Raw genomic sequence first — 55,010 nt, 5'->3', positions numbered from 1 at the left:
TCGGGGGACGGTGGCCGGCGCCGCCCTTGCCGTTGCCCTGCCCCTTGCCCTTCCCGCTGCCGGGGTCGGCGAGCGCGCCCTGCGTACCGGCCAGGCCGATCGCGAGCGCCGCGGTGGAGCCGCCGATCACCGCACGACGGGACAGCGCGCCGGAGGCGATGTCGCGGAAGGTCGGGTTGTCCGAGTGGTTGCACTGGCCGAAGGCGCACTGGCTGGCGCACTTGAGCTGGCAGGTCACCGCGGACCGCTTGCCGCGCACCGCGTCCTTCATGAGCAGGGGCAGGTCGATCAGGGCCATGGATGACGTCCTTCGCTGGTGTGCTCGTCTCCCGCGATTCAGCTGCACGGGACCAGATGACGGTGCGTCACGAAAGTAAGACGCGCCCGGCACGCGGGAGACGCCCAGGTGAACACCGGGCGAAGGAACGCCTCCGAGCCGGGAGGAATCGGACGGACACGGCGCCGCCGCCCCGGACGCCGGACGGCGGCGGTGCCGCACAGGGCACCGCCGCCGTCTCCCGGGCGAGGAGCAGGGCCGACGGGCCCCGCTCAGGGTCTCCTCAGAGCCTCGCCGGCGCGACGAAGCCCTCGGGCTTGACCATCACCACCGGCACGGGCGACTCGATCGCGACCCGCTGCGAGGTCGAGCCCAGCAGGATCTTCCCGATCGGGGTGCGCTTGCGGATGCCGAGGATCACGAGATCGACATCGTCGTGCTCGACGGCGTCGAGGATGTCGTCGGCCGGATCATCGCGCTTGGGGACCGTGCGCAGCTCGAAGGCGAGGCCGGTCTCCTCCAGACGCTCCTGGAGGGGGCGATGGTCCGTGACGCCGCGCGCCTTGCGCGGGTCGGGGGCGCGCTCGGAGGCGAGCACGAGCAGCGAGGCGTCGCGGCGCTCGGCCTCCTCGACCGCGAAGTCGAACGCGGCCTCGCTGGTGGCGCTGGGGACGTAGGCCAGCAGGATCTTCGACATGGGTTCTCCCTCGGGGTGCGGGTCTCAGGGAACGGGGCGGGACGGCAGGCCGACGGCGGAGTCAGTCCTTGCCGAGGTCGTCGGGGTGGCGGAATCGGGTGCGGCGTGCCCGCACGGCGCTGTTGTAGAACCAGGTGATCACGTACAGCAAGAGCCCGACCACGAGCAGGCCGCCGCCGATCACGTAGTTCTCCCGCGGCTGCGCGATCGGCGAGACCAGCGCGAAGGACGTGATCGCACCGATGATCGGCAGCACCGTCGGGGTGCGGAAGTGGCGCACGTCCACCTTGTCCTTGCGCAGCACCAGCACCGAGATGTTCACCAGGCCGAAGACCGTCAGCAGCAGCAGGGCGGTGGTACCGCCGAGCGCCGAGATGGTCTCCTCGGCGAGCACGTAGCGCACCGAGAGCACCAGCGCGAAGGCCAGCACGGTGGAGAAGACGATGCCGGCCCACGGGGTGCGCTGCTTCTGCAGCACGCCGCGCAGGAAGCCCGGCAGCACGCCCTGCTTCGCCATGCCGTAGAGCAGGCGGGAGGCCATCATCATGTTGATCAGCACCGTGTTCGCGACCGCGAAGATCGAGATGAACGCGAAGATCGTGTCGATCGGGATCGCCGGGGCGCCCTCCTTGACCACCTCGAGCAGCGGGGTGGTCGACTCGGTGAGCTGACCGATCGGGACCACCGCGACGGCGAGGATCGAGATCAGCACGTAGATCACGCCCGTGACCGACAGGCCCGCGATGAGGGCACGGGGGAAGTTCTTGACCGGGTCGACGGTCTCCTCGGCCATGTTCACCGAGTCCTCGAAGCCGACCATCGAGAAGAACGCGAGCGCGGTCGCGCCGATCACGGCCATGAAGATGCTCTTGTCGTCCTGGGTCTCGAAGAGGACCACGCGCGAGAGGTCCGCCTTGCCCTGGCCGACGGCGAAGAAGCCGACGACGATCACGAGCGCCAGACCGGTCAGCTCGATGCAGGTCAGGACCACGTTCGCCTTGACCGACTCGGAGACTCCGCGCAGGTTGATCAGGGCCACCAGGGCCAGGAACACCAGCGCGATGGTGGTGGCGACGGCTCCGGCGGAATCGCCCAGCGGCTCCTCGAGCGCGAAGGCCTTCAGCACGTTCTCCGAGAGGAAGATCGCGCTGGTGGAGGCCGAGGTGATGCCGGAGGAGAGCACCGCGAAGGTGACCATGAAGGTCAGGAAGTGGATGCCGAAGGCCTTGTGAACGTAGAGGGCGGCACCCGCGGCCTGCGGGTACTTCGTGACCATCTCGACGTAGGACAGGGCCGAGACCATCGCGACGGCGAAGGCGATGAGGATCGGCAGCCAACCGGCGCCGCCGACCTCGCCGGCGACCTTGCCGGTCAGCGAGTAGACGCCGGTCCCGAGGATGTCGCCGACGATGAACAGCAGCAGGAGCTTGGGCGTGATCGCCTTCTTGAGCTCGGGCTGGTCGGAGCCGTGTTCGGGGCCGACGGCGCCGGGGTCGCCGGCGTTCGCCGGGGCGGTCTCGTGGGACTCGCTCATGGGGATTCCTCCCGGGGAAGACAGGGACAGGGACCGCCGACGACAGCAGGGCGAGCACGAGGTCGGTGCACGCCAGTGCGGGGATCACCGGACGGCGGTGCACGCACTCTACTCTCCGGTGACCGCCCTCACAGCGCGGGCGCCGCCTCGCGCTCCTCCTCCGGGTCCTCGTCGGCCCGGCGCTCGCGGGGGTCCAGGCGCAGGGTCTGGACCCACTGGCGGGAGGCGTCGGAGCTGATCGCCATCACGCCCAGCGCGGAGGCTCCGGCGCCCACCAGCAGCGAATGGGCGACGTCCCCGGTCATCGAGGTCGCCACGGCCAGGCGGGCGAAGGCGTCGGCCGTGAACAGCGCCATCAGCGCGATGCGCGCCCAGCGGCTGCGGCGCAGCACCCCGATCTGGAGCAGCAGCAGCGCGACGGCAAACGCGGTGGCGCCCCAGATCGTGCCCTGCTCGGGCAGGATCAGCGACGCGTCGGGGAAGCGCTCGGTGAGGTCGACACCGGAGCCGAGCGTGAACCACTGGATCGCCACGATCGCCGACTGCAGCAGCGCGAGGAAGCCGGTGAAGATGACCGAGGGCGGCGGGAGGTGGTGGTCCGCGGCGCGGGCGAGCACCTCGTGGAAGTCCCCGACCGTGCCGTGCCACTGCGCGGTCAGCTCGTCGGCCACCTCGGTGCGGCGTCCGCCGAAGCGGGTCGCGCTCAGCGCCGTCTGCGTCGCCGCGCGGGCGCGGGACTTCATCACCGAGCTGCCGGTGGGGCGGTGTCGCGGCAGCATGATCGCGCTCGCCCCGTCGGAGCGGGAGGCCGCGCCGGTCACGTCGATCACCGGCAGGTCGCCGTCGGTGCGGAACCGGTCGCCCTGCCCGTTGCGGTCGTGGTACGAGGTGGAGAACTCCTCGATGACCTCGACCTCCACCTCCGGATCCGCGAAGCGGACCGTGTCCACGAGGTAGTCCCGCTCCACGTCGATGTTCTCGTCGATGCGATGGGTGATCTGCAGGGTGAAGAAGGAGAAGCCGACGGCGCGGTCGTAGGTGCCCGCCGCGAGCCAGTCCGAGCGGTACCCGCCCGGCAGAACGAAGTCGGGCGGCATCCGCCAGAAGCGCACGTGATGGCGCTTGGTCGTGGTGCCGCCGACCTCCTGCTGATAGGTGAAGTCGTGGCGGCGCCCCATCAGGTACAGGTCCGAGACGGGGGCCGACGGGTAGGAGCGTCGCAGCAGCGTCGAGCGCACCATCGACCAGGCCGAGGAGAGCGTCCGCTCCTCCGCGAGCACCCAGCCGGCCCGCCGCAGCGCCACGTGGAGGTCCCGCTCGGGGCCGTCCAGGGCGATGTTGATCGGGTCCGAGAGCACGCCCTCGGTGGTGCGGGTGCGGCCGAAGAAGTAGTCCGGCAGGTAGATCCAGGTCATCAGCTGGTGCAGTCGCGGCAGCGTGATGTAGGTGAGCAGGATCCAGAAGCCCAGCAGGTACAGCAGCCGCACCGGCGTCAGCGAGAAGCCCTCGACCAGGTACAGCAGCGCGAGCCAGATCGCGACGACCACGCCCGCGGCGATGAAGAGGTTGTCCAGCAGCGCGTAGAGCTCGAACCGTCGGCCGCGCGGGGTGTGCCCGCGGGAGTGGTCGTAGCCCGGCGGCTCCGCGGGCACCGGACGGTCCAGCGGCACCAGTCGGGCGGACCGCGCCGGGGTCACCTCCGGCGTCCCGTGCTCGGCGACGTCATGCCCCCAATCGTAGAGGGGCGGGCTGGGAGGGCCGAGGGCCGGTTCGTCGTCTCCGGGCGTGGGCGGGTCTGGCGGGCCCGGTGATTCCAGGGCAGGCGGCCTGGCGGAGCCGGTGGGCCCTCCCCGTCAGGCCGGCCCTGCCCGGCATGCCGCCCCCTCCCGGCAGGCCGGCCCCTTCCCGTCGGCCGTAGGCTGGAGCGAGTCCGCCCCGAGGAGAGGAACTCCATGACCGTATCCCAGAACGCAGAGCACCCCGCCGTCCCGGCGCTCGAGATCCGCGGCGCCGCCCCGATCCCCCAGCTCGGCTACGGCGTGTTCAAGGTCGACCCGGACATCGCGGCCGACGTGACCGCCCAGGCCCTCGCCGCCGGCTACCGCCACATCGACACCGCGAAGATCTACGGCAACGAGGAGGGCGTCGGCCGGGCGATCGCCGAGTCCGGGATCCCGCGCGAGGAGCTGTTCGTGACCACGAAGCTGTGGGACGACGCCCACGCCTTCGACGACGCGATCGCCGCCTGCGAGGCCTCCCTCGAGCGGCTCGGCCTGGACTACGTGGATCTCTACCTCATCCACTGGGCGGTGCCCTCGCAGGGCCAGCACGTCGAGGCGTGGAAGGCCCTGGTCGCCCTGCAGGAGCGCGGCCTGGTCCGCGCCATCGGCGTCTCCAACTTCCCGAAGGAGCAGCTGGCCGAGGTCATCGAGGCCACCGGCGTGGTCCCCGCGATCCACCAGATCGAGCTGCACCCCTACTTCCAGCAGCGGGAGCTGCGCGCGATCCACGCCGAGCACGACATCCTCACCGAGGCGTGGGGGCCGCTGGGCCAGGGCAAGTCCGACCTGCTGGAGAACCCGGCCGTCACTGCGATCGCCGAGACCCACGGCGCCTCCCCCGCCCAGGTGGTCCTCGCCTGGCATCTCGCGCACGGCATCGTGACGATCCCGAAGTCCGTCACGCCCTCGCGGATCGTCGAGAACCTCGCCGCCGTCGAGCTCTCCCTCACGGCCGAGGAGGTCGCCGCGATCGACGCCCTGGACCGCGAGGACGGCCGTGGCGGGACGGACCCCGCCACCAAGTGACCCGCTGAGGGCAGGCGACCCGCCGCCCGGTGCCCAGCTGCCCGCGCTGCCTGCTGCCTGGGTGACCGCCGCCCAGGCGCCCCACCGCCGGCCGAGTGCTGCATCTGGACCGCCGCTGCGCCCCGGTGACGGCACACATGCAGTTCTCGGCGCCGGGTCCCGCGCACAGACGGTGCGGCCCCTCCCCGCACAGATCGAGTGGCGGATTTCGACCGCTATGGACGTGCCATACCGGTCGAGATCCGCCACTCGATGTCGTCGAGGCCGGGGTCGGGGCCGAGAGGACGGCCGGGCCGGGCGGTCGGGCCGGGCGGCCGACGGGGCCGCTCAGTAGTAGACCGCGAGCGGGCCCGTCGGCCCGTCGACCACCTGCACCGGGGTGTCGAAGACGCGGGTGAGCACCTCGCCGTCCATGATCCGCGCGACGGGCCCGGCCTCGACGACCTCGCCCTCCTTCATCGCGATGATGTGGTCGGCGTAGTGGGCGGCGAAGTTGATGTCGTGCAGCACCACCACGACCGTGCGACCCAGCTCGCGGGCCGCATCGCGCAGGCGCCCCATCATCTGGACGCTGTGGCGCATGTCGAGGTTGTTCAGCGGCTCGTCCAGCAGCACGTACTCGGTGTCCTGGGCCAGGACCATCGCCACGTACGCGCGCTGGCGCTGCCCGCCGGAGAGCTGGTCGAGATAGCGGTCCTCGAGGTCGTCGAGGTTCAGGAAGTCGATCGCCTCGGAGATCTTCTGCTCGTCGAGCCGGGTCAGGCGCCCCTTCGAGTAGGGGAAGCGGCCGAAGCCGACCAGCTGGCGCACCGTGAGCCGGGTGATGAAGTGGTTCTCCTGGCGCAGCACCGAGAGGATCTTGGCGAGATCCTTCGAGGCGGTGGAGGCGATGTCGTAGCCCGCCACCTCGATCGCGCCCTCGTCGATGCCCAGCAGGCGCCCCACCATGGTCAGCAGCGTCGACTTGCCGGCGCCGTTCGGGCCCACCAGCGCCGTCACCCCGCCGGAGGGGATGTCGGTGGTGACCGGCCCGATCCGCACCGTCCCGGTCGCGGACCGGTACTCCTTCCGCACCTTGTCGATGGTGATCACAGGCGCCCCTTCCGCATGATGACGACGAGGAACACGGTCCCGCCGACGAGCTCGATGATGATGGAGACGACGCCCTGCGCGTAGAACACGTGGTTCATGACGAAGTAGGCGCCGGCGAGGACCACGAAGCCGGTGAGCGCCCCGAGGGGCAGCAGGCGGCGGTGGTCGTGGGTCCCGGCGAGCTGGTAGGTCAGCGTCGCGACGAGGAAGCCGAAGAAGGTCATGGGGCCGACGAGCGCGGTGGAGACCGCCATCAGCACCGAGACCAGGACGAGGGAGTAGATGGTCTGGCGGCCGTGGTCCACGCCCACGTTGATGCACACGTCCCGGCCCATCGCGATGACGTTCAGCGTGCGGGCGTTGAGCCAGATCAGCGTCGTCGCCACGATCACCAGCGGGATCGCGAAGGGCAGGTACTCGGCGCTCGCATTGGTCACCGAGCCGAACAGTCGGGCGCTGAGCACGTCGAACTCGCTGGGCGAGAGGAGGCGCTGCATGAAGGTCGAGACCGCGCCGAGCCCGCCGCCCATGATGATGCCCACCAGGAGCATGACCTGGATGTTCGCGTAGCGGCCGCGCAGCAGCCAGCCGTACAGCAGCACCGAGAGCCCCACCATCGCCGCGACCTGCGCGAGGAACTGGCCGGGACCCTGCAGGGCGACGACCCCGGCCACGCCGAGGGTGTACACCGCGGCCGTCTGGATGACGGTGTACAGCGACTCGAAGCCCATGATCGAGGGGGTGATGATGCGGTTGTTGGTGACGGTCTGGAAGGTGATCGTGGCGACCGCCTGGCAGATCGCCACGACCGCCATCACCACCAGGGAGGTCACGCGCATCTCGGCGATCAGCCAGAAGCCGCGCGAGCCCACCGGCATGGGGTTCCCGATCGCGAGCAGCCCGAGCGCCGCGCCCGCGGCGAGGACCACGAGGACGGCCAGCACGATCCAGTAGCGGCGCTGGGAGGCGGCGTCGGGGAAGGCGCCGGAGCGGGCGCGCACGCGCCGCGGGGCGGAGAGGACGCCGAGCTCGCCTGCGGCGTCGGCCGGGGCGGTGGAGAGCTCGACCGGGGCGGCCTCGTCGGCGACCGCCTCGAGGCGGCGCCTGTCGTGGGTCGTCGTGCGCTCAGCCATGTCGGCGCTGCCTCAGCAGGAGCGCGATGAACACGGCCGCGCCCACGATCCCCAGGATCAGGGAGACCGGCACCTCGAAGGGCATGATGATCGTGCGGCCGATCAGGTCGCAGATCGTGACGATCGCGATGCCGAGCAGGCACACCCAGGGCAGGTTCGAGCGCAGGTCGTCGCCCCGGATCATCGAGACGACGTTCGGGACGATCAGGCCCAGGAAGGGCAGGTTCCCGACCACGACGGTGACCACGCCGGTCGCGATCGCGACCAGGCCCGTGCCCAGCAGCACCACGCGGCGGTAGTTCACGCCGACGTTGGTGGCGATGTCCTCGCCGAGGCCCGCGACGGTGAGGCGGTCGGCGACGACGAACACGGCCACGCCCACGGCGAGCACGATCCACAGCACCTCGTAGCTTCCGCGCAGCACGGAGGTGAAGGAGCCGGCGAACCAGACCCCGAGGTTCTGCAGCGCGTCGAACTGGAGGGCGACGAAGGTGGAGACGGAGCCGACGACGGCCCCGAGCATGATCCCGATGATCGGCACGATCAGGGAGCTGCGCAGCGTGACCCGGCGCAGGAACAGGAAGAACACCATCGTGCCGACGAAGGAGAAGACGATCGCCACGCCCATCTTCGTCAGCAGCCCCGCCGACGGGAGCAGCACCATCACCAGGATCAGGCCGAGCCCCGCCCACTCGGTGGTGCCGGTGGTGGACGGCTCGACGAAGCGGTTCTGCGTCATCAGCTGCATGATCAGGCCCGACATCGACATCGCGGCGCCGGCGAGGACCAGCGCGATGGTGCGGGGGATGCGGGTGATGGCGAACATCTCGCCACCGCCCTCGGCGCCGAGCACGTCGTAGACGCCGGTGAACAGGGAGACGACCAGCAGCAGCGCGACCGCGCCGATGCCGATCAGGAGCTTGCCGTCGACGAGGCGCTCGCGCCCGCGGGTGCGGGGCGGGGGCGCCTCGGAGGTGAGCTGGGGGGCGGTCATTCAGGACTCCTGGAAGGGGCGGTGGTCGCGTCGGCGCACGGCCGCCGGAGCCGGTGCGACGCACGGGGCCGACGGATGCTCCGACGACACGACGCACGGCGGGCGGGGCGCGCAGGCCCTGCCCGCCGTGCGGCGGTCAGCGATGACGGACGTGGCTCAGGCCTTGCCCTCGAGCGCATCGGCGAAGGTGTTGAAGAACTCCGTGTAGGTCTGGATGCCCTCGTTGGTGTAGGTGTCCGCGGGCATGTAGACGATGTTGCCCTCGGCCACGGCGGTCACGCCGGCGAGCGCCTCGGAGGAGTCCAGCAGCTCGTTGGCGGGCGTGTACTCGGGGTCGTCGGCGGAGACGGCCGCGTCGCGGTCCATCACCAGGATCCAGGCGGGGTTCGAGTCGGCGATCGCCTCGACGGAGATGTCGTCGCCCTCGTGGTCGTCGCTGGCGCCCTCGACCTCGAGCGCGGGCACCAGGCCGAGCGCCTCGAAGGTCCAGCCCAGGGCGCGCCCCTGACCGGGGGCGATGTAGCCGATCTCGCCGCCGGAGGTGTTCACGGCCATGACGGTGGAGGAGCCGTCGTAGGCGGCCTTGACGCGCTCCATCGCGGCGTCGAGGTCGGCGCCGAGGGTCTCGGCCTCGGTCTGCTTGCCGAAGATCTCGCCGAGCACGGAGACCTGGCGCTTGAGCTCGTCGGCGAAGGGCTGGTCCTCGCGCGGGTCGAGCTCGAGGATGGTGGCCTCGGGCGCGTACTTCACGAAGTCGTCGTGGTACTGGGCGAAGCGCTGGCCGTTGATGATCAGGGTCGGCTCGGCGGCGACGACGGCCTCGAGGTCGGGCTCGCGGTGGTTGCCGAGGTCGATGATCGACTCGTCCTCCTTGAGCGGGTTCGTCGAGGGCATCAGGGTGCGCGCCGCGGCGGTGAGGGTGACGCCCCAGTCGGCGAGGGTCTCGAAGGTGCGGTTGTCGGTCGCGACCACGGAGACCGGCGGGGTCTGCACGGTCTGCGGGCCGTTGTTGTCCTCGACCTCGACGGTGCCCGCCTCGGCGCCGCCCGCGTCGGAGGCGCCGGCGCCCGTCGCGGCGTCCTCGCCGGAGCCGCCGCAGGCGGTGAGGGCCAGGCCGAGGACACCGGCGGCGGAGAGGGCGCCGAAGCTGCGGCGGGTGAAGGAGGTCATGGGAAGTCTTTCTCTCGACGGGGTCCAGGGGTGCGCGGCGATGTTCCGACCTGCGACAGAACTGAGGCTAGCCTCACCTGCCCGGTTAATGCCACTCGTCGCTTGCTTTATTCACCTTGTGGACGTGTGATCGCGGCTACATTCGCTGACCTGCGGGGACCTTCGGCCCGGCGACAGGCGGAGGTCGGCGCCGGTGGGCGGGCGGACGGACGGAAGGGAAGGGCCGTCGGCGACGGGCCGGCAGAGCGCACGGGGCCCACCACAGAGCACAGCGCCCGGCAGGGAGCGCGGGGACTGAGCAGCGGCCCGCTAGGGTGGCCCCGGTCGCCGGGGGGCGGCGGCCGGGGACGAGGGGACGAGCGATGAACGACCACAGGGGCGGTCCGGGGCCGCAGCTGCCGGACTTCTCCGCGCCCGGCGGCGAGCAGAGCGGTGCCGGCGGACACGGGCTCGGAGCGCAGGGCACAGACGGGTACGGCGCCGGCGCACAGCGCCCCGACGGGCAGAGCTCCGGCGGGCAGAGCATCGGCGGGTACGGCGCGACCGGCGGCGCCGGGGGCGCCTCCCTCCCGGACTTCTCCGGCGGCCCCTCGGACAGCCCCGCCGAGCCGGGCGGGTCCGGTGCCGTCGGCCCGGGCGTTCCCGTCGGCCCCGGGTCGCCCGGCGGATCGGGTGGCGGCCGCGGCCCGATGCTCGCGCTGCTGGGCGGGGGCGGGTGCCTGGTCGTGATCCTCGCCGTGATCGCGCTGGTGCTCTCGCAGACCGTGCTGAGCGGCGGCGGGGAGGAGCCCGCCGACGATCCGACCCCGAGCGCGTCGGGCCCCACGGACGGGACGGGCCCGTCCGACGACGGGGGCGCGTCGGACGGCGGCTCGGGCGGCGCGCCGACGCCAACGGACCAGGAGCCCGCGACCGAGGCCGCGGCCTCGGGCACCGCCTGCACCATGCACGGGGACGGGGCCGTGACCGAGCAGGTCGAGGGCGAGGTGCGCGGCGGCGGCCTCGCGTTCTCTCAGCCCGAGGGCTGGGAGGTGGGCACCGGCTGGGGCTCGCAGAGCGCCTACGTCACCGACCAGCATCACGCCGACCAGCCCGTGGAGGCGGGCTGGTACACGCTCGCGGGCGTCGGGAAGGTCGAGTTCCCCGAGGAGGAAGGCGGCTATCCCGGCGCCGAGGAGGCCGCGCGCGCGATCTTCCTGTGCGCGCTCGAGCCCGAGCAGGGCGAGGAGCTCTACGGCGATCCGGCCATGCTGCGCGACTTCCGCTCCGAGGCCACCACGGTCGACGGGCACGACGCCTGGATCGTCTCCGCCGACGTGGCGATCTCCGATCTGGCACTGCTCCACTCGACCGATGCCTGGCGTCGCGTGGTGATCGTGGTGGACACCCCGGACGGCCCGGCGGTCTTCGACGGCGGTGCGGCGCTCGGCCACGACCAGCAGGTCGCGGACCTCGAGGCGATGGTCGAGGGGCTCACGGTCCTCTGAGCGGGTCCGCCCCGGGGCTTCTCGGCCGGCCAGGTCGGTGCCGGGGGCGAGGGGGGACTCGCGCTGCTCGAGTTCGGTGGCGACGAGGGCGAGCGGTGCGGTCTTGAGCGCCGGCCCGAGAACGCCCGCGCCTGGTGGGGCGCGGGCGCCGGCGGGCGGGGTCGGCGCGTCGGCCAGGCCGAGGAGCGGCCGGCCGGGCCGGCTGACCGGCGCGGCCGGGGCTCAGGCCCTGTCGGCCTTGGGCTTCTTCACGGACTCGCCGCCGGCGACGATCAGCGCCGCGGCGATCGCGAGCAGCCAGGTGTCCTTCGCGACGGCGGTGCCCTCCTGGGTGGGGCGCACGCCGTCCTCCTCGGTCATGCCGGGGGTGCGCAGGTACATCGAGACCAGCGAGCCGGAGAAGCCGGCGAGCGCGAGGCCCGCGACCTTCGAGGGGACGAAGGGCAGAAGCAGTGAGGTGCCCACGGCGATCTCGCCGTAGCTGAGGAACTTCGCGAACTGCTCGGGGGTGAGCTTGCCGAGCACCGGCACGCCCTGGGCGGCCATGCCGCGCAGGTGCTCCGCGGTGCCGGCGTCCATGCCGAGCTTGCCGATGCCGGAGTTGAGGATGAACGCGCCGGGGACGGCGCGGAGGATGGCGGTGCTGAGGCTCATGGGGACTCCCGGTTCAGATCGTTGCGCTTTCAATCAAAACTGTACGCGCCCGGAGGGGTGCCTGTCGAGAGGGTACGGCGAGGACGCGTCCCACGCGATGGCCCGAGGGGCCCGCGCGGATTCGGACAGCCGAGATGCGTCCACCGCTCGGCGTGCCGCGGCCGACCGACCGACAGACCGTTCTCAGACCCGGGCGAGGATCTCGCCGTGCAGCAGGCTGAACCAGCCGTCGGGATCCTCCGACCAGGCGCGGAAGGCCGCGGCGATCTCCTCCCGCTCGGCGGCGTCGGCCCAGCCCCCGCGCTCGAGCTGGTCGGCGAAGGGTGCGGAGGTGATCCGGCCCGACCAGGTGTGCGCCCAGGCCGCGCGGCTCTCGGGCGTGGCGTGCAGCCAGGTGGAGCTGCCGGGGACGACGTCCTCCAGCCCCGCCTCGTGCGCCCAGGCGAGCAGGCGTCGGCCCGCGTCGGGGGTGCCGCCGTTGGCGCGTGCGGCGCGGAGATAGAGCTCGAGCCAGCGGTCGAAGGCGGGCGTCTCCGGCCACCAGCGGAAGCCCTCGTAGTCGCTGTCCCGCACCGCGACCAGCCCGCCGGGGCTCGCGATGCGCCGCATCTCGGCGAGGACCTGCACCGGCGCGTGGACGTGCTGGAGCACCTGATGGGCGTGGACCACATCGAAGGCGTCGGCCTCGAACGGCGTCGCGTGCGCATCGCCGACCAGCACTCGCACCCCCTCGAGCCCCTGGCGGGCGAGCTCGGCGCGGGTGAGGTCCGCGGACTCCTCGGCCACCTCGAGCGCCGTGACGTTCTCGGGGCCGACGATCCTCGCGAGGTCCGCGGTGATCGTGCCGGCGCCGCTGCCCACGTCCAGCAGGCGCTGCCCGGGGCGAAGGTGCGGCAGGAGATGCGCGGCGGAGTTCGCGGCGGTGCGGGCGCGGTGGCTGCCGAGCACCGCGTCGCCGTAGCCGTGGGTGTACGGGTTCCGATCGCTCATGGGCCGACGGTACGTCCGGCGGCACGGGGAGGCCCTGCCGGGTCACGGTGCAGGACGGGGTCGTCCTGGACGGGCGCCCTGGACGGCCTGCCCGGCAGGCGGGGCCCTCAGCGGGGCGGGCCCGCTCAGAGGGGCGGAGCTCCCCCGTCGGCGAGGTGCTGAAGCAGGGCCGCGACCGCCGCGGAGCGCGTCCGCTCGTTCACCCGGAAGGAGATGTCCTTCCCCTGATGGAGTCGTACCCGGATCCGTCCCGACAGCAGCCTGGCCTCGAGCTCGGCGCCGGCGATCTGGGCGGCGGGCACCTCTCGCTGGATCTTCCAGCGCTTCCAGGGAAGATCCTTCGTCACGAGCACCCGACGGTCGGTGACGATCAGCAGCGGGAAGGTGTCATCGCTCTGGCCGCCCACCGCGACGTCGTAGACGGTCTCGTCGGCGGTGAGGATCCGCTCGGGAAGGTCGATGTCGTGCAGGCCGCCGCCGATCCCGGCGTTGCGCGCCATCGCTGCGCGATAGGTCTGCGCGCTGCGCGTCGACCCGGACTGAGCCCACTGCTGCGCCATCACCGCGTCGTAGTCGTCGCCGTGCTCGTCCTTCAGCTGTCGCTGCAGCTCGGCGGCCTGCTTCAGGGTCTCGCGTCGTCCTCGCGCCATGGCGCCCACCCTAGCGGCGTCGTCCGTGCACAGCGCTCACCTCGTCGTGGCCGGTCCGCGGCGCCGCATGGGGAGTCCTCCCCATCGCCTTCTCCGTCGGCCGCCTCTAGGGTGACGGTGGTCGCGCGCCCGAGGGGCGTCCGCGGCCTGCTGTCGGGGTGCAGGAGCGATGAGGGGACGATCATGACGGGATTCCAGGGGGCGGACACCGACCAGCTGCGCGACCACGGACGGCTCCTGCGCGACCGTGCGCAGACGCTGACCGAGCTCCGCGAGCGGCTCGAGCCCCTCGTGCTCGACGAGAGCGCCTGGCGCGGCCCCGACGCCGACGCGTTCCGCGCGAGCTGGTCCTCCCGCACCGCTCCCCTGTTCTCCTCGGTCGACGAGGACGCACGACGCCGTTCGGACGAGCTCGAGCAGCACGCCGACGAGCAGGACCAGGCCTCCGGCGAGGACGGCGGATCGTCAGGATCCGGCTCCGGCGGTGAGGAGTCCCCTTCGCTGTGGGATCGGATCCTGGGCGGCCTCGACGTCTACAACACGCTCCAGAACGCCTTCGCCAAGGCCAAGAAGATCTGGGACACGGTGACGGATGTCCGCACGATGACCCGCTTCCTCAACGGTGCCGACAACATCGTCGAGCTCCTCGGCGGCACATGGATGTACGGCAAGAAGATGACCGAGGCTGCCTTCGCCACCTCGAAGGAGTACAGCGGCCTCGCCGCCAAGCTGCTGGGCAAGCTCGGTGTGCCCACCGGCTTCGGGACCAAGAAGTTCTTCGGCTGGGTCGACGACCTCGCCGGATGGGCCGGCGAGACGATGCCCTTCCTCTCCAAGGCCGCCCCCTGGGTCGGCAAGGCCCTGCCCGCCCTCGACGTCGGCTTCGGACTGAAGCAGATGGTCGACGGGATCAACAGCGGCGACACCTACTCGGCCATCACCGGCGGAGCGAACGCCCTGGGCGGCGGGCTCATGCTCGCCGGGGGCGCGCTGTCGACCACCGGCGTCGGCGCGGTCGTCGGCGGGCCGATGGTCGCCGCCGGCGCGGTCATCTCCGGCGGGGCCGCGCTGGCCGACGTCGGCAAGATGGTCTACGACAACTGGCCCGCCATCACCGAGACCGCATCGAACGCCTGGGACTCGGTGAGCTCCGGCTGGGACGGCCTGACCGGCGCTCTCGGCTTCTGAGAACCTGGCCCCGATCCCGTCTCCGACCGAGACCCGACCCAGCCCCCGAGGGAGCCCGCCCATGAGCGAGACCGCACCGCCCACCACCGAGCCCACCCTCACCGAGCGGGACATGCTCGGCGCGATGGAGGTGCTCTCGACCACCTCTGACCAGGCGGCAGTGCTCGTCGTCCTCACGGACGAGGAGATCATGGCGCTGGACGGGGCCTCGTCGCTCGAACTGCTGGGCAGCCCGTACCTCTCGCAGGAGGCCATCGAGACGGAGAGCGCCGCCGCCTCCGCGCTGCGCTCGCTGGTCGCGCGGGACCTCGTGCGCCCCGGTAGCGAAGGGCGCGAGGAAGAGGGCGAGGTGGTCACCGGCTCCGGCGATCCCGCCCGGCGGCCCGTCCAGCTCGATCGCCGCCTCGCCGGCGTGATCGCGCTGCGCAGGATCCCCGAGGCGATGGTGACCGCCCAGCGGACCCTCGCCGGAGGCACCACGACCCTCGCCCACTACTTCTTCCCCCGCGAGGGAGTGCTCGAGGAGTACGTGACGATCGACGGCTTCCACCACTTCGCCGTGCCCGCCCTGCCCTCGGTCGCCGAGCGGCTCCGTGCCTTCGTCGACCCCTTCGAGGCCGCAGGCGAGGACGGCGAGCCGGTCGCCATGTCGCTGCAGGACGCGGTCGCCTCCCTCGAGGGCGAGGACACCCGGTCGCTCTCCGTGGTCACCACCATCGCCGAAGGGCAGGGGCGCCGCGCGACGGTCTCCGCCGACTCGGGTTCGGTGCGGGTCCTGGACAACGGCCCGCTCGAGCAGGAGGCCGAGCGGACCGACGAGGTCCATGTCTCCACCGTCTCTTCGGAGCGGCTGCGGGAGGTGCTGGACCTGATGCTGCCCCGCGAGGTCGAGGACCCGTCGGCCGCAGACGGCGAGGGCTGACCGAGGAGCAGCCCGACCGGAATGCCGCCCGGGAGGCATCGCCGTCTCGAGCACGCGGGCCTCGAGCATCGGGCCGGCGGGCTGGGGATGGCCCAGCTGCACCATCAGCAGCGCGAGCGGCGTGATGAACAGCAGCGCGATCGAGTAGTTGCGCAGGATGAACATCTCGGCGAGGAACTGCAGCAGCACCACCCAGACCACCAGCTGCCAGGGCTCGACCGGGAAGGACAGCAGGAACGCGGTCACGCCCACGCCGAGGATAGTACCGACGAGGCGGTGGACGCCCTTCTCGATCCGTGCCCCGTGGCCCGGCGAGGCCAGCGGCGCGACGGCCGCGACCTGGGCCCAGTACGGGAAGGGCAGCCCGGAGGCGAGGCCGATCGCGCCCGCGACCAGCGCGGCGACGAAGTAGCGGGTGAACTCGGCGCCGAGCTCGGCGCGGGTGACGTCCTCGTGGTCACGGCCGAGCACCACGTCCGGATGCCGCTCCCCCGCCCAGTGCCCCAGCAGTCCCAGCAGCACGCACAGGACGACCACGGAGGCCGCGATCAGCCCCGCCGTCCAGAACGGGGCGACCGACGGTGCGGAGGCGACCGCCGCGGTCGCGAAGAGAGGGAAGATTGCCCCGCCCGGCTTCAGCCCGTGCGAGGTGACGTAGGTCGCCGACCCGCCCGCGACCAGCGCGCCGACGATGATCACGACCCAGGAGGAGAGCGCCTCGGGCATCCTCGGCGCGAGCTGCGCGACGGCCGCGCCGATCGTCACGCAGACGGTGAGCATGGCGCCGGCCAGCAGCTGGCGGCGGAAGCGCGCCCGGGTCGGCTCGTAGCGGGAGTAGATGCCGGTGAACGCCCCGAAGCCGACGTACATCGCGAACTCGATGCGGTCGGTGAGCAGCAGCACCGCCATCGGGATCGCGAGGCCCACCGCGATGCGGAAGGCGGGGATGTGGTCGACGCGGGCGGGGGCGATCGTGAGCAGTCCGCGCACTCGCGCGAGGGGGGACGCGGTCCGGGGCACGCGACTCCTTCCAGGAGAGGGGCGCGACCGCGGTCTGGGCGCACGAGGAGGAGGCACGACCGGGGTCGTCGTCGAACGGGGACCCGGCCGGGGCGGGCGGCGACGGAGCGCGCGGGCCGGGGCAGGGGAGGTCGGGGTCAGGGTATCGCCGCCCGGCATCGGCCGCCACGAGGTGGGGACCACCCCCGCGGAGCTGTGACGTGCGAGACTCTGCCCATGTCCACCTCCCCCGCCGCGCCCGAGGGCGCCCGCACCGCGCCGCTCGTCGAGACGACGGGCATCGAGATCATCGCCGAGTCGGAGCGCACCGCACGGCCGCGCGACCTGTTCTGGCCCTGGTTCGCCGCGAACGTGTCCGTGTTCGGGATGAGCTACGGCTCCTACCTGCTCGGCTTCGGGATCAGCTTCTGGCAGGCGACCGTCGTCGCCGTCGTCGGCATCATCATCAGCTTCGCGCTGTGCGGGCTGGTCGCGATCGCCGGCAAGCGCGGCTCCGCGCCGACGATGGTGCTCTCGCGCGCCGCCTTCGGCGTGCACGGCCAGAAGGTGCCGGGCATCATCTCGTGGCTGACCTCGATCGGCTGGGAGACCTCGCTGGCGATCTCCGCGGTGCTCGCCACCGCCACGGTCTTCGAGATCCTCGGGATCGGGGCGGGCAGCGCAGTCACCGTCATCGCGGCGCTCGCGATCGCGGCCCTGATCGTCGGCGCCTCCGTGCTCGGCTATCACACGATCATGAAGCTGCAGTCGATCCTGACCTGGGCGACCGGCGCGATGACGATCGTCTTCATGATCCTCACGATCCCCCACATCGACCTCGCCGCGGTGATGTCGGCCCCGTCGGGCCCGCCGCAGGCGATGATCGGGGCGCTGGTGATGGTGATGACCGGCTTCGGCCTGGGCTGGATCAACATCTCCGCGGACTGGTCGCGCTACCAGAAGCGCTCGGCGTCCGACGGGTCCATCATCCTGTGGAACACGATCGGCGGCGCGGCCGCCCCGGTGGTGCTGGTGATCTTCGGGCTGCTGCTGGCCGGCTCCGACCCCGCGCTGAACACGGCGATCGAGTCCGACCCGATCGGCGCGCTGATCACGATCCTGCCGCTGTGGGCGCTGGTGCCCTTCTGGATCGTGGCGGTGCTGACCCTGGTCTCCGGCGCGGTGCTCGGCATCTACTCCTCGGGCCTGACCCTGATCAGCCTCGGCATCAGGATCCCCCGCCCGGCCGCCGCCGCGGTCGACGGCGTGATCCTCACGGCCGGCACGATCTGGGTGGCGTTCTTCGCGCAGAACTTCATCGGCCCCTTCCAGAGCTTCCTGATCACCCTCGGCGTCCCGATCGCCGCCTGGGCCGGGATCCTCATCGCCGACGTGCTCTCCCGCCGCGCCGACTACGACGAGCAGGCGCTGTTCGATCCGAAGGGTCGCTACGGCTCGATCGACTGCATCTCGGTGGGCACCATGGTCGTCGCCTCCGTGATCGGCTGGGGCCTGGTGGTGAACTCCTTCGCGGAGGACGCCCCGTGGAACAACTGGCAGGGCTACCTGCTCGAGCCGCTGGGCCTGGGCACCTTCGTGGAGGACCCCGCCGGGGCGTACTGGGACGGGAACTGGGCGTACGCGAACGTCGGCGTGCTCTTCGCCCTGGTGTTCGGCTTCGCCGTCACCTGGTTCGCGCGCCGCGGCCGGATCCGCGCGCAGGAGCGGTCGGCATGAGCGCGCCCCGCCTGCTGATCGTCGACCCGCAGCGGATCTTCGCCGATCCCGGCTCGGACTGGGCCTCCCCGTCCTGGGACGAGGCCTGGGAGCGGATCCGTGCGCTCGCCGCGCACGTCGGCCCCGAGCGCACGCTGGTCAGCCGCTGGCTGCCGACGGCGGACCGCGAGACCTCCTGGGGCGAGTACTTCCGGACCTGGCCGTTCGCCGATGTGCCTGCCTCCGATCCGCTCTACGACCTGGTCGACGGCGCGGCGGAGCTCACCGCCCACCCCACGATCGACGAGCCGACCTTCGGCAAGTGGGGGCCGCAGCTGCGTGCGAGCCTCGGCGAGGCGGCGACGGGTGCGCCGCTGCTGATCGCCGGGGTCTCGACCGACTGCTGCGTGATCGCGACCGTGCTCGCCGCCGCCGACGCGGGCGCGCACCTGACGGTGGTGACCGACGCCTGCGCCGCCTCGGACGAGGCGAACGGGGCGGCGGCCCTGCACACGATGAGCCTGTTCGGACCGCAGGTCACGCTCGCCGGCACCGCCGAGGTCCTCGCGGGCGCCGAAGAGCCGCGCTGATCGACGGCCCCGCGACCGAGTCTCCACGCAGCGGCACCGCCCTCACGCCGTGACCCGCCCGGCGGCGTGGCACCCGAGGCGCACGCGCCGAGACCGGGACAGGGAAACCGCTGGCCATGGCGAGGCCCGCCTCCGTAGTCTGCGCTCATGCACCGCCGCACCCCTGCCCTTCCCCGCACCGCCCTGCTCACCGGCGTCGGCCGACGTCGCGGGATCGGCGCCGCGATCGCGCGCGGCCTCGCCGAGGACGGTTACGACCTCGCGCTCTCCTTCCACGGCGAGTACGACCGGCGCGTGCTCGGCGAGGACGCCGACGTCGAGCTGCTGGCCGAGGAGCTGCGCGGCCTGGGCCGACGCGTCGTGCTGCTGCCCGGCGATCTCGCCGATCCCGCCGTCCCCGCCCGGCTGGTCGATGCCGCCCGTGAGGCGCTCGGCCCTCTCGGCGCACTGGTGATGAGCCACTGCGAGTCGGTGGACTCCTCGATCCTGGACACCACGGTGGAGAGCTTCGACCGCCACTACGCGGTCAACGTGCGGGCGAGCTGGCTGCTGCTCCGCGTCTTCGCCGAGCAGGTCCCCGTCGGCCCCGACTCCCCCGGCGGCGCGGTGATCGCGCTGACCAGCGACCACACCGCCCACAACCTGCCCTACGGGGCGACGAAGGGGGCGCTGGACCGCCTGGTGCTGGCCGGCACCCACGAGCTCGCCGACCGCGGGATCCGCACCAACGTGATCAACCCCGGCCCGATCGACACCGGATGGATGGACGACGAGATCCGCGCCGCCGGCGCGGCGCAGACGCCCGGCGGGGAGCTCGGCACCCCGGGCACCGTCGCGGACCTGGTGCACTTCCTGCTCTCGCCGCAGGGCGGGTGGATCCGCGGTCAGCTGCTGCTGTCCAACGGGGGCTTCGCGACGCCCGCGGTCTGACCGCCGCCGGCGCCGCCCCCGCCCTGCTCCCGCACGGCCCCGCAGCGCCAGCAGGGCACCGTCGCGTCCTGCGCCCCCGCCCCCTCCGGCACGGCTCCGCACTCCGGGCACAGCTGCCCGAGCCAGCAGGCGTCGTCCCCCGCCGGCTCCTCGGTCACCGGCACGATCCGGTCCGCGGCGCGATCCTCGTCCCTCATCCCTCCCCCTCGAGCACGCCGACCGTGCGCCACGCCTCCGCGACGGCCGCACGCTCGGCCGAGTCCGCGCCGTGGCGGGCCTCGGCGGCGGCGAGAGTCGCGGCGGCGAAGGTCGCGAAGTCCGCGTCCCGGGGCAGGCCGCTGGTGAGCGCGTCGTACCAGAGCAGCCCCGCCCCCTCCTCCGTGCGCCCGCCGATCCCGGTCGCGGCCAGGTAGAACGCCCGGTTGGGATTGCCGGAGTTGATGTGCACCCCGCCGTTGTCGTTCTCGGCGTCGTGCGGGAGGTCGGCGTAGTGCGCCATCGAGTTCGGCTGCGGGTCCTTCCCCAGCACCGGGTCGTCGTAGGCGGTGCCGGGCGCCTTCATCGAGCGCAGCGCCACCCCCTGCACGGCGTCGGTGAACAGGCCTGCGCCGATCAGCCAGTCCGCCTCCTCTGCTCTCTGGCCCCGCAGGTGCTGCGCGGTCATCGCGCCGAAGCAGTCCGCGATGGACTCGTGCAGGGCCCCGGGCTGGGCGAGGTAGATCAGGCCCGCCGTGTGCTGGACGACGCCGTGGGTGAGCTCGTGGCCGATCACGTCCACCGCGCCGGTGAACGAGGTGAAGTAGACCCCGTCGCCGTCGCCGAAGACCATCTGCTCGCCGTTCCAGTAGGCGTTGGCGAAGTCCTGGCCGTAGTGGACGCTCGCCACGAGCTCCATCCCCGCGCCGTCGAGCGAGTCGCGGCCGAACGCCCGCGCGTACAGCTCCCAGGTCGCGCCGAGCCCGTCGTAGGCCTCGTCGGCCGACGGATCACCGGTCGGGTCCGCGCCCTCGGCGCGCACGAGCCGGCCGGGCAGAGCGGTGCCGCCCGCGGCGTCGTGGATGCTGCGGCGCGGACTCGGCTCCGCCTCCGGCACGGCCGACGTCGCCGCCCCCGGAGCGATCGACGGCGTCGACCCCGCCCCGCTCGCGCGTCCGTCCGACGGTGCCGCCGGACGCGCGGCGGAGTCCGGGCGAGGGAGCCGCTGCGCGATATGCGGCGGCAGCAGGCCCGCCGGGGCGCTCGACGCGTCCGGCGAGGACTGCGGCCGGGGGCCCGTCGGGGCGTCCGTCCGTCCGGTCCGAGCGGCCCGCACCTCCCTGGTCGAGGTCGTGCGGGCGCCGAGGGTGAGGGAACGTCGCGCCGCGTCCGCGCTCGGCCCCGTCGGCCCGTCGGCGATCCTGCGCAGCAGGTGCGGGGGCACGATCCCGTGCACGGGTCCCGGGACGGGGACGCGTGCCGCCGACCGCGGCAGGTGGCGCCCCGCCCCCTGCCGAGGCGGGGGCGGGAGAGGATCCTGCGGGGCCGGGCTCATGCCCCCATCCTCGCCCCGCACCCCGACGAAGGGAAGCGCCCCCGAGGCCCGGCGTGGGACCTCGGGGGCGCAGTGCGGGAGCGGTGCCCGGGCAGTGCCCGTCGGGCGGCGCAGGGCGGGAGCCGCCCCGGCGGGATCACTTGGAGGTGATCTCCTCGCCCTCCTTCTTCCGGGCGGCCACGAGCGAGGCGATGATCGCCACGCCCATCGCGACCACGATGAAGCTCAGCGAGAGCCAGATCGGCACCTCGGGGATCTTCGCGAGGGTGTCGAAGCCGGGGATGAAGCCCAGCGGCGCCTCGTGGATCGCGTGGATCAGCAGCTTCACGCCGATGAAGCCGAGGATCGCGGCGATGCCGTAGTGCAGGTAGGCCAGGCGGTCCAGCATGCCGCCGAGCAGGAAGTACAGCTGGCGCAGGCCCATCAGCGCGAAGATGTTCGCGGTGAACACCAGGAACGGGTTGCGGGTCACGCCGAAGATCGCGGGGATCGAGTCCAGCGCGAACATGACGTCGGTGATGCCGAGCGTGATGAACACCAGCAGCATCGGGGTGAACACCTTCTTGCCGTCCACGACCGTGCGGATCTTGTTGCCGTCGTACTCCTCGGAGACCGGGATGACCCGGCGCACCAGGCGCATGATCGGCGACTCCGCGTCGTCGTCCTCGTCGCCGAAGGCCTGCTTCCAGGCCGTGTACAGCAGGAACAGGCCGAAGAGGTAGAAGACGCCGACGAAGTGCTCGATGATCACGGAGCCCGCAAGGATGAACAGGCCGCGCGCGATGAGCGCGATGATGATGCCCACCATCAGCGCTTCCTGCTGATACTTCCGCGGCACCCCGAACTTCGCCATGATCAGGATGAAGACGAAGAGGTTGTCGATGCTCAGCGAGTACTCGAGCAGCCAGCCGGTGAGGAACTCCGAGGACGGCTTCGAGCCGCCCACGAAGAAGAGCACCACCGCGAAGACGAGCGCGAGGCCGACGTAGAAGCCGATCCAGCCTGCGCACTCCTTCATCGAGGGCAGGTGGGGCCGCTTGATCACGAGCAGGAGGTCGGCGAGCAGGATCGCGCAGAGCACGACCAGCGCGACGATCTCGAAGCCGAGGTGCAGTTCTCCCATGGGACTTCTTTCAGGGGGCGCCGGAGGCAGGGATCCGGGCGGTGGACGGGGAAAGGGCGACCGTCCCCGGCTCCCATGGGGGCCGGACGGCGTGCCTCAGGCTACCGCTCCCCCGCCTGCTGCGACCGCTCCGGCCGGGGTGAAGATCGTCATCGCAGGTCGCCGACGACGCCCTCCACCGCGGCGAGCAGCGTCCCGTCGGCCAGGCGCGCCTCCGCCTCGGCGATGTCGGGGGCGAGGAAGCGGTCCGGGCCGGGCCCCTCGACGCTCTCCCGCAGCACGGCGATCGCGGCGGCGCTGCCGGCCGACGGGGTCAGCGGCGCCCGCAGGTCGATCGCGCGGGCGGCGGTGAGCAGCTCGATCGCGAGGACCCTGCGGAGGTTCTCTACGGAGGTGCGGAGCTTGCGGGCGGCGTGCCAGCCCATCGAGACGTGGTCCTCCTGCATGGCGGAGGAGGGGATCGAGTCCACGCTCGCCGGCACCGCGAGGCGCTTCATCTCGGAGACGAGGCCGGCCTGGGTGTACTGGGCGATCATGAACCCGGAGTCCACGCCGGGGTCGTCGGCGAGGAAGGGCGGCAAGCCGTGGGAGCGGGACTTGTCGAGCATCCGGTCGGTGCGGCGCTCCGCGATCGAGGCGAGGTCCGCGGAGACGACGGCGAGGAAGTCCAGCACGTACGCGACCGGGGCGCCGTGGAAGTTGCCGTTGGAGGTGACGGTGCCGTCCTCGAGCACGACGGGGTTGTCGATCGCGGCGGCGAGCTCGCGCTCGGCGACGGTGCGGGCGTGCGCGATCGTGTCCCGCACGCCGCCCGCGACCTGCGGAGCGCAGCGCAGCGAATAGGCGTCCTGCACACGGGATCCCTCGGCGGCGACGTCGGCGATGATCCCGGAGCCCTCGAGCAGGGCGAGGATGTTCGCGGCCGACGCCTCCTGGCCGGGATGGGGGCGCAGCGGGGCGTGCAGCTCGGGGCGGAAGACGGTGTCACGGCCGCGCAGGGCCTGCACGGACAGGGCCGTGGTGACGTCGGCGGTGCGCACCAGCTCGTCGAGGTCGCCGAGCGCCATCAGCAGCATCCCGAGCATGCCGTCGGTGCCGTTGATGAGGGCCAGGCCCTCCTTCTCCTCGAGCAGCACGGGCTCGATCCCCGCCCCGGCGAGCAGCTCGGGCACGGGACGCTCCACGCCATCGCGGTCGCGGGCGCGCCCCTCCCCCATCAGCACGATCGCGCAGTGGGAGAGCGGGGCGAGGTCGCCGGAGCAGCCGAGGGAGCCGTACTCGTGGACGATCGGGGTGATGTGGGCGTTCAGCAGCGCGAGCATCGTGTCGACGACGACGGGGCGCACGCCGGTGCGGCCGGAGGCGAGGGTGCGGGCGCGCAGCAGCATCAGGGCGCGCACCACCTCGGTCTCGACCTCCGGGCCCGCGCCCGCGGCGTGGGAGCGGATCAGGGAGCGCTGCAGGGCGTGGCGCATCGAGGGCGGGATGGAGGTGTCGGCCAGCGCCCCGAAGCCGGTGGAGACGCCGTAGACGGGGGTCTCGCCGGCGGCGAGGGCGTCGATGTGGGCGCGGACGGAGGCGACCTGCTCGCGGGCGGCGGGGTCGAGCTCGACGCGGGCCCCGCGGCGGGCGACGGCGAGCACGTCGGCGGCGGTGATGCCGGCGGTGGAGAGGGTGACGGTGTCGGTCATGGGGTCCTTTCGGAGACGGAACGTGGAGGCGGCCCCGGGTCAGAGCAGCATGTGCGCGAGCGGGGCGGTGATCAGGATCGTCAGCACCACCCGCACGAACCACAGCACCACCAGCTGGCCCACGTTCACGGGGATGCGGGTGGCCAGGACCGAAGGGACCAGCGCCGAGAAGAACACGATCTGGGAGACGGCGGTGACGCCGACGGTGAAGCGCAGCACCTCGGACTCGTGCCCGGCGACCACGGTGGCGGGCAGGAACATCTCGGCGATGCCGACGGAGACGGCCTTGCCGGCCAGCGCCGGGTCCGGCAGCTGCACGAGCCAGGCGAAGGGCACGAACAGCCAGCCCAGCAGGTCGAAGACCGGGGTGTACGTGGCCAGCAGCAGCCCGGCGAGCCCGACGGAGAGGATCGAGGGGACGATCGCGGCGGCCATCAGCACGCCGTCCTTGACGGTGTCCCAGGTGCCGCGGACCACGCCCGGCGCGCCGTGGAGGGCGCGCATCGCCTCGTCCCAGGCCTGGCGCAGCCGGTTCCCGGAGGAGGCGGGCTCGGGCTGGTGCGCGACGCCCTCGAAGGGCGCGTCGGGCACGCGGCTCAGCGGCGGGATCCGCACCGTGATCGCGGTGACCGCGAAGGTGACCACGAGGGTGAGGAAGAAGTACAGGGTCCAGTGGTGCATGATCTCGAGCGTGCTCGCGACGATGACCATGAAGGTCGCCGAGACGGTCGAGAAGCCGGTGGCGATGATCGCGGCCTCGCGGCCGGTGTAGCGGCCCTCGCGGTAGACCCGGTCGGTGATCAGCAGGGCGAGGGAGTAGGAGCCGACGAAGGAGGCGACGGCGTCGACCGCGGCGCGGCCGGGCACCTTCCACAGCGGGCGCATGATCGGCTGGACCAGCACGCCGATGAACTCCATCAGCCCGTAGTTGATCAGCAGGGCGAGGAACACGGCGCCGACGGGCACGATGAGGCCGACGGGGATGCCGAGCTTCTCCCACAGGAAGGGGCCGATGTCGGGGTTGCCGAGCGGTCCCGGGTAGTAGCCGAGCGCCGCGCAGACCGCGACGACCAGGCCCACCACGTTCGCGACCGCGAAGACGGTGCGCAGCGCGCCGCGGCGCCAGGAGCCGGTGACGAAGGGGCGCACGGTGCCCAGCAGCACCAGCGCCACCACCACCCACGGCACGGCCGGGCCCAGCACCCAGCGCACGAAGGTGAGGGCGTGGTCGACGAGGATCGTGGACTTCCCGCCGATCTCGACCGACACGAAGAACATCACCAGCCCGATCGCGCTGTACACGAAGAAGCGCCAGCGCCGGTGCGGGACGGGCCGCTCAGTGCCGTCGGCGCAGGTCACGGACCGGGCGATGGCGGCGGCGGAGCGGTCGAAGGGCTCATGGGCAGGGCCGCGGCGCGGACCGGGAACGGCGTCGGACGAGGTCATCATCGAAGTCGTCCTTTCGTGGGGTGAGGAGGGGCGGGAGGGCGGGCTGTGGGAGGGCGGGCCATGCGTTCACTGGCGGTATGGGCGGATCCTCGGTCCTATGGCGGAACCGTCCCCACATTCCGCCGGTGAACGCGTCCGGCGAGGCAGGAAGACGGGGTGACGGAGCATCGGGGCGGTGGGACGGGGACGGGGTCAGGCGATCCGCTCCCCGCGGCGGCGCACCTGGTGGGTCAGCGGCATGCCGGGGCGGTAGGCGAGGTGGATCGCGGCGGGGGCGTCGAGCACGTGCAGGTCGGCGCGGGCGCCGATCCCGAGGTGGCCGACATCGCTGCGGCGCAGGGCGAGGGCCCCGCCGCGGGTCGCGGCGCGCACGGCCTCGGCGAGGGAGAGGTGCATCTGCAGCACGGCGGTCGCGACGCAGAAGCTCATCGCGCTCGTATAGCTGGTGCCGGGGTTGCAGTTGCTGGCGATCGCGAGGGTGGCGCCGGCGTCGAGCAGCTCCCGGGCCGGGGCGAGCGGGGCGCGGGTGGAGAGGTCGCAGGCGGGCAGCACGGTCGCGACCGTCGGCCCCGTGTCGACGGCGAGGAGGCCGGGGGCGACTCCGCCCGGCGCGCGCCCGGCATCAGCCCCCGCGCTGTCGGCCGCGGTCCCGGCGGCGGGCTGCGGAGCGACGGGCCGCGCCGCGGTCGCGGCGAGCGCCTCGATGTCGGCGGGCGAGAGGTGGTTGAGATGGTCGACGCTCGCGGCGCCGAGCTCGGCGGCGAGCGCGACCCCGCCGCTGCGGCCCAGCTGGTTGCCGTGGACGCGCAGGCCCAGGCCTGCCGCGGCGCCGGCGCGCAGCACTCGCTCGGACTGGGAGGGGTCGAAGGCGCCCTCCTCGCAGAACACGTCGATCCAGCGCACGTGCTCCGCGACCGCCTCGAGCATCTCCCCCGCGACGAGGTCGACGTACTGCTCGGCCCCGGGTCGGCCGTCCTTCCCGTCGTACTCGGAGGGGACGAGGTGCGCGCCGAGGAAGGTGACCTCGTCGAGCTCCCCGTCGGCCGCGAGGGCGGCGAGCAGGCGGGCGGCGCGGGCCTCGTCGGCGACGGTGAGGCCATAGCCGGTCTTGGTCTCCATCGTGGTGGTGCCGCCGGCTGCGGCCTCCGCGAGCCGGGCACGGACGAGGGCGCGCAGGCGCTCGTCGGACGCCTCCCGGGTCGCCGAGGTGGTCACGCCGATGCCGCCTGCGGCATAGGCCTGTCCGGCCATCCGGGCCTCGAACTCGGCGGCGCGGTCGCCGTCGAAGACGAGGTGGGAGTGGGAGTCGACCCAGCCGGGAAGCACGGCCCGTCCTCCCAGGTCCTCGCTCTCGTCGGCCGACGGGGCCTGCGCGGCGGGGCCGGTCCAGGCCACGCGGCCGTCCTCGATCACGAGGGCGGCCTCGCGCAGCACCTGCTCCTCGGTGACCTGCCCGGGACGGGCCGGGTCGTCGAGGGCGGGGTCGAGGGTCCAGAGCTCGGAGATGCCGGTGAGCAGGGTCGAGGTCATGAGAGGGCCTCCTGCGGCGTGGGGTGGACGGGCGGGCCCGGTGCGGCGTCGACGGGCGGGCCGCACCGGGAGCGATCAGTCCCGGCGCACCGGGGTCATCGGGATGCGGACCCCGCGCTCGTGGGCGACCTGGTCGGCGCGGGAGTAGCCGGCGTCGACGTGGCGGATCACGCCCATGGCGGGGTCGTTGGTGAGCAGGCGCTCGAGCTTGCGGCGGGCGAGCTCGGTGCCGTCGGCGACGCCGACCTGGCCGGCGTGGATCGAGCGGCCGATGCCGACACCGCCGCCGTGGTGGATCGAGACCCAGGTCGCGCCGGAGCTGGTGGCGGTCAGGGCGTTCAGCAGCGGCCAGTCGGCGATCGCGTCGGAGCCGTCGAGCATCGACTCGGTCTCCCGGTAGGGGGAGGCGACGGAGCCGGAGTCGAGGTGGTCGCGGCCGATGACGATCGGGGCCTTGACCTTCCCGTCGCGCACGAGGTCGTTGAAGAGCATCCCGGCCTTGTGCCGGTCGCCGTAGCCGAGCCAGCAGATGCGGGCGGGCAGGCCCTCGAACTCGACGAACTCGTCGGCGGCGTCGAGCCAGCGGTGCAGGTGCTCGTTCTCGGGGAACAGCTCCTTCAGCACCGCGTCGGTGACCTTGATGTCCTCGGGGTCGCCGGACAGCGCCACCCAGCGGAACGGGCCGAGGCCCTCGCAGAACAGGGGACGGATGTAGGCGGGGACGAAGCCGGGGACCTCGAAGGCGCGGTCGTAGCCGGCGTGGCGGGCCTCGTCGCGGATGGAGTTGCCGTAGTCGAACACCTCGGCGCCGGCGTCCTGGAACTCGACCATGGCCTGGACCTGGCGGGCCATCGCCTCGCGGGCCTTCTTGGTGAAGCCCTCCTCGTCGGCGGCGGCCTCGCGCTGCCAGTCCTCGACCGCGACCTCGGTGGGGAGGTAGCTCAGCGGGTCGTGGGCGGAGGTCTGGTCGGTGACCACGTCGATCTGCAGGTCACCGGCCCGGTGGCGCTCGAGCAGGGCGGGGAAGACCTCGGCCGCGTTGCCGACGATGCCGATGGACAGGCCCCGCTTCTCGGCCTTGGCCGCGTTCGCGCGGGCGATCGCGTCGTCGAGGTCGTCGGCGATCTCGTGGCAGTAGCGCTTGGCGACGCGGCGCTCGAGGCGCGTGCGGTCCACGTCCACGATCAGGCAGACGCCGTCGTTGAGGGTGACGGCCAGCGGCTGCGCGCCGCCCATGCCGCCGCAGCCGCCGGTGAGGGTGATGGTGCCGGCCAGCGTGCCGCCGAAGCGCTTCCGGGCGACGGCCGCGAAGGTCTCGAAGGTGCCCTGGAGGATGCCCTGGGTGGCGATGTAGATCCAGGACCCGGCGGTCATCTGGCCGTACATCATCAGGCCCTCGGCCTCGAGCCGGCGGAACTCGGGCCAGGTCGCCCAGTCGCCGACGAGGTTGGAGTTCGCCAGCAGCACGCGCGGCGCCCACTCGTTCGTGCGCAGCACGCCGACGGGCTTGCCGGACTGGACCAGCAGGGTCTCGTCGTCCTCGAGGTCCTTGAGGGTGTCGACGATCGCGTCGAAGGCCTCCCAGGAGCGGGCGGCGCGGCCGGTGCCGCCGTAGACGACGAGGTCGTCGGGCCGCTCGGCGACCTCCGGGTCGAGGTTGTTCATGAGCATGCGCAGCGGCGCCTCGGTCTGCCAGGACCTGGCGGTGAGGTCGGTGCCGCGGTCGGCGCGGACGGGACGGGCTCCGGGGAGGGACATCGTCGGCTCCTTCGTCGAGTGGTGTCTCGGGGTTCCCCACAGGACACCACCGGCACAGGGTCGGGTCGAGAGGCGGGACCGGAGTGATGTCCGGAATACCGGACGCCCAGAGCCGCTCGTCAGCTCCGCGCGCTCGCGGTGGCCACGATCTCCGCGAGGATCTCCCGGACCCGCTCGGGCTGCTCGACCCACGGCAGGTGCCCTGCCTCGGGGACGACCCTCTTGCGGGGAGCGCGGGCATGGGCGGCCAGCGAGACCACGGGACCGACGGGGCGGGGGTCCTGCATGCCGTGGAGGAACGTGATCGGGCAGCGGACCGCGGTCGCCCAGGTGATCTGATCCATGTCGTCGAAGCGCATCAGCGTCCGATTGACCTGGTGGGCGATCGCGTGCGGAGAGGTCGCCATCGGTTCGGCGAGGTCGTAGCCGGACCGGGGATCGGCGTAGTCCGTCGCCCAGCTGAGACGTCGCCACTCCACCTCCTCCGCGGCGGTGCGCTCCCGTCCGTCCAGCGCGGCGAAGCGCTCCGCCCAAGGCGCGAGGCGGCGTGCCCGCTCGGCGCGGTACGGGGTGCGCCAGTCACCCACCCCCACCCCGTCCACGTACCCGAGGGCGGAGACCCGGTCGGGATGGGTGCCGGCGTGCGCGAGGGCGAGGGTCGCCCCGAAGGAGTGGCCGACGAGGGCGACCCGCTCGTGCCCGAAGGCCCGGCGCAGCTCCTCGATGTCCTCGACGAAGCGCGCGATGGTGAGGTCGGCGGGCGGGTCGACAGGGGCTCCCGGTGCCCCGCCGCTCCCGTCGGGACCCGTCGAGTGCCCGCAGCGCCGCTGGTCGTAGCGGTGCACGGTCGCGCGGCCCGCCAGCAGTCCGGCGAGCGGGGCGAGGTAGTCCCAGAGCCCCGGGCCGCCGTGGACCAGGATCACCGCCGGGGCGTCGGCCGGCCCCGGGTCGGTCCACGTCGCCAGGCGGGCGCCGTCGCTCATCGTCACGAAGTCCATGCCCGCACGCTACGGCCCGGCGATCGCCCGGTCACCTTCCGGTCAGGGACGTCCCCGCCGTCTCCGCCCGCCCGCCGAGTCGCCGGGTGATCTCCTCCGCGCCGCTCCGGACGGCGGCGGCGAAGCGCTCGCGCTCCTGGGGGCCGACGCGGGCCTCGACGAAGGTCAGGGCGACGGCGGCGGCGGGCCAGCCGGCGTGATCACGCACCACGGCGGCGACCGAGCCCATCTCGTCGCTGACCTCGCCGGACTCGCTCGCGATCCCCTCGGCGCGCACGGCTGTCAGCAGCTCCCGCAGCGCCTTCGGGGTGGCGGGGCCGGGTGCGTCGGTGCGGGCGGCGAAGTCGGCGGCGGTGCCGTAGAGCGCTCGCAGCTGCGGGGCGGGGAGGTGGGCGAGCAGCGCGCGGCCGCTCGCGGTGAGATGGGCGGGGATCCGCACGCCGACGTCGGTGACGAGGCTCGGCCGGTTCCGGGCGCGCTCCTCGACCACGTAGAGCACGTCACGGCCGTGCAGCACCGCGAGATGGCCGCTCTCCCCCACCGCGTCGACCATCTGCTCGATGACGCGCCGGCCGATCCGGGCCAGCGGCTCCTGACGCACGTACGCGCCGGAGAGCTCATGGGCCGACGGCCCCAGCCCGTACAGCCGCTCCTGGTCAAGGTGCAGGACGTAGCCGTGCTCGACGAGGGTCGCCAGCAGGTCGTAGGTGCGGGAGCGCGGCAGGTCCAGCTCCTCGGCGATGCGCGCGGCGGCGACGGGGGCGCGGCGCGAGGCGAGGAAGGTCAGCAGACGCAGCGTCGCGTCGGCCGCCGGGACTTTCGGGGTGGCCATGGCCGAAGCATGCCACCGACGCCCCCGAGGCGCAGCGGGACGGGCCGGCCCTCAGCGCGTCGGCGCCGGCTCTGCCCCGTCCTCCCCGCCGACGGACCGCAGGCTCTGCGCCTCCCGCTCGGCCCGCACCAGCTCCCAGGTGCGCACGAGCCGGGGCAGGGTGAGGATCACCAGGCCGCCGACCATGTTCAGCGGGATCACCCACGCGCACCAGACCAGCCACTGGAGGTAGGTGGTCTCGGCGCCAGCGTGCATGGCCGCGAAGATCACCGAGGAGCTCAGCGCGCCGTGGAACATGCCCAGCCCCACCACCAGCAGCCCGGAGATGAGAGAGTTCGCGAGAGTCGCGATGCCCTCGCTGGAGCCCTGGCTCATCCTCGTCACCAGCGTGATCGTGAAGCCGGCCAGGATCGCGAGGGCGGCCGTCTCGAGTGTGAGGCCCGGCTCCATGTACTGCGCGGTCGACTCCAGCAGCACGTCCTCGAAGCGAGGGAACGCCGCGACGACAAGCCAGGCCAGCGCCCAGCCGCCGACGAGGTTGGTCACCAGCGTCACGCTCCACAGCCGCAGCAGCTGCCACCAGGTGCCGTGCCCGGCCACGATGGCGTTGATCGGAACCAGGAACTCCTCGGTGAACAGCTCCGAGTGCGCCAGCCGCAGCGCGTACAGCCCCACGCCGAAGGCGAGCCCGCCCAGCAGCTTCGAGCCGGTCGCGTCCATCACCGCGAGCATCGCCAGCAGACCCAGCCCCACGTCGATCCCGCCGAAGAGGCCGGTCACCACGAGGGCACGCCAGGTGCGGTTCAGACGGTTCGCGCCCTCGGTGACGGTGTTCTCGAACTCCTGGACCAGGGCGTCCTCGACCGCGTGGTCGCTCGCGCCGAGACGTCGGCGCTCCTCGGTCTGGCCCGGACGGTCGCTGCGTGCCATCGTGACTCCTCGTCGTGCGGGTGCCGGTCTCGTCGTGCGGTTCTCGATCGTCCCACGTGCGCGGATCCGGCTTCGACCTGCCCGGACACCGCCTCTCGCCGTCAGGGCCGCAGCGTCCGGTGCGCCGGACGCCCGTGGTTCCGGCGCCGGATCGGCGGCGGGCCCACGGTGCCATGATGGGTGGAACCTATCCCCTTGGAGAGCCGACGAGGAGCCTTCGATGACGACCTCTTCCACCCCTGCCTCCGCGTGGACCGGACGGCACGACGGCGACGGCCCTGGGCACGCCCGATGGCACCAGGCGGTGCAGGTCGTGCGCCGCGGAGAGGCCGACGGCGACGGCCCGTCGGGAGCGGTCGCGGAGGCAGGTGCCGCCGTCCCGGACCCGGCCGCGGACCACGTCGCGCTGCTCGGATTCCGCTCCGACGAGGGGGTGCGGCGCAACCGCGGTCGCGTCGGCGCGGCCGACGGTCCCGCGGCCCTGCGCCGCGCGCTCGCACCGCTCGCCCTGCACGGGCCGCTCGCGCACGGCGAGGTCCAGCTGCACGACCTAGGCGATGCGGAGACCATCGGCGAGGACCTCGAGGCGGGGCAGGCCGCGGCCGCGGCGCTGACCGCGCACGGCCTGGACCGGGCCGGATCACGCCTGACCGTGGTGCTCGGCGGCGGGCACGAGACCGCCTGGTCCTCGTACCTGGGGCTGATGGGCTCCGGCTTCGGCCCGCGGGCCGGGCAGCGCTGGGGCGTGCTGAACCTCGATGCGCACTTCGACCTGCGCCAGGAGCCGCGCCCCACCTCCGGCACACCCTTCGCGCAGATGGCCGCGGCGGAGCACGCCGCGGGCCGGGAGCTGCGCTATGCGGTGCTCGGGATCGCGGAGCCCTCGAACACCGGCGCGCTGTTCGAGAGGGCGCGAGGGCTGGGCGTCACCTGGTGGACCGACGAGCAGTGCCTCGCCGCCGGCGCCGAGGGGATCACCCGCTTCGTGGAGCAGTTCGCCGCGGAGCTCGACGTCCTCTACCTGACGATCGACCTGGACGTGCTCCCGGCCGCTGTCGCGCCGGGCGTCTCGGCGCCGGCCGCGCACGGGGTGCCGCTGCCGCTGATCGCCGCGGCCGTCCGCACCGCGGCAGGCTCCGGGAAGCTGGCGCTGCTGGACGTGGTGGAGCTGAACCCGTCCCTCGACATCGACTCCCGCACGGCGCGCACGGCCGCGCGGCTCATCGACGACGCGGTGCGCACGGTGACCGGCGCGAGCGCCTGACCTCCCTGCCCCTCGCCCGCCCCAGCTCCCCAGCTCATGGTCGCCCGATGGCGCAGGGCGTACCAGTACGCCTATATAGGCGTAGCGGTACGCCACACGCCATCAGTCGACCACAGCCTCCGCCGAACGCCGGATGAGGGCCCCGGGGACGCACCCGACGCGGCCCCCGGGACGCACCGGACGGCGCCTTCCCCGGGCGCTCACAACCCACCGACGACGCGGTGCGCACGGTGACCGGCGCGAGCGCCTGACCTCCCCGACGCTCCGCGGGTCGGCGCGACGGGCGGCCGCGGCGCGCCGCGTCGGCCCTGCACTCAGCGCAGCCGCTCGAAGGAGCGCAGCCCGGGGTCGTGATCGTGGGCCTCCACGAAGCCGAGCACCTCGTAGAACGCGCGCTGACCCGGTTCCGCGTCGGTGAGCAGCACCTGCTGACGCACCGTGTCGAAGGGGGCCAGGGCCTCCTCGACGAGGCGGCGCCCGATGCCCCGGCCCTGCGCCTCGGGGCGCACCAGCACGTCCTGCAGATAGGCGATGACGGCGCCGTCGCCGACCACGCGGGCGAGGCCGAGCAGCACCCCGTCCCGTCGGGCGGTGACGACGTGCCGGCTGCCGGCGAGCGCCTGCTCGAGGATCGCCGGCTCCTGGGTGTAGGCGCCCCAGCCCACGGCGTCGTACAGGGCCAGCGCCTCGGCGAGCGCCGGCACCTCGGCGCGGACCACCACGACGGCCTCGCTCACTCCCCGGTCCTCCCGTCGATCGCCTCGCGCAGCAGGTCGAGGTGGCCTGCGTGCCGGGCGTACTCCTCGATCAGGTGAGTGAGGATCCAGCGGAGGTTCAGCTCGCGACGTCCAAGGAGCCCGTGCACGGGAGAGTCGAGATCGGTCCAGCCCGCCTGCGCGGCGCGGGCCGAGGCGACCCGCTCCCGGTAGACGGCGACGTCGGCGAGCGCGGTCTCCGGGGTGCCGTCCAGCAGGTCGCCGTCGGGGTTCTCCGGCGAGCAGTACGGGTCGGGACGCTCCTCGCCGAGCAGCACCTCCCCCAGCCAGTACTCCTCGACGACGCCGAGGTGGCGCACGATGCCCAGCGGGCTGAGGGTCGAGGGCGGCACGGAGCGGCGGCACAGCTGCTCGGCGTCCAGCCCCTCGATCTTCTGCAGCACGGTCGCGCGGTGGAACTCGAGCCAGGCGTCGAGGGACTCGCGCTCGGCGGCGAGGAGGGGCGGCTCGATGCGGGCGTCGCCGGGAGTGTCCGTCATGGGCGCACCCTCTCACGGCGCCCCGTCGGACGACGCGCCTGACGACGCAGCGCCCTCCGCTCCGGGCGAGGCGGTCGGGCCGGGACCTCAGCCCCGACAGCGGCACCGCCGGCACGGCCTCAGAGCAGCAGCGTCTCGACCAGCGTCACCGCGGCGACGCCCGCGAGCAGCGCCGCGAACAGCAGGGTCAGCGTCGAGGGGCGCGCCTTCGCCGAGAGCGGCCCGCCGAGCACGCCGCCGACGGCGGAGCCGGCCGCGAAGACCAGGGTGGTCGCCCAGTCGACCTGCACGTCCGTGCCGAGGCGGGCCAGCAGGCTCACAGTCGTCGCGATGATCATGACCAGCAGGCTCGTGCCGGAGGCGCGACGCATCGCGAGCCCCAGCGCGATCACCAGCATGGGCACGACGATGAACCCGCCGCCCACGCCGAAGAAGCCGGTGAGGAAGCCGGTGAGCGAGGCGGCGGCGATCACGGCTCCCAGCCGCGGGGACGGCGGCGCGGCCGGGGAGAACGGCAGGTCGGGCTCGCCGTGATGGTGCTGGAGCCCGTCGGCCGTCTCGACCGTGTCGGGGCCGGGCTGGTCCAGGACCGGGTCGTCGTGGGAGGCGATGGGGGCGTCCCCGTCGGCGAGCGGGACGGTGCCCAGCGCCGCGGCCTCCGCGTCCTCCGTCCGACGGGTGCGCAGACCGCGGCGCAGCATCGCCGCGGCGACGACCGCGAGCATGAGCCCGAACAGGGTCAGCAGCACATCGGGCGGGACCAGGGCCGACAGCCGCGAGCCGAGGACGGCGCCGACGACCGACACCCCCGCGAACACGAGTCCCGCCCGCCATTCGACGTTCCGCTGCCGTGCATGGTGGGGCAGGCTCGCCAGCGCCGTGATCAGCACGATCACGAGGCTCGAGGCGGTCGCGGCATGCGGCGGCATGCCCAGCAGGAACACCAGCACCGGCACCGCGAGGATCCCCCCGCCCGCACCGAGCGCCCCGACCACGATCCCGACCCCGAGGCCGACGCCGATCGCGAGCAGGACGAGCTCCATCGGGGGTCTCCTTCGGGCGGGGGCGCGGGCCAGCTCATCGTATCCGCGGGGAGGGGCAGGTCGCGGGCCTGCGGCGATAGACTCGCACCACCCCTCGGAGAGGAGCGGACATGATCCCGGATCCGCGCACCGGCACCCCGGCGCCGCTGGACCCCGCCTCGCCCGCGATGGGCGAGCGGATCGTGGAGGCGTGGCGGCGCGGCGCGCTCGTGCTCCCGCTCGGCGAGGACGACGCCACTCCCCTGCGCCTGCCCGGCCTGCACAAGTCCGCCCTGCCGCCCTCCCTCTCGGGACAGGCGCGGGTGTCGCTGGCCGGGGTGGGCGAGCGCTTCGCCGCCTGGCGCGTGACCCCGCAGGAGAACGCTCCGGTCATCGTGCGGATCGCGCATGTCGCCCCCGAGGAGCTGCACCAGGACCTGGGCCATGAGATCGCGGCGCTGACCCTGATCCCTCCGGAGGCCGGCCCCGATCCGATCGCCGTGCACGACGACGCCGCGACCAGCCCGCTCGGCAACCCCTGCGTCGTCACCACCGAGATCCCGGGCGTGGCCGCCGCGCCCGAGGCCTGGACGGGTGCGCACCTGCGCTCCCATGCCCGCCTCCTCGCCCGTCTCCACGCCGTGCCCGCCCCGGGCCGCGGACCGGTGAGCTTCGGGGAGGACCCGTGGGCGGCGGTCCCCGTCGGCCCCCAGGCGCTGCTGCCCGAGGTGGCGGCCGAGGTCGGATCCTGGCGCGCCCGGCACGGCGCGCTGCTCGCCGAGCACGGGCTCGAGCCCTTCCTCGAGGCGGCGCTCGCACGGGTGGCCGGCATCGAGGACCAGATCGCGCAGCTGGACGGCTTCGCGCTCTGCCACGGCGACCTGTGCTCGACGAACATCCTGTGGGACGGCATCGACCCGTCGACCGGCCTGCCGCGCGTGCAGTACATCGACTACGAGTGGGCGCAGGGCGACGACCCCGCCCGGGATCTCGCGATCATCGGCGGTCCCGTGCACGGCGGGCCCTGGTACGTGCCACTCGCGGAGGAGCAGGTCGCGGCCTTCGTCGACGAGTACGTGCGGGCGCGCGGCGAGCTCGGCGAGGTGCCCGCGGGGATCGCCGACGTCGGTGCGCTGCGCGAGCGGATGCGGGCGTGGACCGCCTACGAGCGCACCGCGATGCTCGTGCACGTCGCCTCGCGCGCCGCGACCCGCGCCTCCCACCGCCAGGTGCTGCCGGTGCTGCAGGGCACACTCGCCGCGGAGCTCGGGCTGGACGGCTGACTGTCCTCCCCACCACATCGCCCACCTGCACAGTGGCGCGATCACGTCACCCTCTGCTTACGGTGGGCCCATGAGCGACTTCGTGAAGAACGCATCGAACGCCCCCAAGGGGCACATCGCGGCCGAGGCCGCGGGGCTGCGCTGGCTCGCCGAGCCCGGTGCCGTCCCCGTGGTCGAGGTGCTCGAGGAGGAGAAGGACTCCCTGCGCCTGGCGCGCCTGGAGCCCGTCGGACCGACCCCCGAGGCGGCCCGCGAGTTCGGCCGACGCCTCGCCCGCCTGCACGACGCCGGCGCACCCGGCTTCGGCTGGTCCCCCGCCGACCCCGCCTTCTTCGGCCCGCTCGAGAACCCCTTCCCCGTCTCGACCCGCGTCGAGGAGGAGTTCGCGGTGTACTGGGCCGAGGAGCGGCTGCGCCCCCTGGCAGACAAGGTCACCCGCACCCTCGGCGCCGACGGGCACGACACCGTCGACGAGGCGATCGACGTGATCGCCGACGGCGCCTACGACGGCATCAGCGGACAGGGCGCGGAGGAGCCGAGCCGCGTGCACGGCGACCTGTGGTCCGGGAACCTGATGTGGACGGCCGACGGGGTGACCCTCATCGACCCCTCCGCGCACGGCGGCCACCGCCTCGAGGACCTCGCGATGCTCTCCCTCTTCGACGCCCCGCATCTCGAGGAGATCTTCGAGGGCTACACCGAGGAGCACCCGCTGCCCGGCGACTGGGAGCAGGACCTGCCCGCGCACCTCTTCTTCGGCCTGCTCGCCCACGTGCACCTCTTCGGCGAGGCGTACGTGGACCAGGCGATCTCCACCGCCGAGGCGATCATCGCCCGCGCGGACGAGCTGGGGTTCTGAGCCTCACCCCTCGCGCCATCGCCGGGCGAGCTCTCCGGGCGTCGACCCTGTCGCGGTGCGGACGTCGTGGGTGAAGTGGGACTGATCGGCGTAGCCGAGCCGTGCCGCGAGCGCGGCGAGGTCCTCGTCGCCGCGCAGCCCGTCGGCCGCCTCGTGCAGCCGCCGTCGGCGGATCAGCCACGCGGGCGTGAGGCCGAGCCGCCTGGCGGTGAGTCGCTGCAGCGCCCGCTCCCCGAGCCCGAAGCGTTCGCACAGCTGCCCGACCTCGCACAGAGCCGGGTCGTTCTCGACCTCCTCGACGATCGCGTCGATCAGGAGGTCCTCCTTCCCGGGAGGGCCGAGCCCGGCGATGCGCTCCTCCACGAGCGCGCAGCACGCCGCATGGACCTCGTCCTCGTCGGGCCCCTGCGCCATCAGCTCCCGCAGCGGCGCCGTGAGGCCGGCGAGCGCCGTGACCCCCTCGAGCTCGCGATGGCTTCCTGCGAGCTCGCGGAGCCCTCCCCCGTGCAGCACGGCGCCCGCGGCCGGGGCGAACATGACGCCGAATCCCCAGGAGCGGCCCTCGAGCACCGTGGTGGAGAGCCCGGGGTTCGGGCCGACGAATCGTGAGTAGGCGGGGGTCGTGATCGCGAGGCAGACGGGGAACTGCAGCACCCGCTGCTCGGCCCGCTCTCCTTCCGGCACGTCCCAGACCGGGATCCAGTAGCGGCGCAGCCAGGGGCGCAGCGAGGCGGGCGGGAGCCGGCGGTGGATGGTGAAGCTGCGGTCGGCCGGGTCGCGCAGATGCGCCCGCTCGATGTCGTCCGACGCGCGTGAGGCCATGCCCGCACAGTAGTCGTGTCCGGCGGCGCCGCCCCGGACCCGTCGGCACGGGCCGCGCCCGTCGGCGGCGGTGTCGGGAATCCACAAGACCGCCCGGCGGGTGCTCCGTAGCGTCGGCCTCGCCCGCCCGGGACGTCCGGGACGGCGACGAAGGAGGAGACATGAGCACCACTGCACGACCCGCCGCCGGCCCCGACGCCGCGACCCGCTGGCGCGAGCGGTCCACGCCGTTCACCGCGGAGGTGGAGGCGGTCGCCGACTGGGAGGCGCCGAGCCCTTGCGAGGGCTGGACCGCCCGTGACGTGCTCACCCATGTCATCGACACCGAGCGGGAGTTCCTGGCCCGGGTCGATCTCGCCGCGGAGGAGACCGCCGGGGCGGGCGCGGACCCGGCCGCGCGCTGGGCCGAGCACCTCGCCGAGGTCGTCGCGCTCCTCGCCGATCCTGCGGTGGCGGCGCGTCCCCACGACGGGGCCTTCGGGCCGACGACCGTCGGCGACGTGCTGCTGGACTTCTACGGCTTCGACCTGATCGTCCATCGCTGGGACCTGGCCAGGTCACAGGGCCGCGATGCCCGCCTCACCGAGGCCGAGCTCGCGCTGGTCGACGCCGCCGTGGACGGCTGGGGCGAGCATGCCTACGCCCCCGGCATCTTCGGCGCACCCGTGGACGTGCCCGCCGGGGCCGACGGGCAGACCCGCGTGCTCGCGAGGACCGGCCGCCGCGGCTGATCCGCACCGGCCGGCCCTGCCCGCCCTCACACCGCGTGGTGCATCGGGACCGCTATGACCTGGGCATGACGGTCCGGATGCACCACTCGGCGTCGGAGGCGGGCACCGACGCGATCGAGACGTGGCCCTGTGTCGGAATGAGTCGTCATTCCAGCACAGGGCCACGTCTCGATGATGGTCCGGGGGGCGGCCCCGGCCCCGTGGTCGCTGTTCAGCGGCGTGGGCTCAGTGGTCGTGGCCCTCGTGGCCGTCCTCGGCGCCGCCAGCATCGCTGGCGCCGTCGTCATGGCCGTCCTCGTCGGCGTGGTCGTGGCCCTCGTGGCCCTCCTCGCCCTCCGACTCGCTCGCGCCCGGGGAGACCTCGTACTCGCCGGAGGCGGTGCCGGTGGTCACCTGGATCTCGTGCGGGACGACGGGCAGGTCGAGCTCGCGGTAGACCTCGCCGCTGGCGACGTCGACCATGCTGAGCTTCTTCGCCTCGGGGTCGACGACGAAGGCGGTGCCGTCGGCGACCGAGAGCATCGGGCCGGCCTCCTGCCAGTTCTCGCCCTCCTCCCACTCACCGGTCACGGGGACCTCGTGGAGGATCTCGCCGCTCTCGGGGTCCAGGATGTTCAGCTCCCCGTCGTAGGTGAGCACGAGCGCCTCGCCGTCGGGGCCGCGGTCGAGGCTGCGGAACCAGTACGGGGAGCCGAGGTCGACGAGCTGCTGGGTCGCGTCGCGGGTGTCGATCAGCGCGATCTCGGTGGGGCGCTCGATGCCACCGGCGGGCTCGGCCTCGACCTTGTGGTCCGCGAGCACGATCGGGGAGTCCTCGTGGCCCTTCTGGTTGCCGGAGCGCTGGTAGTCGCCGTCGATCGCGACCTTGTGGAACTCGCCGTCGCGGTAGACCACCGAGCCGTTCTCACAGCCCAGCGAGATGACGTCGCCGGACTCGGTGGGCTGGGCGGCGGCCTCGCCGTGCACGCCGGGGCAGTCGTCGGTCTCGGCGACGACCTTGCCGTCGGCGTCGAGGACCTGGACGGTGCTGCGCGCGTCCTCGGTGCCCTGCGTGGTGAGCAGCCCGCCGTCGGACAGCGGCACGGCGACTCCGTGGTGCGGATCCTCGGTCGCGGTCTCCTCGAGCACGGACAGCTCGCCGTCGCCGAGGGTGGAGGGGTCGATCAGGGTGATGTCGCCGGTGCCGTCGGCGAAGATCGCGGTGCGGTCGCCGTGGGGGACGACGTGACCGGGGTGAGGGGCCTCGACGGAGAGGTCGGTGAGCGCCGGGTCCTGGACGTAGTAGTGGAAGTGGTCGCCGTGCCCCTGGGCGAGCAGGCCGGTGTCGTACATGGTCACGGCGTCGGACGCGCTGACCGCGACGTGGCGGCCGTCGCCGGCGGGGTTCAGGCGGACGTAGCCCTCGAGCGGGGTGTCGTTCAGCACGGAGCCGTCGGCCGAGTCGAGGGTGACGACGCCGCCCTCATGGGCGAGGACGATCCGGGGGCTGAGCGCGCCGACCTCGGTGCGGTCCGAGGACGGGGACTCGGCGGCCCCGGCCCCGTCGCCCCCGCCGTCGGAGCCGGAGCCGCAGGCGGCCAGCGCGAGCACGCCCGCCCCGAGCAGGGCGACGGCTCGCCGCTTCATGACAATGTTTCTCATCAGGTGCATGCCAGGAAGCTATCAGCGAATGAGAATCTTTCGCAATTGGGGGGCGGTGACCTGAGTCACGACAGTCGTGAGGGGCCGACAGTACCGGGTGCTGCATGGAGCCGGGAGGCCCCCGCACGACGACGCCCGTCCCGCGGGATGCGGGACGGGCGTCGTGGCCGGAGCGGGCTCGGCTCAGATGACGCCGAAGGCGATCATCGCGTCGGCCACCTTGCGGAAGCCGGCGACGTTCGCGCCGAGCACGTAGTCGCCGGGGCGACCCATGTCCTCGGCGGTCTCGAGGCAGGTGGTGTGGATGTTCTTCATGATCTGCGTGAGGCGCTCCTCGGTGTGCTCGAAGCTCCACGCATCGCGGCTCGCGTTCTGCTGCATCTCGAGCGCGCTGGTCGCGACGCCGCCGGCGTTCGCGGCCTTGCCGGGGCCGAAGGCGACCTCGGCCTCGCGGAACACGGTGACGGCCTCGGGGGTGCAGGGCATGTTCGCGCCCTCGGAGACGGCGAGCACGCCGTTCTTCACGAGGGTCCGAGCGGCGTCCGCGTCGAGCTCGTTCTGGGTGGCGCTGGGCAGGGCGATGTCGGCCGGGACGTCCCAGACGCTGCCGCCCTTGACGAAGCGGGCGCCCTCGCCGCGACGGTCGGCGTACTCGTGGATGCGACCGCGCTCGACCTCCTTGATCTGCTGGAGCAGCTCGAGGTCGATCCCGTTCTCGTCGACGACGTAGCCGGAGGAGTCGGAGGCGGTGATCGGGAGGCCGCCGAGCTGGCGGGACTTCTCGATCGCGTAGAGGGCGACGTTGCCGGAGCCGGAGACGGCGACGCGGCGGCCCTCGAAGGACTTGCCGCGGGCCTTGAGCATCTCGTCGGCGAAGATGGCCGCGCCGTAGCCGGTGGCCTCCTTGCGCACGAGCGAGCCGCCCCAGTCCAGGCCCTTGCCGGTGAGCACGCCGGCCTCGTACCGGTTGGTCAGGCGCTTGTACTGGCCGAAGAGGTAGCCGATCTCGCGGGCGCCCACGCCGATGTCGCCGGCGGGGACGTCGGTGTACTCGCCCATGTGGCGGTGCAGCTCGGTCATGAACGACTGGCAGAAGCGCATGACCTCGCCGTCGCTGCGGCCGTGCGGGTCGAAGTCGGAGCCGCCCTTGCCGCCGCCGATGGGCAGGCCGGTCAGGGAGTTCTTGAAGATCTGCTCGAAGCCGAGGAACTTCACGATCCCGAGGTTGACGCTCGGGTGGAAGCGCAGGCCGCCCTTGTACGGGCCGAGCGCGGAGTTGTACTCGACGCGGAAGCCGCGGTTGACCTGCACGGTCCCTTCGTCGTCGACCCAGGGGACGCGGAAGATGATCTGGCGCTCGGGCTCGCACAGGCGCATGAGGATCCCGTGGTCCTGGTACTCCGGGTGCCGGGACTGGACGACCTCGAGAGACTCGAACACCTCCCGGACGGCCTGGTGGAACTCGGGCTCGCCGGGGTTGCGGCGGAGCACGCGGTCGAAGGTGTCCTGGAGCGTCGAGTCGAGCATCGCAGTCCTTTCAGGGGCCCGGGGGCCCGATATCGCGGGGCCCTCGGGGTCGGGAGGGCGGAGCGGGGCCAGAGTACGCGTACGGAGCCGGGCGGTCACGGGACGTTCGGTGAGTGAACATGCACGTGCCTGTCTCCCCATACATCGACGAGACGGGGGTCACAGCGGAGCGCCGACGCGGCGGCCGTCGAGCGTCCGGTCGACAGCACCTCCACTCACTACGTACGCTCGTACGCATGCCAGTGACTCCTCCCGCGCCCGTCGTGCGCCGCGCGCGCCTCGCCGTCGGCGCCCTCTTCCTCACCAACGGCGCTCTCCTCGCGAACCTGCTGCCCCGCTATCCGGAGGTCAAGGCGCAGCTGGGGATGGAGAACTCCGTGTACGGGCTCGCGCTGGCCGCCTTCCCGGCCGGGGCGATCCTCGCCGGGCTGGCCGCGGGCGCGCTGATCCGCCGGATCGGCTCGGCCGCGCTCGCGACGCTCGGCACCGTGCTCACCGCGACGGGCCTGCTCGCCGCCGCCTGGGCGCCCGGGGCCCTGTGGTTCGCCCTCGCGTTGCTGGCGGCGGGGGCGTTCGACGCCCTCACCGATGTCGCGCAGAACGCCCACGGCCTGCGGGTCCAGCGCCATCTGGGCCGCTCGGCGATCAACTCATTCCATGCCCTGTGGTCGCTCGGCGCGGTGATCGGCGGGGCGATGGCCGCCGCAGCGATCGCGCTGGAGATGCCGCTGCGCACTCATCTGCTGCTCTCGGGGATCCTCTTCTCCGTGGTCGCGCTGCTCGCGCGTCGTGCCGCGCTGCCGGGCAGGGATGTCGACGACGTCGCCGCGCCTGCGGTCGCGCCGATGGACCCCGCCTCGACCGACGCACCCGCTCCGAACCCGGTCCCGCGCGGCGGACGCACCGCCGCGATCCTGGGCGCGCTCGTGCTCATCGCGATCGCCGGGACCCTGGTCGAGGACGCCGGGAACTCCTGGGCCACCCTCTACCTCGCCCGCGACCTCGGCGCCGCCTCGACGATCGCGGCCACAGGGTTCGTCGCCCTGGTCGGGGCGCAGTTCGTGGGCCGACTGCTCGCGGACCCGCTGGTGGATCGCCTCGGGCAGCGGGCGGTGGCGCGCGGCGGGGGCGCGCTGATCGCGCTCGGCATGGGACTCGCGCTCGCGCTCCCCTCCGTGCCGGGCACCATCGCCGGCTTCGCGCTGACCGGCCTGGGCAGCGCGAGCCTGGTCCCCTCGGCGATGGCGCAGGCCGACGCGCTGCCGGGGCTGCGTCCGGGCACCGGACTGACGGTGGTCTCGTGGCTGATGCGGCTGGGCTTCCTCGCCTCGCCGCCGCTGGTGGGGCTGGTAGCCGATGCGTTCGGGCTGCGCGCGGGGCTGCTGTCGGTGCCGCTGGCGGGCCTCGCGGTGGTGCAGCTGGCCGGGGTGCTCCCCGCCCGACGGCGGAGCGCTCCTGTCCCGGAGCGGGAGCAGAGCACCGTCGGCTGACGGGGTCGCGCCCGGCACCGACGCCCGGCCACGGGCCGACGCCGGGCCCGCACCTCTCAGTCCGCTCGGTGCGGGCGCTCCTGCGCCCCGGCGGCCAGACGGGCCACGCCCTCACGGGCGAGGTCCGGCATCGGGGGCCGGAGGTGGAGGGCCTTCTGGATCACGAGGCCCTCGTTGAGGGCGTCCAGCAGCGCGGCGGTCCCGTCGTCGACGAAGGGCTCGAGGCAGGCGCGCGTGCGGGCCATCCAGGCGCTGGTGATCTCGCGGAACTCGGGGCGCCGCGCGGCGAGGGTGTAGAGCTCGAGGGTGATCACGAGCTCGCCCTGAGTGCCGAAGACGTCCTGGTCGATGTTCGCCTCGAAGCCGGCGACCGCCTCCTGGAGGGTCTCCGCGCGGGCGGTGCGGGCCTCGACCCGGGCGGCGGCCTCCCCGGCGAAGCGGGTGAACGCCTCGCGCAGCAGCTCGTCCATGCCCTCGAAGTGGTAGGTCATCGAGCCCAGCGGCACGTCGGCCGCGGCGGCGACGCGGCGGTGCGAGGTGCCGGCGACCCCGTGCTCGGCGATCACCTCGAGGCAGGCGTCGATGATGCGGTCACGGCGCCCGGGGTCGTGGCGGCGGGTCCGCGGCGACGCGGGAGCAGAGAAGGTGTCGTGCTCGGAGGCGGAGTCGGGCTCGGGGCCTGATCCGGCATCGGGCTCGGGGTCGGACGGCGCGGTCATCCCCCGACGGTAGCCGCTCTCCGGCCGCGGTCCCTCTCCGGCACCGACCGTCGGCCCCGCTCACCGACCGCCGAGCGGCGAGCGTCGGCGTCAGCGCCAGGTGCCGGGCACCGGGCGCCAGGCGTCCGACGTCCGGCGCCCGGCGTCCGGCGTCCGGCGTCCGGCGCTGCAGCCTTCCGGGTCAGCTCTCGTCGAGCGCCTGCTCGTAGGCGGCGAGGGTCTCGTCGTCGAACAGCACCAGGCGCAGCTCCCAGCGCCCGCCGAGCCGCGCCGCGGTCTCGCGCAGGCTCGCGATCGCGATCCGGGCGGCGCGGTCGAGGGGGAAGCGGTAGGCGCCGGTGGAGATCGAGGGGAAGGCGAGGCGGTGCAGGTCCTGCTCGTGCGCGACCTCGAGGCAGCGCTGGTAGCAGGAGGCGAGCTCGGCGTCGCGGCGGGCGCGTCCGGCCTCGTCGGCGTGGGCGGACCAGATGGGGCCGACGGTGTGGAGGACGTGCGGGACGGGCAGGTCGTGCCCGCCGGTGAGCTTCGCGTCCCCGGTCTCGCAGCCGCCCAGGGTGCGGCACTCGGCGAGCAGGCCGGGGCCGGCGGCGCGGTGGATCGCGCCGTCGACCCCGCCGCCGCCGAGCAGGGTGGAGTTCGCGGCGTTGACGATCGCATCGACGTCGTCCACGCGGGTGATGTCGCCGCGGCGAAGGGTGATCAGCGGGGGTCCGTCGGCGGTCGTCATGGCATTCCTCCTCGGTGCGTCCTCGACGTGTCGGGCTCGGCGGCGCCGGCGCCCAGGCCCCGAGTCTCGCCCACCGAGGGCTCGGCAGGCGAGACTCCAGGGCCCAGAGGGTGATCGCGCGGTCCGTCGGCCCGGCCGGGAGACCCGGCGGGCCGACGGGTGTGCGCCGTCGGGCGGGACGCTCAGGCCTTCGGCGGCTCCTCGCCCAGGGCGAATTCCCGCACCTGCACCCACTTCCCGTCCTCGTTCTTCGCGGTCACGCGCAGGCGCGCGACCCGAGTCGCGACGGGGACGTCGAGCGTGACCTCCAGCAGCGGGGAACCATCGGTGCTCGCCACCTCGGTCCAGCTGGCCCCGTCGGCCGACAGCTCGAGCACGCCGTGCTGGATCTGGTCGCCGGCCGTGTCGTCGCTGCGCGCCATCTGGATGCGCGCGAAGGTGATCTCGTGGCTCTCCTCGAGGTCGATGCGGATCTCGTCGCCGACCGCGGGCGCGCCGTCGGACCAGAAGAAGGTCGAGAGGTCGCCGTCGGCCATGCGCTCGGGTGCGTAGTCGCGGTAGGTGCCGAGGGTCGTGGTGGCAGTGGCGGGCAGGCCGCGGAAGGGCAGCGACGGGTCCTCGGGCAGGACCGCGCGCAGCACCTCCCAGGCGCGGGAGGCGAAGGTCTCGAACAGTCCGGCGGCGACGACGGGGACGATCTGGTCCTCCCGGTAGACGCCGTCCTCGCGCTGGTCGGGGACGGTGGCGCGTCCGGCGAGCGCGAACTGATCGACCGCCCGGGCCGCCGCCTCGGAGGCGGCCTCGTGCTCGCCGGCATGGAGCGCGGCCATCATCTCGTGCTGGGCGAGGAGGCCCTCGGCCCACTGGGCGCCCGCGACGATCCAGGGGAGCGTGTCCTGGTAGAAGCCGTCGGAGGCCATGTCGGCGAGGGAGCTCTCGAGCCCTGCGATCCGGGTCAGGCGGTCGACGAGCGCCGTGCCCTCGGCCCCGCCGTCGGCGTCGGCCTCCCAGTACGCCTCGAGGTCTGCCTCGAGCGCGGGGGCGAGCGGGGAGCCGGAGCGGTAGGGCCAGTTCTGGTGGAGGTCCGCGAGGATGCGCAGGTCGGAGCGGGTCTGTTCCTGGGGGCCGGCGAGCTCCTCGACGACCGCGTCCCAGGACTCGGCGGCGTCGTAGACGGGCGGGTTCCAGCAGTAGTCGGCGTAGTTCCCGAGCGAGATCAGGGAGGCGTAGGGCTGGATCATCGGGTTCGCGGTGAAGCCGGCGAGGTGCTCGTGGAGGGTCGGGGCGCGGCCGTCGAGGGGGTTGAGGAAGAGTCGCTCGCGGCGGCCGTCGTTGACCGGGAAGTTGTCCCAGATGTAGAGGTGCTCGGTGTGGTACGACTCGACGGCCTTGATCACGGACTCCTCGGTGATCGAGGGGGAGAACACGCCCTCGCCGGTCCACTGCACGCGCACCTCCGGGTCCAGGCCGGTGCCGAAGGCGGTCTTGTAGTCGGTGGGTCCGGAGCCGGTGTACCCGGTGGGCACGGTCTGCAGCGGGGACAGGTCGTGCGCCCGCACGTACTCCTCCTGGACCCGGTTCAGGTAGTGGACCTGCGCCGCGGGCAGGGAGTCGAACTGTGCGGCGTCCTCCTCGCCGAGCTCCCACGGGATGTCGTCCAGTGCGATGTAGAAGCTGGTCACGCCCAGTTCGCGCAGCTGCTCGAACTTCGTCACGGTCGCCTCGTAGTCGGCGTCGGAGCCGTAGGCGATGTCGTTGCCGGGCGAGAGGGCGTAGGTGAAGTCGACGTGGTGGGCGTTCGCGGTCTCGACCAGCTCGGCGAGCTTCTCGAGGTCCTCGCCCTCGTAGAGCTCGCGCCACTTCGAGCGCAGCAGCAGGTCGTCCTTGGGCGTGTAGATGTAGGTGTTGAGCTTGTGCTCGCCGGAGAAGGCGAAGAGGTCCTGCCGGGCCTGGTGGGACCACGGGATGCCGTAGAAGCCCTCGATCGCGCCGCGGATCTCCATCAGCGGCTCGTCGCGCACCATGACCTCGGGGACCAGGGAGCGGCCGGCGAGGAGGCGGCGGAGGGTCTGGACGGCGTAGAAGGTGCCGCGGGCGTCGCGTCCGGCGAGGGCGAGGGCGGTGCCGCGGTCGCGGCCGGCGGCGAGCACGTAGCCGTCGGCGGCGAGGTCTTCGGGGCCCTCGACACCGAGCGCCTCGAGCACCGGGGTGAGGCTCGGGGTCTCCTCGGGGGTCCCGAGGTGGACGCGGGTGCCGCCGGCGGCGGGGTCGGCGTCCGCGGGGAGCGCCTCGACGGCGCAGCCGGCCGCCTCGAGCACCTCGACCAGGAGTTCGCGGGCCCGCTCGTCGACGCCCTCCCCCGCCTGCAGCTGCACGCGCCGGGTCAGGGGCAGCAGCTTCCCGGAGCCGGTGAGGGACTGCGGGGCGGGGTGGAGGGCGGGGACGGCGTCGCGGGCGCCGCCCTCGGCGTGCGCGGCACCCAGCGGCAGCAGGGCCGCACCGCCGGCGGCGAGGCCGAGGCCGAGCGCGGAGCGGCGGGAGAGGTGGCGCAGCGACGGGGTGGCGGCGCGGTCGGGGGTGGGAGGAGGAACGTCCGCAGAACGATTCACAGCGAGAGCCTTCCGATTCCGCGCACGCGGCGGGCGTGGCGGTGTGGGGGATGCGCGGGGCGCCGACGGGCACTGCGATGTGAGGCGCCCCACAGGGCGACGCCACCGTACCAAGCGGGCGCCGCGGCGTCAGCGGGTCCGGCCCGGCGGCCGACGGGCGCGCCGCGGCGTCAGTCGACGGTGAGGACGATCTTCCCGCGTGCGTGCCCCTCCATGCTCGCACGGAAGGCGTCGGCCGCCTCGGCGAGGGGGAAGGCGCGCTCGACGTCGATGCGGAGGTCCCCGGCCTCGGCGAGCTCGCCGAGCGCGGCGAGGTCCGCGGCGTCGGGCCGCACCCACAGGTACTCGCCGCCGGAGGCGGTGACGGAGTCGTCGGCGACGGAGCCGTGGCGACCGCCGTCCTTGAGCACGGCGAGGGTCTGCTCGAGCACGCCGCCGACGTAGTCGACCACGAGGTCGACGCCCTCCGGGGCGAGCGCGCGGACCCGCTCCTCCAGGCCGTCGCCGTACTCGACGGGCTCGGCGCCGAGGTCGCGCAGCCGCTCGTGGTTGCGCTCGGAGGCGGTGCCGATCACGCGGGCGCCGGCGGCTGCGGCGATCTGCACGGCGAAGGAGCCGACGCCGCCGTTCGCGCCGTGGACCAGCACGGTCCGCCCGGGCTCGAGGCCGAGGCGGTGGAGGGACTGGTGGGCGGTGAGCCCGGCGAGCGGCAGCGCCGCGGCCTGCTCGAAGGTGAGGGAGGCGGGCTTGTGGGCGGCGGCGCGGACGGGGACGGTCATCTTCTCGGCGAAGGAGCCGGCCTGGATCCAGTCCTTGCGGGCGTAGGCCATGACCTCGTCGCCGACGGAGAACTCGGGGACATCGAGGCCGACGGCGGCGACGACACCCGCGACGTCCCAGCCGGGGACGACGGGGAAGGTGGTGGTCATCAGCGGGTCGAGGCCGCCGGACATGACCTTCCAGTCCACGGGGTTCACGCCCGCGGCGCGGACGTCGAGGAGGATCTCGCCGGGGCCGACCTTCGGGTCCTCGAGCTCGGTGAGGGTGAGGACGTCGGGGCCGCCGTAGGTGCTGTAGGTGATTGCCTTCATGGCGGTGGGCAACGCGCGGCGCCCGCCCCGCATTCCTGCGGGACGGACGCTCGGCGTGTCGGGGCGGGATGTCGGGCCGGGAGGGTCGGGCCGGGGCCGGCTCCGGACTCAGGCGTCGGCCTCGGGCTCCCCCGGGTCGAAGACGTCCTCGATGCGGACCTCGAAGAGGCGGGCGATCGCGAAGGCGAGCGGGAGGGAGGGGTCGTACTTGTCGTTCTCGATGGCGATCACGGTCTGGCGGGAGACGCCGAGGGCCTTGCCGAGCTCGGCCTGGGACCAGCGGCGCTCGGCGCGGCGAGCCTTGATGTCGTTGCGCAAGGCGGGCTCCTCTCAGCGGTAGCGGACGGCGGAGACGACGGTGCCCGCAGCCCACGAGATCATCAGGATCGAGAAGGCGAAGATCCAGTTCAGGTGCGGGATCAGGAAGAACTGGAGGACCCCGACGGCGAGGATCAGTCCGGTCGAGACGACGAAGGCGACCATGACGGCCTCGGCGATCTTGCGCTGCTGGAACTCGTCGCCGCTGCGGTACATCCCGATGTTCGCCCAGGCCAGGAGGATCACGGCGGGGATCACGAGGAGCGCGGGGATCCAGGCGGGGAAGCCGGTGCCGTCGACGGCCACGGCGATCCCGAGGCCGATCGCGTAGAGGATCCAGGCGGCGACGGTGCGGAGGACGAAGGCGCGGTTGGCCGTGCGGCGGGCGGTGGTGGTCATGGGAAGGATCCTTCCAGGAGAGCGGTGCGGGGGAACGAGGCGGGCGGGTCGGGTGGTGCGCGGAGCCCCGGGGCCGGGGGCCGACGGCCCGGGCGGCCGACGGCCGACGGGCTCAGAGCAGGGCGAGCGCGAGGGTGGGCAGGCCCAGGAACAGCAGGTCCAGGCCCCAGTGGGCGAGGACGAGAGGCATGAGGCGCTTCATCCACAGCCACAGCCCGCCGAGGATCAGGCCGGCGAAGAGGGTGGTGAGCACCTTGGCGGCGACGTCGGGTCCGGAGGTGAGGGCGAAGCCGATGTGCTGGAGGCCGAAGACGACCGCGACGACGACGAGGGAGCCGATCCGGCCGAGGCCGCGCTCCAGGCGGGGCTGGGCGTAACCGCGGTAGACGGCCTCCTCGGCCAGGGCGATGCTCAGCGGGGCGACGAGGAAGGCCACCAGGCCCACCCAGAGCGGGATCGATGGTGCGGCCCCGGTGGCGGCGGGCGGTGCGCCGCCGAAGACGATCAGGTTCGCGGCGACGTTCGAGACCAGGAAGCCGATCAGCACGATCACGAGCATCAGAGCGCCCCAGGCGAGGTCGAGCCAGCGCCAGGAGCCGAAGAGGTCCCGCAGCCAGCGCCCCTCGAAGCGCATCGCCAGGCCGACGACGGCCAGGGCGATCACGTCGACGACGACCACCAAGGCGTTGGAGTAGACGAGGGAGAGGTTCAGGGCCAGCAGTCCGGCGCCCAGAGCGAGGATCAGGACGGGGCGGAGGGCGAGGACGCCGGCGATGCGGAGCATCGGCGCGACGGAGGCGTCGGCGGAGGGGAGAGCGGACGGGGCGACTGCAGCGGCGGATGCGGAGGAGGTGGGGACCGGGGCGGCGTCTGCGGTGTGCATGCCAGAAATGTAAGGCGTCCTTGACAGTTGAGTCAAGGGTTCTTGACAGATTTGGTCAAGCTTCCTTGACTCCACAGGTCAAGGGACCTTCACGCATCGGGGTCGCGCCCGGTCTCGACTCCCGGACGACGCGGTCATGGTCCCGCCCGTCGGCCGAGCTCGCTCAGCGCCGCCCGGCGACGAGGGCGTTCAGGCTGTCCGCGAAGCGCTGCGCGAGGGCGTCGCCGTCGGAGCGGATCCAGGTGCGGGCCCCGCCGCGGGTGCGCACGATGACGGGCCCCCTGAGGAAGCGACGGCGGAACTCGGCTCCGGCGATCTCCTGCGCGGGGAACTCCCTGATCAGGCGGTACGGCAGCACCGTGCCCCGCCGCAGGTGCAGCACCCTCCGGTCGGTGACCAGCAGGAGCGGATCCCACCAGGTGAGCCCGTTGCCCTCGAGCGCGAGCAGGACCGTCTCGTCCGGTGCGAGGAAGCGCCGGGCCACCGGTGCCCACGCGGCAGCGGGGACGGGCTTCTCCCGCCCGACCTGCAGCGCGGCGAGGAGACTGCCCAGCGGGTCAGGTGCACTCATCACGTCGGCGAGCGCTCGGTCGCCCGCCACCTGCTGCGCGCCCCGTCCCGCGGCGAGGGTCTCGAGCAGTGGGCGCAGTCGGCGCACTGCAGCGCCCGCACGCTGCAGCGCAGCTTCTCGTCGCAGACCGGCCTGAGCTTCAGCGCCTGGCGGACCCGGCTGCGGGTCCGGGCGGCGGTGCCGTTGCTGCGTGAGGGGGTGAGCGTCGCCCGGGCCGCCGAAGCGGTCGGCTTCTCCTCCCCCTCCGCGTTCTCGAGCGCCTGCCGCACGGTCACCGGGCGCACGCCCGGGTGTCTCCGCACGGCGGAGCTCTGAACACTCTGCCTCACTCCCGCACGTCGAGCTCCCGCTGCAGCCAGGCCGGGTCGTCGGTGGTGATCGTGTCGGCGCCGCAGGCGAGCGCGACTTCGAGCTGGGCGGCGCTGTTCACGGTCCAGGGGTTCAGGCGCAGGCCCGCCTCGTGCACCGCGCGCGCGGCCCGCAGGGAGAGTCCGTTAATCGCGGGGCCTATGCCGGCGGCGCCCAGCTCCGCCGCGGTCTTCAGCGCCTCCTCGTCCACGGCGCGCACGAGATAGGAGACGGGCGTGGTCGAGGCGCCGCGGCGGATCTCGGCGAGCGCCTCGGCGTGGAAGGAGATGACGGTAGAGCCGGCGGCCGGGTGGCCGGCGGGCAGCTCCTGCAGCAGCGTCGCCACCGCTGCGGCGGCGGCCGGCGCCTTGACCTCGATGAACAGCGGCACGGTGGTGAGCTCGAGCAGGTCGCGCAGGCTCGGCACCCGCTCGCCGCCCTCGAGCACGACGGTGTCGAGCTGGTCGCCCGTGAGCTCGGCGAGCGCACCGCTGCGCAGGGCCGAGTCCGCGGCGGCGGTGCGGTCGATGGTCTCGTCGTGCATGACGATCACCCGGCCGTCGGCGCTGAGGTGGACGTCGCACTCGAGCAGCTCGGCGCCGTCCTCGATCGCGCGACGGAAGGCGGCCAGGGTGTTCTCCGGGGCGTGGGCGGAGGCGCCGCGATGGCCGACGATCGCGGGACGGGCGGGGTGCTGCGGGGTCATGGTGCTCCTGGGACGGGGATGGTCGGGTCGGGGATGCGGGGGTCAGGACTGCGGGATCAGGACGGCGACGCCGGGGACGGAGGATGGGGCGGACGGGTCGAGCGTGGTGTGAAGCGGCGGGCACGGGGTCGGGTGCAGGGCCGACGCACCGGGCCGTCCGGGCGCGTCGTCGCGGAGATCTGGACCTCCAGCATGCCGCGGGGCACACTTGCACCCCGCGCTCCGACACGGGCCGGGGGCCCGTCCGCAGGGCGGGCAGCGACCGGGAGGGGGAATCCCATGTCCACCGCACGACACCCCATCGCACGACCCGATGCAGCGCGCACCGACTCCTCACCGCCCGATGCCGCGGCGGCCGAGGACGCCGCCGACACGCGCAGGCGCCGCCGCGGGGCGCTGCATCCGCGCGGGGGCCGACGACTGCTCGCACCGCTCGCGGGCCTCGCCGCGACCGCGGCGCTGCTCGCCGGCTGCGGCGGGACCGAGGCGCCCGCCGAGGACACCGCCTCGGCGACCTCCGAGGAGAGCAGCGCGGAGAGCGCCGACGAGGGCGGGGAGGGCTCCGAGACCGCGGAGCAGACCTCCGACGGCGGCGACGCCGCTGACGACACCGCCGGCGCGGACGAGGACGGAGACGACGCCGACGACGGCACCGATGACGACACGACCGACGGGGACGACGCCGACGACTCCACCGACGACGCTGATGACCCCGACTCCACCGACGGCCAGGACGGCACCGACAACACGGGCGGAGGCGGGGAGGTGAACCTCTTCGAGGGCACCTGGGGCATCGGCCACGACGAGAAGGCGCTCGATGCCGAGCAGCTCGCCGACCTGCTCGAGGAGCAGGCCGAGGCCCTCGGACCGTCGGAGATGAGCCTCGACGTGGAGTGCGAGGACGGGGTGGACACGGCCGTGCAGGACTACGAGGCCGCGTGCATCGCGTACGCCGACGAGGGCGTCGAGCACCCGTGGGCGATCACTGCAGGACCCGCCGACGGCGGGCTCGAGATCGAGGTCGCGAACGAGGGCTGAGCCGCACCCGCAGCAGGTGCCCGTCGGCTTGAGGCGCCTGCCCGCCGGCTCGCGGCACCTGCCCGTCGGCCCGCGCTCTCGGCGCCAGCCCGTCGGTTCGCGCCCGCGGCGCCCGCCGCTCGCGCACCCCCGACCGGCTCAGGCCGGGACATGGCCTGCCACCCGCGCCGCCGCCCAGACCGGGTCGTCGACGGTGAGGGTGTCGCAGCCGAGCTCGAGGGCCCGCTCGAGCTCCTCCTCGGTGCGTGCGGTCCACAGGTTCAGGGCGGCGCCGAGCTCGGCCGCGCGCTCGACGTCGGCCTGGCGGGCGTCGGCGATCCGCACGCCGGCGTGGACGACCCCGAGGTCTCGGCATGCCTGCCACCACTCGGGGCTCGTCGCGGTGGTGGTCAGCATCCGCGGGATCCAGGGCGCGACCTGCTGCGCGTGCCGCAGCGGCTCCTGGTGGAAGGAGAGCAGCACGGCCGGGGCGGCCGACGGGTCCGTCCAGGCCTCCGCGCCGCCGTCGCCGAACTCCTCGGCGAGGATCTCGAGCACCCGCTCCACGGCGCCCGGCGCCTTGATCTCCACCAGCAGCGGCACCCGGGTGCCGTCCTCGCGCACGGCCGCCTCGAGCACCTGGGAGAGGGTCGGGATGTGCTCGCCCTCCCCCACCAGCACGCGGTCCAGCTGGGCGCGGGTCAGGTCGGCGACCGCGCCGGTGCGCAGCGGGGAGTCGGCCTGCGCGGTGCGGTCCAGGGTCGCGTCGTGGAGGATCACGTCCTGGCCGTCGGCGCTGAGGTGGACGTCGCACTCGAGCAGCGTCGAGCCCTCGGCGACGCCGCGCCGGAAGGAGCGCACGGTGTTCTCGGGGTCGAGGGCGGCGGCGCCCCGGTGTCCGACGAGGGCGGGCTGCGTGGGAGTCATGATGGGTGGTTCTCCTGGGTGGGATGGTCGGCCAGGCGAGCGGCCGGGGCGGGCCGCGACGCGTACGGGCCGGAGAGGCCGACGGGATCGTGCGGACCGGGTGGTCAGGGGCGGGCCGCCATGGCCCGCCCCCGGGACGGCGGGGTCCCGGCCGCCGCGGCGACCGGGACCCGCTCAGGGCCGGTGGCTCAGTTCCAGCCCTCGAACTCCACGGCCTCGTAGTCCTCGCGGTTGTCGTCGAGGGTCTCCTGGAGGGTGGCCGCGAGCGCGTCGAGCACCTTCTTCGGATCGGCGCCGTCGCCGTAGACCTGCGCCTGCGCGGCGCCGATCTCGGTGACGGAGCCCTGGTCCCAGTTGGTGTAGTCCGCGGTGCGGGCGTTCTCGAGCTGGGCGAGCGCGACGCCGTAGTTCGGGTTCTCCGCGACGAGGTCCTTGACCGTCTGGGTGTCGGCCGCGGCCTTCACGATCGGGACGTAGCCGGTGCCCGCGTGCCACTCGGCGGACTTCTCCGGCTGGGCGAGGAAGCGGAACAGCTCGGCGCAGGCGTCCTGGCGGTCCTGGGAGTCGCTGCGCACGATCGAGAGGCCGGAGCCGCCGGTCGGGACCTGCTTCTCCTGGCCCTCCTTGGAGAGCATGAACGCGGTGCCGACCTCGAAGACGCCCTCGGTGGCGGCGGTGGTGCCGGTCAGCCCGGCGGTCGAGCCGCGCATACCGGCGGTGATGCCGGAGGCGAAGTCGGTGCCCGCGGCCTGCGCCATGTAGCCGAACTTGTCCTCGTGGATGAACTTGCGCTGCCACTCCAGCCACTCCACGCCGGCGTCCTCGTTGATCGTGACCTCGAAGTCCTCGTTCGCGTTCGCGCCGCCGAAGCCCCAGATGTCGGCCTGCGCGTGCCAGGCGTCGTCGGCCCCGACCGCGAGCGCGGCCAGCGGGCGGCCCTCGACCTCGATCTTCGCCAGCTCGGGCGCGAACTCGGCGAGGTCCTCCCAGGTCTCGGGGCCCTCCTCGGGCAGGCCCGCCTCGATGTAGCGGGTCTTGTTGTAGTAGAAGAGCGGGGTGGAGCGGGCGAAGGGCACCACGAAGGTCTCGCCGGCGGCCTTGCCCTCGGCGACGTAGTTGTCGATGTAGA

53 protein-coding genes and 1 pseudogene (2 of these 54 cut by a window edge) are annotated in these 55,010 nt (G+C 73.4%); 15 read left to right on the top strand and 39 right to left on the bottom strand.

Translation table 11 applies throughout. The annotated features are described in order from the left end of the window. From A4A78_RS03775 to A4A78_RS03760, 4 genes are all read right to left on the bottom strand, one after another. Window positions 1-298 carry the 5' end (the start) of a PhoX family phosphatase gene (locus A4A78_RS03775; protein WP_062947064.1) on the bottom strand. It extends 1,754 nt beyond the left edge of the window, so the window shows 298 of its 2,052 coding nt (coding positions 1-298); it begins with the start codon at window positions 296-298; its stop codon lies beyond the left edge, outside the window. 262 nt (window positions 299-560) lie between these two features. Further along, window positions 561-974, bottom strand: coding sequence for a universal stress protein (locus tag A4A78_RS03770; protein ID WP_062947063.1), 414 nt, complete (start codon window positions 972-974; stop codon window positions 561-563). A 61-nt stretch (window positions 975-1,035) separates the two neighbouring features. Then, a complete protein-coding gene (locus tag A4A78_RS03765; protein WP_062947062.1) occupies window positions 1,036-2,508 on the bottom strand; it encodes an APC family permease in 1,473 nt (490 codons plus the stop codon). 128 nt (window positions 2,509-2,636) lie between these two features. Beyond that, window positions 2,637-4,205, bottom strand: coding sequence for an LssY C-terminal domain-containing protein (locus A4A78_RS03760; RefSeq protein WP_062947061.1), 1,569 nt, complete (start codon window positions 4,203-4,205; stop codon window positions 2,637-2,639). 255 nt (window positions 4,206-4,460) lie between these two features. Between A4A78_RS03760 and A4A78_RS03755 the strand changes: the two genes are divergently transcribed. Continuing rightward, window positions 4,461-5,315, top strand: a complete 855-nt coding sequence (locus tag A4A78_RS03755) for an aldo/keto reductase (RefSeq protein ID WP_231880823.1) — start codon at window positions 4,461-4,463, stop codon at window positions 5,313-5,315. Window positions 5,316-5,642: 327 nt separating this feature from the next. Here the strand turns inward: A4A78_RS03755 and A4A78_RS03750 are convergent, their stop codons facing one another. From A4A78_RS03750 to A4A78_RS03735, 4 genes are all read right to left on the bottom strand, one after another. Continuing rightward, window positions 5,643-6,407, bottom strand: a complete 765-nt coding sequence (locus A4A78_RS03750; RefSeq protein ID WP_062947060.1) for an ABC transporter ATP-binding protein — start codon at window positions 6,405-6,407, stop codon at window positions 5,643-5,645. After that, window positions 6,404-7,540 carry an iron chelate uptake ABC transporter family permease subunit gene (locus A4A78_RS03745; protein WP_062947059.1) on the bottom strand — a complete coding sequence of 379 codons (1,137 nt, stop codon included), beginning with the start codon at window positions 7,538-7,540 and terminating at the stop codon, window positions 6,404-6,406. The genes A4A78_RS03750 and A4A78_RS03745 overlap by 4 nt, the downstream gene beginning before the upstream one ends. Then, the gene (locus A4A78_RS03740) at window positions 7,533-8,534 is read right to left on the bottom strand and encodes an ABC transporter permease (RefSeq protein WP_062947058.1); all 1,002 of its coding nucleotides are present in this window, start codon (window positions 8,532-8,534) and stop codon (window positions 7,533-7,535) included. The genes A4A78_RS03745 and A4A78_RS03740 overlap by 8 nt, the downstream gene beginning before the upstream one ends. Before the next feature lie 156 nt (window positions 8,535-8,690). Beyond that, on the bottom strand, window positions 8,691-9,704 hold the full coding sequence (locus A4A78_RS03735) for a siderophore ABC transporter substrate-binding protein (protein WP_062947057.1): 1,014 nt from the start codon (window positions 9,702-9,704) through the stop codon (window positions 8,691-8,693). A 362-nt stretch (window positions 9,705-10,066) separates the two neighbouring features. Between A4A78_RS03735 and A4A78_RS03730 the strand changes: the two genes are divergently transcribed. Beyond that, the gene (locus A4A78_RS03730; protein WP_062947056.1) at window positions 10,067-11,191 is read left to right on the top strand and encodes a hypothetical protein; all 1,125 of its coding nucleotides are present in this window, start codon (window positions 10,067-10,069) and stop codon (window positions 11,189-11,191) included. 222 nt (window positions 11,192-11,413) lie between these two features. On the opposite strand, the gene A4A78_RS03725 is transcribed toward A4A78_RS03730, so the two are convergent. The 3 genes from A4A78_RS03725 to A4A78_RS03715 form a co-directional block, all read right to left on the bottom strand. Beyond that, a complete protein-coding gene (locus tag A4A78_RS03725) occupies window positions 11,414-11,845 on the bottom strand; it encodes a hypothetical protein (RefSeq protein WP_062947055.1) in 432 nt (143 codons plus the stop codon). A 183-nt stretch (window positions 11,846-12,028) separates the two neighbouring features. Further along, window positions 12,029-12,835: a methyltransferase domain-containing protein gene (locus tag A4A78_RS03720; protein WP_062947054.1), complete on the bottom strand. Its 807-nt coding sequence runs from the start codon at window positions 12,833-12,835 to the stop codon at window positions 12,029-12,031. 125 nt (window positions 12,836-12,960) lie between these two features. Beyond that, on the bottom strand, window positions 12,961-13,485 hold the full coding sequence (locus A4A78_RS03715) for a PH domain-containing protein (protein ID WP_062947053.1): 525 nt from the start codon (window positions 13,483-13,485) through the stop codon (window positions 12,961-12,963). Between the two features lie 183 nt (window positions 13,486-13,668). Between A4A78_RS03715 and A4A78_RS03710 the strand changes: the two genes are divergently transcribed. Both A4A78_RS03710 and A4A78_RS17915 read left to right on the top strand, forming a co-directional pair. Next, window positions 13,669-14,673: a hypothetical protein gene (locus tag A4A78_RS03710; protein ID WP_062947052.1), complete on the top strand. Its 1,005-nt coding sequence runs from the start codon at window positions 13,669-13,671 to the stop codon at window positions 14,671-14,673. Between the two features lie 61 nt (window positions 14,674-14,734). Next, on the top strand, window positions 14,735-15,595 hold the full coding sequence (locus A4A78_RS17915) for a hypothetical protein (protein ID WP_062947051.1): 861 nt from the start codon (window positions 14,735-14,737) through the stop codon (window positions 15,593-15,595). 99 nt (window positions 15,596-15,694) lie between these two features. Here the strand turns inward: A4A78_RS17915 and A4A78_RS18070 are convergent. Beyond that, window positions 15,695-16,321, bottom strand: a pseudogene (locus A4A78_RS18070) (FUSC family protein); the annotation flags it as partial. Here A4A78_RS18070 and A4A78_RS18065 point away from each other — a divergent pair. The 4 genes from A4A78_RS18065 to A4A78_RS03685 all read left to right on the top strand — a co-directional run bounded on the left by A4A78_RS18065 (window position 16,287) and on the right by A4A78_RS03685 (window position 19,830). After that, window positions 16,287-16,424, top strand: coding sequence for a hypothetical protein (locus tag A4A78_RS18065; RefSeq protein ID WP_231880972.1), 138 nt, complete (start codon window positions 16,287-16,289; stop codon window positions 16,422-16,424). The pseudogene A4A78_RS18070 and the gene A4A78_RS18065 overlap by 35 nt on opposite strands. A gap of 407 nt (window positions 16,425-16,831) precedes the next feature. Continuing rightward, window positions 16,832-18,331, top strand: coding sequence for a cytosine permease (locus A4A78_RS03695; RefSeq protein WP_062947049.1), 1,500 nt, complete (start codon window positions 16,832-16,834; stop codon window positions 18,329-18,331). Then, a complete protein-coding gene (locus A4A78_RS03690) occupies window positions 18,328-18,900 on the top strand; it encodes a cysteine hydrolase family protein (RefSeq protein WP_062947048.1) in 573 nt (190 codons plus the stop codon). The genes A4A78_RS03695 and A4A78_RS03690 overlap by 4 nt, the downstream gene beginning before the upstream one ends. Before the next feature lie 147 nt (window positions 18,901-19,047). Further along, window positions 19,048-19,830 (top strand): SDR family oxidoreductase, encoded by a 783-nt coding sequence (locus A4A78_RS03685; RefSeq protein WP_062947047.1) that lies wholly within the window; start codon window positions 19,048-19,050, stop codon window positions 19,828-19,830. On the opposite strand, the gene A4A78_RS03680 is transcribed toward A4A78_RS03685, so the two are convergent. From A4A78_RS03680 to A4A78_RS03635, 10 genes are all read right to left on the bottom strand, one after another. Further along, entirely contained in the window at window positions 19,785-20,027 is a 243-nt protein-coding gene (locus A4A78_RS03680; protein WP_062947046.1) for a hypothetical protein, read from the bottom strand. The genes A4A78_RS03685 and A4A78_RS03680 overlap by 46 nt on opposite strands. Then, window positions 20,024-20,923 carry a M4 family metallopeptidase gene (locus A4A78_RS03675; protein ID WP_231880822.1) on the bottom strand — a complete coding sequence of 300 codons (900 nt, stop codon included), beginning with the start codon at window positions 20,921-20,923 and terminating at the stop codon, window positions 20,024-20,026. The genes A4A78_RS03680 and A4A78_RS03675 overlap by 4 nt, the downstream gene beginning before the upstream one ends. Before the next feature lie 574 nt (window positions 20,924-21,497). Further along, window positions 21,498-22,484, bottom strand: a complete 987-nt coding sequence (locus tag A4A78_RS03670) for a TerC family protein (RefSeq protein WP_062947044.1) — start codon at window positions 22,482-22,484, stop codon at window positions 21,498-21,500. Between the two features lie 149 nt (window positions 22,485-22,633). After that, entirely contained in the window at window positions 22,634-24,175 is a 1,542-nt protein-coding gene (gene hutH, locus A4A78_RS03665; protein WP_062947043.1) for a histidine ammonia-lyase, read from the bottom strand. Between the two features lie 39 nt (window positions 24,176-24,214). Further along, window positions 24,215-25,624, bottom strand: coding sequence for a YjiH family protein (locus A4A78_RS03660; protein ID WP_082835168.1), 1,410 nt, complete (start codon window positions 25,622-25,624; stop codon window positions 24,215-24,217). Between the two features lie 192 nt (window positions 25,625-25,816). Further along, on the bottom strand, window positions 25,817-27,154 hold the full coding sequence (locus tag A4A78_RS03655; protein WP_082835167.1) for an amidohydrolase family protein: 1,338 nt from the start codon (window positions 27,152-27,154) through the stop codon (window positions 25,817-25,819). 75 nt (window positions 27,155-27,229) lie between these two features. Further along, complete coding sequence (gene hutU, locus A4A78_RS03650; RefSeq protein WP_062947042.1) at window positions 27,230-28,912, bottom strand: urocanate hydratase; 1,683 nt, start codon at window positions 28,910-28,912, stop codon at window positions 27,230-27,232. Window positions 28,913-29,031: 119 nt separating this feature from the next. Next, window positions 29,032-29,910 carry an alpha/beta fold hydrolase gene (locus tag A4A78_RS03645; protein WP_062947041.1) on the bottom strand — a complete coding sequence of 293 codons (879 nt, stop codon included), beginning with the start codon at window positions 29,908-29,910 and terminating at the stop codon, window positions 29,032-29,034. 31 nt (window positions 29,911-29,941) lie between these two features. Then, complete coding sequence (locus A4A78_RS03640) at window positions 29,942-30,742, bottom strand: IclR family transcriptional regulator (RefSeq protein WP_062947040.1); 801 nt, start codon at window positions 30,740-30,742, stop codon at window positions 29,942-29,944. 51 nt (window positions 30,743-30,793) lie between these two features. Then, window positions 30,794-31,672 carry a formate/nitrite transporter family protein gene (locus A4A78_RS03635; protein ID WP_062947039.1) on the bottom strand — a complete coding sequence of 293 codons (879 nt, stop codon included), beginning with the start codon at window positions 31,670-31,672 and terminating at the stop codon, window positions 30,794-30,796. 220 nt (window positions 31,673-31,892) lie between these two features. On the opposite strand from A4A78_RS03635, the gene hutG reads away from it, so the two are divergent. Beyond that, window positions 31,893-32,936, top strand: coding sequence for a formimidoylglutamase (hutG, locus tag A4A78_RS03630; RefSeq protein ID WP_062947038.1), 1,044 nt, complete (start codon window positions 31,893-31,895; stop codon window positions 32,934-32,936). Window positions 32,937-33,250: 314 nt separating this feature from the next. Here hutG and A4A78_RS03625 read toward each other — a convergent pair whose 3' ends face one another. The 3 genes from A4A78_RS03625 to A4A78_RS03615 form a co-directional block, all read right to left on the bottom strand. Further along, window positions 33,251-33,673 (bottom strand): GNAT family N-acetyltransferase, encoded by a 423-nt coding sequence (locus A4A78_RS03625; RefSeq protein ID WP_062947037.1) that lies wholly within the window; start codon window positions 33,671-33,673, stop codon window positions 33,251-33,253. Next, on the bottom strand, window positions 33,670-34,191 hold the full coding sequence (locus tag A4A78_RS03620) for a DinB family protein (RefSeq protein ID WP_062947036.1): 522 nt from the start codon (window positions 34,189-34,191) through the stop codon (window positions 33,670-33,672). The genes A4A78_RS03625 and A4A78_RS03620 overlap by 4 nt, the downstream gene beginning before the upstream one ends. Before the next feature lie 119 nt (window positions 34,192-34,310). Beyond that, entirely contained in the window at window positions 34,311-35,234 is a 924-nt protein-coding gene (locus A4A78_RS03615; protein ID WP_062947035.1) for a sulfite exporter TauE/SafE family protein, read from the bottom strand. A 110-nt stretch (window positions 35,235-35,344) separates the two neighbouring features. Between A4A78_RS03615 and A4A78_RS03610 the strand changes: the two genes are divergently transcribed. Then, window positions 35,345-36,496 carry a phosphotransferase family protein gene (locus tag A4A78_RS03610; protein ID WP_062947034.1) on the top strand — a complete coding sequence of 384 codons (1,152 nt, stop codon included), beginning with the start codon at window positions 35,345-35,347 and terminating at the stop codon, window positions 36,494-36,496. 25 nt (window positions 36,497-36,521) lie between these two features. After that, window positions 36,522-37,355 (top strand): fructosamine kinase family protein, encoded by an 834-nt coding sequence (locus tag A4A78_RS03605; RefSeq protein WP_333489917.1) that lies wholly within the window; start codon window positions 36,522-36,524, stop codon window positions 37,353-37,355. A 3-nt stretch (window positions 37,356-37,358) separates the two neighbouring features. Here A4A78_RS03605 and A4A78_RS03600 read toward each other — a convergent pair whose 3' ends face one another. Further along, window positions 37,359-38,177 (bottom strand): helix-turn-helix domain-containing protein, encoded by an 819-nt coding sequence (locus tag A4A78_RS03600; RefSeq protein WP_062947032.1) that lies wholly within the window; start codon window positions 38,175-38,177, stop codon window positions 37,359-37,361. 161 nt (window positions 38,178-38,338) lie between these two features. Between A4A78_RS03600 and A4A78_RS03595 the strand changes: the two genes are divergently transcribed. Beyond that, complete coding sequence (locus A4A78_RS03595; RefSeq protein ID WP_062947031.1) at window positions 38,339-38,908, top strand: TIGR03086 family metal-binding protein; 570 nt, start codon at window positions 38,339-38,341, stop codon at window positions 38,906-38,908. A gap of 225 nt (window positions 38,909-39,133) precedes the next feature. Here the strand turns inward: A4A78_RS03595 and A4A78_RS03590 are convergent, their stop codons facing one another. Then, the gene (locus A4A78_RS03590) at window positions 39,134-40,558 is read right to left on the bottom strand and encodes a hypothetical protein (RefSeq protein ID WP_231880821.1); all 1,425 of its coding nucleotides are present in this window, start codon (window positions 40,556-40,558) and stop codon (window positions 39,134-39,136) included. 174 nt (window positions 40,559-40,732) lie between these two features. Next, the gene (gene gdhA, locus A4A78_RS03585; protein ID WP_062947029.1) at window positions 40,733-42,076 is read right to left on the bottom strand and encodes an NADP-specific glutamate dehydrogenase; all 1,344 of its coding nucleotides are present in this window, start codon (window positions 42,074-42,076) and stop codon (window positions 40,733-40,735) included. A 236-nt stretch (window positions 42,077-42,312) separates the two neighbouring features. Between gdhA and A4A78_RS03580 the strand changes: the two genes are divergently transcribed. After that, entirely contained in the window at window positions 42,313-43,566 is a 1,254-nt protein-coding gene (locus A4A78_RS03580; protein WP_062947028.1) for an MFS transporter, read from the top strand. Between the two features lie 56 nt (window positions 43,567-43,622). On the opposite strand, the gene A4A78_RS03575 is transcribed toward A4A78_RS03580, so the two are convergent. The 8 genes from A4A78_RS03575 to A4A78_RS18060 all read right to left on the bottom strand — a co-directional run bounded on the left by A4A78_RS03575 (window position 43,623) and on the right by A4A78_RS18060 (window position 50,883). Beyond that, window positions 43,623-44,285: a TetR/AcrR family transcriptional regulator gene (locus tag A4A78_RS03575; RefSeq protein ID WP_082835166.1), complete on the bottom strand. Its 663-nt coding sequence runs from the start codon at window positions 44,283-44,285 to the stop codon at window positions 43,623-43,625. Between the two features lie 181 nt (window positions 44,286-44,466). After that, the gene (locus A4A78_RS03570; RefSeq protein WP_062947027.1) at window positions 44,467-45,012 is read right to left on the bottom strand and encodes an O-acetyl-ADP-ribose deacetylase; all 546 of its coding nucleotides are present in this window, start codon (window positions 45,010-45,012) and stop codon (window positions 44,467-44,469) included. A gap of 182 nt (window positions 45,013-45,194) precedes the next feature. Further along, a complete protein-coding gene (locus tag A4A78_RS17415) occupies window positions 45,195-47,621 on the bottom strand; it encodes a beta-N-acetylglucosaminidase domain-containing protein (RefSeq protein WP_082835165.1) in 2,427 nt (808 codons plus the stop codon). 170 nt (window positions 47,622-47,791) lie between these two features. Continuing rightward, a complete protein-coding gene (locus A4A78_RS03560) occupies window positions 47,792-48,712 on the bottom strand; it encodes an NADP-dependent oxidoreductase (RefSeq protein ID WP_156488544.1) in 921 nt (306 codons plus the stop codon). A gap of 108 nt (window positions 48,713-48,820) precedes the next feature. After that, window positions 48,821-49,030 carry a helix-turn-helix transcriptional regulator gene (locus A4A78_RS03555; RefSeq protein WP_062947025.1) on the bottom strand — a complete coding sequence of 70 codons (210 nt, stop codon included), beginning with the start codon at window positions 49,028-49,030 and terminating at the stop codon, window positions 48,821-48,823. A gap of 12 nt (window positions 49,031-49,042) precedes the next feature. Then, window positions 49,043-49,429, bottom strand: coding sequence for a hypothetical protein (locus tag A4A78_RS03550; RefSeq protein ID WP_062947024.1), 387 nt, complete (start codon window positions 49,427-49,429; stop codon window positions 49,043-49,045). Between the two features lie 112 nt (window positions 49,430-49,541). Continuing rightward, a complete protein-coding gene (locus A4A78_RS03545; RefSeq protein ID WP_062947023.1) occupies window positions 49,542-50,312 on the bottom strand; it encodes a CPBP family intramembrane glutamic endopeptidase in 771 nt (256 codons plus the stop codon). Between the two features lie 163 nt (window positions 50,313-50,475). After that, window positions 50,476-50,883: a hypothetical protein gene (locus A4A78_RS18060; RefSeq protein WP_231880820.1), complete on the bottom strand. Its 408-nt coding sequence runs from the start codon at window positions 50,881-50,883 to the stop codon at window positions 50,476-50,478. Here A4A78_RS18060 and A4A78_RS18340 point away from each other — a divergent pair. Then, window positions 50,839-51,198 carry a helix-turn-helix domain-containing protein gene (locus tag A4A78_RS18340; RefSeq protein ID WP_369816736.1) on the top strand — a complete coding sequence of 120 codons (360 nt, stop codon included), beginning with the start codon at window positions 50,839-50,841 and terminating at the stop codon, window positions 51,196-51,198. The genes A4A78_RS18060 and A4A78_RS18340 overlap by 45 nt on opposite strands. A gap of 10 nt (window positions 51,199-51,208) precedes the next feature. Here A4A78_RS18340 and A4A78_RS03530 read toward each other — a convergent pair whose 3' ends face one another. Beyond that, window positions 51,209-51,937 carry a glycerophosphodiester phosphodiesterase family protein gene (locus A4A78_RS03530; protein ID WP_062947020.1) on the bottom strand — a complete coding sequence of 243 codons (729 nt, stop codon included), beginning with the start codon at window positions 51,935-51,937 and terminating at the stop codon, window positions 51,209-51,211. Between the two features lie 279 nt (window positions 51,938-52,216). On the opposite strand from A4A78_RS03530, the gene A4A78_RS03525 reads away from it, so the two are divergent. Further along, window positions 52,217-52,975: a hypothetical protein gene (locus A4A78_RS03525; protein ID WP_062947019.1), complete on the top strand. Its 759-nt coding sequence runs from the start codon at window positions 52,217-52,219 to the stop codon at window positions 52,973-52,975. A 138-nt stretch (window positions 52,976-53,113) separates the two neighbouring features. Here A4A78_RS03525 and A4A78_RS03520 read toward each other — a convergent pair whose 3' ends face one another. Both A4A78_RS03520 and A4A78_RS03515 read right to left on the bottom strand, forming a co-directional pair. Continuing rightward, window positions 53,114-53,881 (bottom strand): glycerophosphodiester phosphodiesterase family protein, encoded by a 768-nt coding sequence (locus tag A4A78_RS03520; protein ID WP_062947018.1) that lies wholly within the window; start codon window positions 53,879-53,881, stop codon window positions 53,114-53,116. Between the two features lie 188 nt (window positions 53,882-54,069). Further along, a protein-coding gene (locus A4A78_RS03515) for an ABC transporter substrate-binding protein (RefSeq protein ID WP_062947017.1) crosses the window boundary here: on the bottom strand, window positions 54,070-55,010 show its 3' portion. It continues 460 nt past the right edge of the window; only the last 941 of its 1,401 coding nucleotides appear in the window; its start codon lies beyond the right edge, outside the window; the stop codon is at window positions 54,070-54,072.

The sequence above is a fragment of the Brachybacterium sp. sponge genome (assembly GCF_001613775.1).
GTDB lineage: Bacteria > Actinomycetota > Actinomycetes > Actinomycetales > Dermabacteraceae > Brachybacterium > Brachybacterium conglomeratum.
The sequence above is the reverse complement of the archived record's forward strand: the minus strand, read 5'-3'. Positions and strand labels throughout refer to the sequence as shown.

Bases quoted from the DNA above. Each gene is read 5' to 3' on its own strand.
- A4A78_RS03745 (WP_062947059.1), bottom strand. From the start codon at position 7,540: ATGGCTGAGCGCACGACGACCCACGACAGGCGCCGCCTCGAGGCGGTC.
- A4A78_RS03590 (WP_231880821.1), bottom strand. From the start codon at position 40,558: ATGCACCTGATGAGAAACATTGTCATGAAGCGGCGAGCCGTCGCCCTG.
- A4A78_RS03710 (WP_062947052.1), top strand. From the start codon at position 13,669: ATGACGGGATTCCAGGGGGCGGACACCGACCAGCTGCGCGACCACGGA.
- A4A78_RS03635 (WP_062947039.1), bottom strand. From the start codon at position 31,672: ATGGCACGCAGCGACCGTCCGGGCCAGACCGAGGAGCGCCGACGTCTC.
- A4A78_RS03530 (WP_062947020.1), bottom strand. From the start codon at position 51,937: ATGACCCCGCAGCACCCCGCCCGTCCCGCGATCGTCGGCCATCGCGGC.
- A4A78_RS03520 (WP_062947018.1), bottom strand. From the start codon at position 53,881: ATGACTCCCACGCAGCCCGCCCTCGTCGGACACCGGGGCGCCGCCGCC.
- A4A78_RS17915 (WP_062947051.1), top strand. From the start codon at position 14,735: ATGAGCGAGACCGCACCGCCCACCACCGAGCCCACCCTCACCGAGCGG.
- A4A78_RS03765 (WP_062947062.1), bottom strand. From the start codon at position 2,508: ATGAGCGAGTCCCACGAGACCGCCCCGGCGAACGCCGGCGACCCCGGC.
- A4A78_RS03725 (WP_062947055.1), bottom strand. From the start codon at position 11,845: ATGAGCCTCAGCACCGCCATCCTCCGCGCCGTCCCCGGCGCGTTCATC.
- A4A78_RS03550 (WP_062947024.1), bottom strand. From the start codon at position 49,429: ATGACCACCACCGCCCGCCGCACGGCCAACCGCGCCTTCGTCCTCCGC.
- A4A78_RS03620 (WP_062947036.1), bottom strand. From the start codon at position 34,191: ATGACGGACACTCCCGGCGACGCCCGCATCGAGCCGCCCCTCCTCGCC.
- A4A78_RS03610 (WP_062947034.1), top strand. From the start codon at position 35,345: ATGATCCCGGATCCGCGCACCGGCACCCCGGCGCCGCTGGACCCCGCC.
- A4A78_RS18060 (WP_231880820.1), bottom strand. From the start codon at position 50,883: ATGAGTGCACCTGACCCGCTGGGCAGTCTCCTCGCCGCGCTGCAGGTC.
- A4A78_RS03695 (WP_062947049.1), top strand. From the start codon at position 16,832: ATGTCCACCTCCCCCGCCGCGCCCGAGGGCGCCCGCACCGCGCCGCTC.
- A4A78_RS18065 (WP_231880972.1), top strand. From the start codon at position 16,287: ATGATCACGACCCAGGAGGAGAGCGCCTCGGGCATCCTCGGCGCGAGC.
- A4A78_RS03655 (WP_082835167.1), bottom strand. From the start codon at position 27,154: ATGACCTCGACCCTGCTCACCGGCATCTCCGAGCTCTGGACCCTCGAC.
- A4A78_RS03645 (WP_062947041.1), bottom strand. From the start codon at position 29,910: ATGGACTTCGTGACGATGAGCGACGGCGCCCGCCTGGCGACGTGGACC.
- hutU (WP_062947042.1), bottom strand. From the start codon at position 28,912: ATGTCCCTCCCCGGAGCCCGTCCCGTCCGCGCCGACCGCGGCACCGAC.
- A4A78_RS03595 (WP_062947031.1), top strand. From the start codon at position 38,339: ATGAGCACCACTGCACGACCCGCCGCCGGCCCCGACGCCGCGACCCGC.
- A4A78_RS03640 (WP_062947040.1), bottom strand. From the start codon at position 30,742: ATGGCCACCCCGAAAGTCCCGGCGGCCGACGCGACGCTGCGTCTGCTG.
- A4A78_RS03755 (WP_231880823.1), top strand. From the start codon at position 4,461: ATGACCGTATCCCAGAACGCAGAGCACCCCGCCGTCCCGGCGCTCGAG.
- A4A78_RS03545 (WP_062947023.1), bottom strand. From the start codon at position 50,312: ATGCACACCGCAGACGCCGCCCCGGTCCCCACCTCCTCCGCATCCGCC.
- A4A78_RS03600 (WP_062947032.1), bottom strand. From the start codon at position 38,177: ATGGCCTCACGCGCGTCGGACGACATCGAGCGGGCGCATCTGCGCGAC.
- A4A78_RS03730 (WP_062947056.1), top strand. From the start codon at position 10,067: ATGAACGACCACAGGGGCGGTCCGGGGCCGCAGCTGCCGGACTTCTCC.
- A4A78_RS03615 (WP_062947035.1), bottom strand. From the start codon at position 35,234: ATGGAGCTCGTCCTGCTCGCGATCGGCGTCGGCCTCGGGGTCGGGATC.
- A4A78_RS03690 (WP_062947048.1), top strand. From the start codon at position 18,328: ATGAGCGCGCCCCGCCTGCTGATCGTCGACCCGCAGCGGATCTTCGCC.
- A4A78_RS03575 (WP_082835166.1), bottom strand. From the start codon at position 44,285: ATGACCGCGCCGTCCGACCCCGAGCCCGATGCCGGATCAGGCCCCGAG.
- A4A78_RS03660 (WP_082835168.1), bottom strand. From the start codon at position 25,624: ATGATGACCTCGTCCGACGCCGTTCCCGGTCCGCGCCGCGGCCCTGCC.
- hutH (WP_062947043.1), bottom strand. From the start codon at position 24,175: ATGACCGACACCGTCACCCTCTCCACCGCCGGCATCACCGCCGCCGAC.
- A4A78_RS03680 (WP_062947046.1), bottom strand. From the start codon at position 20,027: ATGAGGGACGAGGATCGCGCCGCGGACCGGATCGTGCCGGTGACCGAG.
- A4A78_RS03580 (WP_062947028.1), top strand. From the start codon at position 42,313: ATGCCAGTGACTCCTCCCGCGCCCGTCGTGCGCCGCGCGCGCCTCGCC.
- gdhA (WP_062947029.1), bottom strand. From the start codon at position 42,076: ATGCTCGACTCGACGCTCCAGGACACCTTCGACCGCGTGCTCCGCCGC.
- A4A78_RS03570 (WP_062947027.1), bottom strand. From the start codon at position 45,012: ATGACGACCGCCGACGGACCCCCGCTGATCACCCTTCGCCGCGGCGAC.
- A4A78_RS03735 (WP_062947057.1), bottom strand. From the start codon at position 9,704: ATGACCTCCTTCACCCGCCGCAGCTTCGGCGCCCTCTCCGCCGCCGGT.
- A4A78_RS03670 (WP_062947044.1), bottom strand. From the start codon at position 22,484: ATGGGAGAACTGCACCTCGGCTTCGAGATCGTCGCGCTGGTCGTGCTC.
- A4A78_RS03720 (WP_062947054.1), bottom strand. From the start codon at position 12,835: ATGAGCGATCGGAACCCGTACACCCACGGCTACGGCGACGCGGTGCTC.
- A4A78_RS03740 (WP_062947058.1), bottom strand. From the start codon at position 8,534: ATGACCGCCCCCCAGCTCACCTCCGAGGCGCCCCCGCCCCGCACCCGC.
- A4A78_RS03770 (WP_062947063.1), bottom strand. From the start codon at position 974: ATGTCGAAGATCCTGCTGGCCTACGTCCCCAGCGCCACCAGCGAGGCC.
- A4A78_RS03525 (WP_062947019.1), top strand. From the start codon at position 52,217: ATGTCCACCGCACGACACCCCATCGCACGACCCGATGCAGCGCGCACC.
- A4A78_RS03560 (WP_156488544.1), bottom strand. From the start codon at position 48,712: ATGAAGGCAATCACCTACAGCACCTACGGCGGCCCCGACGTCCTCACC.
- A4A78_RS03715 (WP_062947053.1), bottom strand. From the start codon at position 13,485: ATGGCGCGAGGACGACGCGAGACCCTGAAGCAGGCCGCCGAGCTGCAG.
- hutG (WP_062947038.1), top strand. From the start codon at position 31,893: ATGACGACCTCTTCCACCCCTGCCTCCGCGTGGACCGGACGGCACGAC.
- A4A78_RS03685 (WP_062947047.1), top strand. From the start codon at position 19,048: ATGCACCGCCGCACCCCTGCCCTTCCCCGCACCGCCCTGCTCACCGGC.